At 73.1% G+C, this 54,615-nt stretch carries 53 protein-coding genes and 6 pseudogenes (2 of these 59 running past the window's edge); 29 read left to right on the top strand and 30 right to left on the bottom strand.

Features of this window, described 5'->3' with window-relative positions; translation table 11 throughout:
- Together NEH16_RS32285 and NEH16_RS32280 are read right to left on the bottom strand one after the other, a co-directional pair.
- Nucleotides 1-466, bottom strand: partial view of a hypothetical protein gene (locus tag NEH16_RS32285; RefSeq protein WP_265546689.1) — the 5' portion only. Its footprint begins 176 nt before the window's first position; only the first 466 of its 642 coding nucleotides appear in the window; it begins with the start codon at nt 464-466; the stop codon falls past the left edge of the window.
- The gene (locus NEH16_RS32280) at nt 463-1,887 is read right to left on the bottom strand and encodes a pyridoxal phosphate-dependent decarboxylase family protein (protein ID WP_265546686.1); all 1,425 of its coding nucleotides are present in this window, start codon (nt 1,885-1,887) and stop codon (nt 463-465) included. The genes NEH16_RS32285 and NEH16_RS32280 overlap by 4 nt, the downstream gene beginning before the upstream one ends.
- Nucleotides 1,888-2,125: 238 nt before the next feature.
- On the opposite strand from NEH16_RS32280, the gene NEH16_RS32275 reads away from it, so the two are divergent.
- Both NEH16_RS32275 and NEH16_RS32270 read left to right on the top strand, forming a co-directional pair.
- Entirely contained in the window at nt 2,126-3,598 is a 1,473-nt protein-coding gene (locus NEH16_RS32275; protein ID WP_073969533.1) for a multicopper oxidase family protein, read from the top strand.
- A 175-nt stretch (nt 3,599-3,773) separates the two neighbouring features.
- Entirely contained in the window at nt 3,774-4,400 is a 627-nt protein-coding gene (locus NEH16_RS32270) for a DUF1772 domain-containing protein (protein ID WP_073969532.1), read from the top strand.
- A gap of 60 nt (nt 4,401-4,460) precedes the next feature.
- On the opposite strand, the gene NEH16_RS32265 is transcribed toward NEH16_RS32270, so the two are convergent.
- Nucleotides 4,461-4,955, bottom strand: coding sequence for a DUF1772 domain-containing protein (locus tag NEH16_RS32265; protein ID WP_073969531.1), 495 nt, complete (start codon nt 4,953-4,955; stop codon nt 4,461-4,463).
- Nucleotides 4,956-5,119: 164 nt separating this feature from the next.
- Nucleotides 5,120-5,656, bottom strand: coding sequence for a pyridoxamine 5'-phosphate oxidase family protein (locus NEH16_RS32260; RefSeq protein WP_265546683.1), 537 nt, complete (start codon nt 5,654-5,656; stop codon nt 5,120-5,122).
- Between the two features lie 116 nt (nt 5,657-5,772).
- Between NEH16_RS32260 and NEH16_RS32255 the strand changes: the two genes are divergently transcribed.
- The 4 genes from NEH16_RS32255 (at nt 5,773) to NEH16_RS32240 (ending at nt 8,800) form a co-directional block, all read left to right on the top strand.
- The gene (locus NEH16_RS32255) at nt 5,773-6,225 is read left to right on the top strand and encodes a GNAT family N-acetyltransferase (RefSeq protein WP_265546681.1); all 453 of its coding nucleotides are present in this window, start codon (nt 5,773-5,775) and stop codon (nt 6,223-6,225) included.
- A gap of 23 nt (nt 6,226-6,248) precedes the next feature.
- A complete protein-coding gene (locus tag NEH16_RS32250; protein ID WP_265546680.1) occupies nt 6,249-7,301 on the top strand; it encodes a phosphotransferase family protein in 1,053 nt (350 codons plus the stop codon).
- Nucleotides 7,302-7,401: 100 nt separating this feature from the next.
- Entirely contained in the window at nt 7,402-8,187 is a 786-nt protein-coding gene (locus tag NEH16_RS32245) for a VOC family protein (RefSeq protein ID WP_073969528.1), read from the top strand.
- An 82-nt stretch (nt 8,188-8,269) separates the two neighbouring features.
- Nucleotides 8,270-8,800: a GNAT family N-acetyltransferase gene (locus NEH16_RS32240; RefSeq protein ID WP_265546679.1), complete on the top strand. Its 531-nt coding sequence runs from the start codon at nt 8,270-8,272 to the stop codon at nt 8,798-8,800.
- 16 nt (nt 8,801-8,816) lie between these two features.
- Here NEH16_RS32240 and NEH16_RS32235 read toward each other — a convergent pair whose 3' ends face one another.
- Nucleotides 8,817-9,221 (bottom strand): SgcJ/EcaC family oxidoreductase, encoded by a 405-nt coding sequence (locus NEH16_RS32235; RefSeq protein ID WP_265546678.1) that lies wholly within the window; start codon nt 9,219-9,221, stop codon nt 8,817-8,819.
- A gap of 50 nt (nt 9,222-9,271) precedes the next feature.
- A complete protein-coding gene (locus NEH16_RS32230) occupies nt 9,272-10,507 on the bottom strand; it encodes an MFS transporter (protein WP_265546677.1) in 1,236 nt (411 codons plus the stop codon).
- A 121-nt stretch (nt 10,508-10,628) separates the two neighbouring features.
- Here NEH16_RS32230 and NEH16_RS32225 point away from each other — a divergent pair.
- From NEH16_RS32225 to NEH16_RS32215, 3 genes and pseudogenes are all read left to right on the top strand, one after another.
- A pseudogene (locus NEH16_RS32225) lies at nt 10,629-11,560 on the top strand (LysR family transcriptional regulator).
- Nucleotides 11,561-11,763: 203 nt separating this feature from the next.
- Complete coding sequence (locus NEH16_RS32220; protein WP_265546676.1) at nt 11,764-12,579, top strand: alpha/beta fold hydrolase; 816 nt, start codon at nt 11,764-11,766, stop codon at nt 12,577-12,579.
- Nucleotides 12,572-13,222, top strand: coding sequence for a hypothetical protein (locus tag NEH16_RS32215; protein WP_265546674.1), 651 nt, complete (start codon nt 12,572-12,574; stop codon nt 13,220-13,222). Before NEH16_RS32220 ends, NEH16_RS32215 begins: the two co-directional genes overlap by 8 nt.
- Here NEH16_RS32215 and NEH16_RS32210 read toward each other — a convergent pair.
- Entirely contained in the window at nt 13,167-13,802 is a 636-nt protein-coding gene (locus tag NEH16_RS32210) for a TetR/AcrR family transcriptional regulator (protein WP_265547475.1), read from the bottom strand. The genes NEH16_RS32215 and NEH16_RS32210 overlap by 56 nt on opposite strands.
- 128 nt (nt 13,803-13,930) lie before the next feature.
- Between NEH16_RS32210 and NEH16_RS32205 the strand changes: the two genes are divergently transcribed.
- Genes NEH16_RS32205 through NEH16_RS32195 form a run of 3 tightly spaced genes read left to right on the top strand, consistent with a single transcriptional unit; the run spans nt 13,931 to nt 15,528 of the window.
- A complete protein-coding gene (locus NEH16_RS32205) occupies nt 13,931-14,590 on the top strand; it encodes an FMN-dependent NADH-azoreductase (RefSeq protein WP_265546673.1) in 660 nt (219 codons plus the stop codon).
- Nucleotides 14,587-14,913, top strand: a complete 327-nt coding sequence (locus NEH16_RS32200; RefSeq protein WP_265546672.1) for a DMT family transporter — start codon at nt 14,587-14,589, stop codon at nt 14,911-14,913. Before NEH16_RS32205 ends, NEH16_RS32200 begins: the two co-directional genes overlap by 4 nt.
- Nucleotides 14,914-14,922: 9 nt before the next feature.
- On the top strand, nt 14,923-15,528 hold the full coding sequence (locus NEH16_RS32195) for a hypothetical protein (protein WP_265546670.1): 606 nt from the start codon (nt 14,923-14,925) through the stop codon (nt 15,526-15,528).
- 4 nt (nt 15,529-15,532) lie between these two features.
- On the opposite strand, the gene NEH16_RS32190 is transcribed toward NEH16_RS32195, so the two are convergent.
- The gene (locus NEH16_RS32190) at nt 15,533-16,372 is read right to left on the bottom strand and encodes a class I SAM-dependent methyltransferase (protein WP_265546669.1); all 840 of its coding nucleotides are present in this window, start codon (nt 16,370-16,372) and stop codon (nt 15,533-15,535) included.
- 109 nt (nt 16,373-16,481) lie between these two features.
- Here NEH16_RS32190 and NEH16_RS32185 point away from each other — a divergent pair.
- Both NEH16_RS32185 and NEH16_RS32180 read left to right on the top strand, forming a co-directional pair.
- Nucleotides 16,482-17,362 (top strand): annotated as a pseudogene (locus NEH16_RS32185) (FAD-dependent oxidoreductase).
- A gap of 95 nt (nt 17,363-17,457) precedes the next feature.
- A pseudogene (locus tag NEH16_RS32180) lies at nt 17,458-18,653 on the top strand (alpha/beta hydrolase family protein).
- 68 nt (nt 18,654-18,721) lie between these two features.
- Here the strand turns inward: NEH16_RS32180 and NEH16_RS32175 are convergent.
- The 6 genes from NEH16_RS32175 to NEH16_RS32150 form a co-directional block, all read right to left on the bottom strand.
- Nucleotides 18,722-19,189 carry a DUF2871 domain-containing protein gene (locus NEH16_RS32175; RefSeq protein ID WP_265546668.1) on the bottom strand — a complete coding sequence of 156 codons (468 nt, stop codon included), beginning with the start codon at nt 19,187-19,189 and terminating at the stop codon, nt 18,722-18,724.
- Between the two features lie 175 nt (nt 19,190-19,364).
- Nucleotides 19,365-19,856, bottom strand: coding sequence for a nucleotidyltransferase domain-containing protein (locus NEH16_RS32170; protein ID WP_265546666.1), 492 nt, complete (start codon nt 19,854-19,856; stop codon nt 19,365-19,367).
- Entirely contained in the window at nt 19,853-20,620 is a 768-nt protein-coding gene (locus NEH16_RS32165) for a histidine phosphatase family protein (protein WP_265546664.1), read from the bottom strand. Before NEH16_RS32165 ends, NEH16_RS32170 begins: the two co-directional genes overlap by 4 nt.
- Before the next feature lie 24 nt (nt 20,621-20,644).
- The gene (locus NEH16_RS32160) at nt 20,645-21,706 is read right to left on the bottom strand and encodes a CU044_5270 family protein (protein WP_265546663.1); all 1,062 of its coding nucleotides are present in this window, start codon (nt 21,704-21,706) and stop codon (nt 20,645-20,647) included.
- On the bottom strand, nt 21,703-22,335 hold the full coding sequence (locus NEH16_RS32155) for an RNA polymerase sigma factor (protein ID WP_265546661.1): 633 nt from the start codon (nt 22,333-22,335) through the stop codon (nt 21,703-21,705). The genes NEH16_RS32160 and NEH16_RS32155 overlap by 4 nt, the downstream gene beginning before the upstream one ends.
- A gap of 93 nt (nt 22,336-22,428) precedes the next feature.
- Nucleotides 22,429-22,905 carry a nuclear transport factor 2 family protein gene (locus NEH16_RS32150; RefSeq protein WP_265546660.1) on the bottom strand — a complete coding sequence of 159 codons (477 nt, stop codon included), beginning with the start codon at nt 22,903-22,905 and terminating at the stop codon, nt 22,429-22,431.
- Between the two features lie 75 nt (nt 22,906-22,980).
- On the opposite strand from NEH16_RS32150, the pseudogene NEH16_RS32145 reads away from it, so the two are divergent.
- Nucleotides 22,981-23,459: pseudogene (locus NEH16_RS32145) on the top strand (VOC family protein).
- Between the two features lie 63 nt (nt 23,460-23,522).
- Here NEH16_RS32145 and NEH16_RS32140 read toward each other — a convergent pair.
- The 3 genes from NEH16_RS32140 to NEH16_RS32130 all read right to left on the bottom strand — a co-directional run bounded on the left by NEH16_RS32140 (nt 23,523) and on the right by NEH16_RS32130 (nt 26,215).
- Nucleotides 23,523-23,876 carry a beta/gamma crystallin domain-containing protein gene (locus tag NEH16_RS32140; protein ID WP_073969509.1) on the bottom strand — a complete coding sequence of 118 codons (354 nt, stop codon included), beginning with the start codon at nt 23,874-23,876 and terminating at the stop codon, nt 23,523-23,525.
- Nucleotides 23,877-24,065: 189 nt separating this feature from the next.
- On the bottom strand, nt 24,066-25,016 hold the full coding sequence (locus NEH16_RS32135) for an RNA polymerase sigma-70 factor (protein ID WP_073969508.1): 951 nt from the start codon (nt 25,014-25,016) through the stop codon (nt 24,066-24,068).
- A complete protein-coding gene (locus tag NEH16_RS32130; protein ID WP_265546659.1) occupies nt 25,013-26,215 on the bottom strand; it encodes an NAD(P)/FAD-dependent oxidoreductase in 1,203 nt (400 codons plus the stop codon). Before NEH16_RS32130 ends, NEH16_RS32135 begins: the two co-directional genes overlap by 4 nt.
- A gap of 112 nt (nt 26,216-26,327) precedes the next feature.
- Between NEH16_RS32130 and NEH16_RS32125 the strand changes: the two genes are divergently transcribed.
- Nucleotides 26,328-26,927: a CGNR zinc finger domain-containing protein gene (locus NEH16_RS32125; RefSeq protein WP_265546657.1), complete on the top strand. Its 600-nt coding sequence runs from the start codon at nt 26,328-26,330 to the stop codon at nt 26,925-26,927.
- 3 nt (nt 26,928-26,930) lie between these two features.
- Nucleotides 26,931-27,326 (top strand): SRPBCC family protein, encoded by a 396-nt coding sequence (locus NEH16_RS32120; protein ID WP_265546655.1) that lies wholly within the window; start codon nt 26,931-26,933, stop codon nt 27,324-27,326.
- A 15-nt stretch (nt 27,327-27,341) separates the two neighbouring features.
- Here NEH16_RS32120 and NEH16_RS32115 read toward each other — a convergent pair whose 3' ends face one another.
- On the bottom strand, nt 27,342-28,166 hold the full coding sequence (locus NEH16_RS32115; protein ID WP_265546654.1) for an alpha/beta fold hydrolase: 825 nt from the start codon (nt 28,164-28,166) through the stop codon (nt 27,342-27,344).
- Between the two features lie 92 nt (nt 28,167-28,258).
- On the opposite strand from NEH16_RS32115, the gene NEH16_RS32110 reads away from it, so the two are divergent.
- Nucleotides 28,259-29,089, top strand: coding sequence for a helix-turn-helix domain-containing protein (locus NEH16_RS32110; RefSeq protein ID WP_265546653.1), 831 nt, complete (start codon nt 28,259-28,261; stop codon nt 29,087-29,089).
- 39 nt (nt 29,090-29,128) lie between these two features.
- Here NEH16_RS32110 and NEH16_RS32105 read toward each other — a convergent pair whose 3' ends face one another.
- A complete protein-coding gene (locus NEH16_RS32105) occupies nt 29,129-29,824 on the bottom strand; it encodes a TetR/AcrR family transcriptional regulator (protein ID WP_265546651.1) in 696 nt (231 codons plus the stop codon).
- 109 nt (nt 29,825-29,933) lie between these two features.
- Here NEH16_RS32105 and NEH16_RS32100 point away from each other — a divergent pair, with 109 nt between their 5' ends.
- The 3 genes and pseudogenes from NEH16_RS32100 to NEH16_RS32090 all read left to right on the top strand — a co-directional run bounded on the left by NEH16_RS32100 (nt 29,934) and on the right by NEH16_RS32090 (nt 32,697).
- On the top strand, nt 29,934-30,338 hold the full coding sequence (locus NEH16_RS32100) for a VOC family protein (protein ID WP_265546649.1): 405 nt from the start codon (nt 29,934-29,936) through the stop codon (nt 30,336-30,338).
- Between the two features lie 242 nt (nt 30,339-30,580).
- Nucleotides 30,581-32,008, top strand: coding sequence for a glycosyltransferase family 39 protein (locus tag NEH16_RS32095; protein WP_265546647.1), 1,428 nt, complete (start codon nt 30,581-30,583; stop codon nt 32,006-32,008).
- A 33-nt stretch (nt 32,009-32,041) separates the two neighbouring features.
- Nucleotides 32,042-32,697, top strand: a pseudogene (locus tag NEH16_RS32090) (maleylpyruvate isomerase N-terminal domain-containing protein).
- A gap of 9 nt (nt 32,698-32,706) precedes the next feature.
- On the opposite strand, the gene NEH16_RS32085 reads toward NEH16_RS32090, so the two are convergent.
- The 6 genes from NEH16_RS32085 to NEH16_RS32060 form a co-directional block, all read right to left on the bottom strand.
- Entirely contained in the window at nt 32,707-33,063 is a 357-nt protein-coding gene (locus NEH16_RS32085; RefSeq protein WP_265546646.1) for a hypothetical protein, read from the bottom strand.
- 225 nt (nt 33,064-33,288) lie between these two features.
- Nucleotides 33,289-34,284 carry an NAD-dependent epimerase/dehydratase family protein gene (locus NEH16_RS32080; protein ID WP_265546644.1) on the bottom strand — a complete coding sequence of 332 codons (996 nt, stop codon included), beginning with the start codon at nt 34,282-34,284 and terminating at the stop codon, nt 33,289-33,291.
- Complete coding sequence (locus NEH16_RS32075) at nt 34,281-35,648, bottom strand: nucleotide sugar dehydrogenase (protein ID WP_265546642.1); 1,368 nt, start codon at nt 35,646-35,648, stop codon at nt 34,281-34,283. The genes NEH16_RS32080 and NEH16_RS32075 overlap by 4 nt, the downstream gene beginning before the upstream one ends.
- 44 nt (nt 35,649-35,692) lie before the next feature.
- Nucleotides 35,693-36,763: a glucose-1-phosphate thymidylyltransferase gene (locus tag NEH16_RS32070; RefSeq protein WP_265546640.1), complete on the bottom strand. Its 1,071-nt coding sequence runs from the start codon at nt 36,761-36,763 to the stop codon at nt 35,693-35,695.
- 150 nt (nt 36,764-36,913) lie between these two features.
- Complete coding sequence (locus NEH16_RS32065) at nt 36,914-37,099, bottom strand: acyl carrier protein (protein WP_265546639.1); 186 nt, start codon at nt 37,097-37,099, stop codon at nt 36,914-36,916.
- Nucleotides 37,060-38,976, bottom strand: coding sequence for an HAD-IIIC family phosphatase (locus NEH16_RS32060; protein WP_265546638.1), 1,917 nt, complete (start codon nt 38,974-38,976; stop codon nt 37,060-37,062). Before NEH16_RS32060 ends, NEH16_RS32065 begins: the two co-directional genes overlap by 40 nt.
- 229 nt (nt 38,977-39,205) lie before the next feature.
- Between NEH16_RS32060 and NEH16_RS32055 the strand changes: the two genes are divergently transcribed.
- Nucleotides 39,206-40,015, top strand: a complete 810-nt coding sequence (locus tag NEH16_RS32055) for a thioesterase domain-containing protein (RefSeq protein ID WP_265546637.1) — start codon at nt 39,206-39,208, stop codon at nt 40,013-40,015.
- Here NEH16_RS32055 and NEH16_RS32050 read toward each other — a convergent pair.
- The 5 genes and pseudogenes from NEH16_RS32050 to NEH16_RS32030 all read right to left on the bottom strand — a co-directional run bounded on the left by NEH16_RS32050 (nt 39,993) and on the right by NEH16_RS32030 (nt 43,662).
- The gene (locus NEH16_RS32050; RefSeq protein ID WP_265546635.1) at nt 39,993-41,189 is read right to left on the bottom strand and encodes a glycosyltransferase family 4 protein; all 1,197 of its coding nucleotides are present in this window, start codon (nt 41,187-41,189) and stop codon (nt 39,993-39,995) included. The genes NEH16_RS32055 and NEH16_RS32050 overlap by 23 nt on opposite strands.
- On the bottom strand, nt 41,174-42,394 hold the full coding sequence (locus NEH16_RS32045) for a glycosyltransferase (RefSeq protein WP_265546633.1): 1,221 nt from the start codon (nt 42,392-42,394) through the stop codon (nt 41,174-41,176). Before NEH16_RS32045 ends, NEH16_RS32050 begins: the two co-directional genes overlap by 16 nt.
- Nucleotides 42,391-42,582 carry an acyl carrier protein gene (locus NEH16_RS32040; protein ID WP_265547473.1) on the bottom strand — a complete coding sequence of 64 codons (192 nt, stop codon included), beginning with the start codon at nt 42,580-42,582 and terminating at the stop codon, nt 42,391-42,393. The genes NEH16_RS32045 and NEH16_RS32040 overlap by 4 nt, the downstream gene beginning before the upstream one ends.
- A gap of 66 nt (nt 42,583-42,648) precedes the next feature.
- Nucleotides 42,649-43,071 (bottom strand): annotated as a pseudogene (locus NEH16_RS32035) (pyridoxamine 5'-phosphate oxidase family protein); the annotation flags it as partial.
- 27 nt (nt 43,072-43,098) lie between these two features.
- A complete protein-coding gene (locus NEH16_RS32030) occupies nt 43,099-43,662 on the bottom strand; it encodes a dTDP-4-dehydrorhamnose 3,5-epimerase family protein (RefSeq protein ID WP_265546631.1) in 564 nt (187 codons plus the stop codon).
- 301 nt (nt 43,663-43,963) lie between these two features.
- Between NEH16_RS32030 and NEH16_RS32025 the strand changes: the two genes are divergently transcribed.
- The 7 genes from NEH16_RS32025 to NEH16_RS31995 form a co-directional block, all read left to right on the top strand.
- The gene (locus NEH16_RS32025; protein WP_265546629.1) at nt 43,964-48,175 is read left to right on the top strand and encodes a glycoside hydrolase family 38 C-terminal domain-containing protein; all 4,212 of its coding nucleotides are present in this window, start codon (nt 43,964-43,966) and stop codon (nt 48,173-48,175) included.
- A gap of 11 nt (nt 48,176-48,186) precedes the next feature.
- Nucleotides 48,187-49,740, top strand: a complete 1,554-nt coding sequence (locus tag NEH16_RS32020; protein WP_265546627.1) for an MFS transporter — start codon at nt 48,187-48,189, stop codon at nt 49,738-49,740.
- Between the two features lie 11 nt (nt 49,741-49,751).
- On the top strand, nt 49,752-51,092 hold the full coding sequence (locus NEH16_RS32015; protein ID WP_073969488.1) for a nucleotide disphospho-sugar-binding domain-containing protein: 1,341 nt from the start codon (nt 49,752-49,754) through the stop codon (nt 51,090-51,092).
- Nucleotides 51,093-51,133: 41 nt separating this feature from the next.
- Nucleotides 51,134-52,516, top strand: a complete 1,383-nt coding sequence (locus NEH16_RS32010; RefSeq protein ID WP_265546624.1) for a condensation domain-containing protein — start codon at nt 51,134-51,136, stop codon at nt 52,514-52,516.
- Complete coding sequence (locus NEH16_RS32005; protein ID WP_265546623.1) at nt 52,513-53,406, top strand: formylglycine-generating enzyme family protein; 894 nt, start codon at nt 52,513-52,515, stop codon at nt 53,404-53,406. The genes NEH16_RS32010 and NEH16_RS32005 overlap by 4 nt, the downstream gene beginning before the upstream one ends.
- A gap of 16 nt (nt 53,407-53,422) precedes the next feature.
- Nucleotides 53,423-53,689 (top strand): MoaD/ThiS family protein, encoded by a 267-nt coding sequence (locus NEH16_RS32000; RefSeq protein ID WP_073969485.1) that lies wholly within the window; start codon nt 53,423-53,425, stop codon nt 53,687-53,689.
- A gap of 102 nt (nt 53,690-53,791) precedes the next feature.
- Nucleotides 53,792-54,615, top strand: the 5' portion of a protein-coding gene (locus NEH16_RS31995) for an FAD-dependent oxidoreductase (RefSeq protein WP_265547471.1). It continues 520 nt past the right edge of the window; the window shows 824 of its 1,344 coding nt (coding positions 1-824); it begins with the start codon at nt 53,792-53,794; the stop codon falls past the right edge of the window.

Here is a 54,615-nt window from a genome sequence, read left to right as displayed (position 1 = left end):
GCGCGCCGAGCAGCCCCCGGCCGCGCGCACCGCCGCGCACCGCGCCGAACGACGCGTAGTAGTGCGGAGCGACCGGGTGCCGGGACGCCTGGAGCTCGGCGATCAGCGCCAGCGAGGCGGCCTCGCGGACACCGAGGACGTCCTCGAAGCGCCCGGCGAACTCCTCGCCCCGCGCCTCCAGCTCGGCCTGGGCGTCCGGCGGCGTCCACAGCAGCACGGCGTCCAGGTCCGGGGTGCAGGTCACCGCGTCGTACGCGAACGACATGTCGAGGAACACCCCGAACAGACCGGGCAGCACCCGCGCCCTGCGTTCCGGGTCCGGGGTGATCCAGCGGGTGAGCGGGTCGTCGTGGAACGCGTCCGCCAGCAGCGCCGCGAGGGCGCCGGCTTCGGCCCGTCGGGCGCGCCGCAGAACCGGCCGGGGTGCGGTCGGCGAGGGCGGCGGGAACGTGGACAGGTGGGTCACGAAGTTCTCCTCCCGTTCGATGAGGGGTGTGCCGGGCGCGGCGGTCGGACGCGCCCGGTCGCCGCCAGCTGCTCCACCCGGGTGTGCAGCTGGTCGAGGTGCAGTTCGGCTTCGGGTTTGATCAGGACGCTGCGCATCACCCGGGCCGTGTCGGCGTCGGCCGCCACGTCGGGCCGGCGCCGGGCGAAGTCCGCCGCGTCGGTCCGCAGCACGCTCAGGAACACGGGGTCCCGCTCCGCGTGCATGCCGTCCGTGAGCAGCCGGCCGGACGCGGCGTCGACGGCGGACAGCGTCAGCGGCCGGGTCGCGGGGAAGTAGCTGACGATGTCCAGCTGCGGTGCCTGGTACGTCTCCAGCTCCTCGGACGCCTCGATGCGCTCCGCCCATCCGACGGCCGCGCGGCGGCTGCCGGCCAGGACCTCGCCGAAGCCGTCCCGGGTCAGCGGCAGCAGTTGCAGCGTCAGCCAGAGCGCGGCGGCCGCCGCCCCGGCCCGCGAGCACTCCAGGCTGATCTCGCCCAGGTGCAGTGCGGCCTCGGTGAAGTAGGTGTACGGCGAGTCGTGCGCCAGGTGGTTGCGGGCGGCGTCGTCGTTGAACAGCACCGCCCCGCACCCGTAGGGCTGGAGGCCGTGCTTGTGCGGGTCCACGACGACCGAGTCGCAGTCCGCGATGGCCCGCCACGGGCGTACGTCGATGCCCTCGGGCCGGTCCGAGCGCCCGAGGAGCGCGTAGAACCCGCCGTAGGCGGCGTCCACATGGACCCGTACGCCGTACCGCCGGGCCAGCGGCACCACCTCGTGCACCGGGTCGACCGCCCCCAGCCCCGTCGTCCCCGTGGTCACCACCACCGTGCCGACCCGGCCGGCCGCGAGCAGCTTCTCCAGGGCGTCCAGATCGATGCGGCCCAGGCCGTCGGCGGGCACCCGGTGGCCCTCGATGCCGAGCACCCCGCACATGCGGGCGTGCGTGTAGTGGCACTCGGCGCTGTACGCGATGCCGCGTCCGGGATGCGTCTGGCGCGCCACGTACAGCGCCTCCAGGTTCGCCATGGTCCCGCTCGTCGTCAGATGGCCCAGGTGCGAACCCCGGAAGCCGAACATGCCGGCGAGCAGGTCCACGCACTCGCGTTCCATCTCGGTGGTGGCCGGGCCGCCCTCGGCGGCGTGGTTGTTCGGGTTGAACAGCATCGCCGTGACGTACCCGACGACCGCCGCCGGATGGGGCGGCTTGACCATCTGCCCCGCGTAGCGCGGATGGAAGAACGGATAGTTGTCGTCCAGCCGCTTGGAGAACGCGGCGAACGCGGATGCGAACTCCTCGTCCCCGACCAGGTGCGAGGGATGCTCCCGGTACGGGCCGAAGCGCTCTCCCCAGTGTTCGGCCACGTCTACGGCACGCGGCAGCCAGTAACGAAGATCCACGCTCGGCCTTTCGGTGGGGGGCAGCGGACGGCTCAGGTATACGGAGCGGAGCGCAAGCCGACCGCAACCGGTTCCCTGGCGGATCTGGCTGCGGCCTGGACCCGTTCTCAAGCGCGAAAACGGGTCATTCGCCATGTATCGGCCTTCCGGGCGCCCGCCCTAGCAGCGTCCGAGATGCGTGCGAGCCGTCCTTGCTTGATTCGGCGCGTCCGCCGAATCCAGCAGCAGGAGTTCCGTGATGGTGACCAGACGCACTCTGATGACCGCCCTGAGCGTCACCGGCGCCGGGCTGTTCACCGGCGCGGCCTTCACCCCGCTGATGACGGCGGGCGCCGCCCCGCGCGAGGACGCCGCCGCGACCGGCGGGGCGGCCGTGCCCGTGGGCCCCGCCGTCCAGCCGTTCCAGGTGCCGCTGCCCCTGCTGCCGGTGCTGACCCCCGGCGCGACGCGCGGCGGCGCCGACGTCTACGACATCACCATGCGCCGGACCGGCGCCGAGATCCTGCCGGGCCTGAGCACCGACGTCCTCACCTACGACGGGCACTTCCCCGGCGGCATCGTCCGGGCCCGCTCCGGGCGCCCCGTGGTGATGCGCCAGCACAACCAGCTGGGCGTGGACACCTCGGTGCACCTCCACGGCGCCTCGGTGCCCGTCACCAGCGACGGCGACCCGATGAACACCTTCGCCTCCGGGACGAGCCGCACCTACACGTACCCGAACCAGCAGCCGCACGCCTCGCTCTGGTACCACGACCACGCCCACCACTCGGAGTCCGAGAACTGCTACCGGGGCCTGTCGGGCAGCTATCTGCTCACCGACGACGTGGAGGAGGCGCTGCCGCTGCCGGCCGGGCGCTACGACGTCACCGTGGCGCTGCGCGACGCCCACTTCGACGACGACGGGCAGCTGCTGTACATCCTGGACGACGCGGCGGGCCGCTCCACGATCCTCGCGAACGGCAAGCCGTACCCGTACCTCCAGGTCGCCGCCCGCAAGTACCGCTTCCGGTTGCTGAACTCCTCCAACCTGCGGTTCTTCGCGCTGCGCCTGGCCGACGGCTCGCCCTTCACCCAGATCGGCTCCGACGGCGGCCTGCTGCCGCGCCCCTTCACCACCGACGCGCTGCTCCTGTCACCGGCCGAGCGCGCGGACGTCGTCATCGACTTCTCCCGCTACCCGGTCGGCACGCGGCTCGTCCTGGAGAACACCCTCGGCCCCGGCGACCCGGACCGGACGGGCAAGGTCATGCGCTTCGACGTGGTGCGCAAGGCGCCCGACCCGAGCCGGGTGCCGTCCGTACTGCGTACACTGCCGCCGCTGCCGCCGGTGACCGGGCGGCGCTCCTTCGACCTGAACGTCGCCGTCGTCGGCGGTGAACCGCAGGGCACCATCAACGGCCGCGTCTACGATCCCGCGCGCATCGACACCGACATCCCGTACGGCGCCAGCGAGGTCTGGACCGTCACCAACACCAACACCGACGTGCCGCACAACTTCCACATGCACCTGGTGCAGTTCCGCGTCCTGGAGCGCAACGGGAAGTCGCCGACCGGCGCCGAGGCGGGCCTCAAGGACACCGTGTGCCTGCTGCCCGGCGAGACCGTCAAACTCCAGGCCACCTTCGACTCGTACCGGGGCACCTACGTCTACCACTGCCACCTGCTCGACCACTCCGCGATGGGCATGATGGCGCGGATGCGCATCCGCTGATCCATCGCACCCGGGCACGCCCGTTCGAGTCTCGCTCGACGTTCGCTGGAGGAACGCTCGTGATCCTGTCCAGGGCGGCCTCCGCGCCCGCGGCGGGAGTAAAAGCACCTCTATCCTCGTCAACAGCGCGCCTCGGCACCCCACTTACGAACCGGACAAGAGCGAGGACGTACCGATGACACCCAACCCGTACCCGCAGCAGCAGGGCCCCGCCGGCGCGCAGGCGCCGTACCAGCAGCCGTGGGGCCGGCCCGCCGCGCCCGTGCCGCCGCGGGAGGACCGCCCGAACAAGGCCGCCGGCTGGCTGCACATGATCTCGGTGATCACGCTCGGGCTCATGGCCGGCCTGTTCTTCGCCTACGACGTCTCGGTGATGCCCGGCCTCGCCAACACCGACGACCGCACCTACGTCACCTCGATGCAGCAGTTCAACGCGGAGATCGACGGCAACGGCCTGTTCGCGCTCATCTTCATGGGGGCCATCGTCGCCGCGGGCCTCGCCGCGTTCCTGGAGTTCCGCCGGGGACGGAAGACGATCGCCCTGTGGGCCGGTCTCGCCGCCGTCCTCTACCTCGTCGTCCTGATGCTCACGATGGGCGTCGAGATCCCGCTCAACAACCAGCTCGCCGACCTCGGCAACCCGGCCAAGATCCACGACTTCTCCCTGGTCGACAAGTTCAAGGGGACCTGGGAGACCGTCAACATCTTCCGTACGCTCCTCAACACGGCGGCCCTGGGCTGCGCGGCGTACGCCGCCAAGCTGCACGGCCGCGCGGAGGCGCTGCTGTCCGTCGGCCGCTGAGCCGACGCCCTCCGGGAGGGCCGGTACGGGCACGAGCCCCGTACCGGCCCTCCCGCGCGTTCAGCTGCCGCCGTTCAGGACGAGGGCCCAGCACAGCAGCCCGGTGGCGGCGATGCACAGCAGCGTCCGCAGCACGTTCCCCCGCGCCCAGGCCCCCTCGAAGGCCGCCCGCACCGCCTCGGGCCGCGCGATCCCGTCCACCGGACCCGCCGCCTCCAGCGCGTTGTTCAGCGGGATGTTGAGGCGGCTGGTGACCCCCATCGACGCGATGTAGCAGACGAGCGCCGCGACGGTCGGCACCACCGCGTCCCGGTCCCCGCCGCCGAACTGGAGCCCGACCGCGAGCCCCGTGAAGACGAGGGCCCCGATGTAGCCGAGCACGAACCACCCGTTGAGGATGGCCACGTTGACCCGCTGCATCACATCGATGAACGTACGGTCCCCCGTACCGCGCAGCGCCGGCATCACGGAGATGGCGAAGCCGTAGAACAGCCCGCTGATCAGCCCCGTCGTCACGGTGGCCGCGATGAGCGCGAGCGTTTGTGCGATCTCCATTGCCTGACCCTTCAGCTTCTGCCGGTGCGGCGGTGCCTGCGCAAGTCAACTCTCCTCTGCGCAAAGGGAATGCAACAGGAAGGTCAAGTGCCGGGGTCCAGCGTACGGGGGTGACCGCGGCGGCGGGGCGTAATCGCGGCAGCCTGCGCGGGTGGCTCAGGCCGTCACGGCCGGAAGCGGGTCTGGCTGAACCCCTCGCCCCGGCCGAACGCGAGGACCTTCGTCGGCCGGACCGCGAACACCGGGACGACCGCGCCCGGCACCCCGGAGGTCTCCGGCGCGGGCCCCTCCGGCCGGTGCCGGAAACCGCCCTCGACCGCGTCGTACGGCCACCCGATCTTCGCCATCCACAGCTCCGCGAGCCGCTCCAGGGTCGGGTGCTCGGCGACCCGTACCGCAGGCCCCTCGACGACGACGTCGAGCCCGTGCCCGTACGCGTTGTTGCCCGTCGTCAGGGCGCAGTTCGGGTTCCGGGTGAGGTTACGGCCCTTCTGCTCCTCCAGCCCCGTCGAGAAGTGCAGCGCCCCGTCGAGCCACACCGCCGGCAGCGGCGTCACATGCGGCCGCCCGTCGGGCCGGACCGTCGAGAGCCAGAACACCTCGGCCCGTTCGAGGACGGCCACCACCTCGGCCCACGGGGTCGCCGTGGCACCGGCACTGCTGTAGTCGGGGTGGAGCTCCGCCACGGGTTCGTTCGTCATGACTCCGCCTTCGTCCCGGTCCTGGAAACCCCCAGTCTGCGCGGCGACCACGGCCCCCGCCCGCACGCGCGGCCGCTCGCGGCCCGTCGCTCCCCGGAACAGTCCAGCATGGCCCCATGGACATGGACATGGACACGGAGAAGAACGATGTTGTCGTCGTGCGCCCGGCCGTCCCGGCGGAGGCCGCCGCGCTGGCGGGGATCGACGCCGGACGGCGTACGAGCATCGAGAAGTGGTGCCGTCAGGGCGTGGCGTACGTGGCACGGGACACGGCGTCCGGGCCGCCGCTCGGGTACTGCGTGCTGGAGTACACGTTCTTCGAGCAGGGCTTCGTCACCCTCCTGATGGTGGCCCCGGAGGCCCGGCGCCGGGGCGTGGGGCACCGGCTGCTGGAAGCCGCGGCGGCCACCTGCACCACCCCGAAGCTGTTCACCTCGACCAACGTCTCCAACCAGCCGATGCAGCGCCTGCTCCAACGCGCCGGCTGGACCCCGGCCGGCCTCCTCCACGGTCTGGACGAGGGCGATCCGGAGCTGTTCTACCTGCGAAAAGGGCGCGGGCTTCGGTGAAGCCTGCGGCTACGCTCCTCCCCATGCCTCATTCCCTTCCACTGACCGCCCCCCTGCTCACCGTCATGGGCGGCATCCCCGCGCAGGCCGAGCCCCTGGACAGCAGCCCCCGGTCGCGGGTGTGGCGGGTGCGGGCGGGGGACGGGCGGCCCGTGATCGTCAAGCAGATCACCGACGACGGGGACACCGGCGCCGACGCGGACGCCCGGTTCGCGCGGGAGGCCGCCGGGCTGCGGCTCGCGGGGCGCGGCTCCGTGGCCCCCGCGCTGCTCGCCACGGACCCGGCCGCGCGGGTCATGCTCCTCGAGTACGTGGACGACCTCGGCCGGACCGACGACTGGATGCCGGGGTACGCCGACGCGCTCGCCCGGCTGCACGCCCTGACCGGGCCCGCCGACGCGGGCGCGCTCCCGGCCTGGTCGGGCCCCACGGCCGCCGACGCGGAGTCCTTCCTCGCCCTCGCCCGGGCGCTCGACGTGCCCGTACCGGCCGCCGTCCCGGACGAACTCGCCGGGCTCCTGGAACGGCTCGACCCCACCGGGCACCACGCGCTGCTCCACGGCGACCCCTGCCCCGGCAACGACCTGCGCACCCCGGACGGCGTCCGCTTCGTGGACTTCGAGCGGGCCGCGCTCGGCAACGGCCTCGTCGAGCTGGCGTACTTCCGCATCGGCTTCCCCACCTGCTGGTGCGCGATGTCGGTCACGGCGGCCCCGCTCGCCGAGGTGGAGGCCGTCTACCGGTCCACCTGGCGCGACCTCACGGGCCGCGACGTGCCCGGCGACCTCGCCGACGCGTGCGCGGGCTGGCTGATCCAGGGCGACGCGCTGGTCGAGCGGGCGCAGCGGGGGACGGCCGACCAACTCGCCCGGGTGGCCGCCGAGGACTTCGAGTGGGGGTACGTCTCCGCCCGCGAACGCCTCGTCCACCGTCTGGGCGTCGTCGCGGACCTGACCCGCGACCACGACCGCCTCCACGCGCTCGGCCGCCTCGCCTCCGCCCTGGCCACCCGCCTGCTGGAACACTGGCCGGCCCTGCGCCCGCTGCCCACGCCGGACGAGCGGCCCTGGTACTGAGCGGGCTGTCACCCGTACGGGCCGATTCCGCTCGCGCGGGGGCCGGGTAAGGAGGGCCCGTCCACCCCCGAGCAGCCTCCCGGAGGCACCCGTGCCCGAAATGAACGATCCCTACCGGCCCGGCACCCCGTGCTGGATCGACCTGATGGTCCCCGACCAGCAGGCGGCCATCGACTTCTACTGCGACCTCTTCGGCTGGCAGGGCGAGGTGGGCCCGCCGGAGCAGGGCGGCTACTCCGTCTGCACGCTCAAGGGCAAGCCCGTCGCCGGGATCATGAAGGCGATGAACCAGGACGGCACGGTGCCGGACCCGATGCCGCCGACGGCGTGGACGACGTATCTGTCGACCGACGCGATCGACGCCACGCTCAGGTCCGTCACCGAGGCCGGCGGCACGGTCGTCGTCCCCCCGATGGACGTCATGGACCTCGGCCGCATGGCCGTGATCGCCGACCCGGCGGGCGCGGTCTTCGGCCTGTGGCAGCCCGGCACCTTCGGCGGCGCGGCCATCGTCAACGAGCACGGGGCGCTGGTCTGGAGCGAGCTGACCACTCCCGACCCGGACGCGGCGTCCGCGTTCTACTCCGCCGCCCTGCCGGTGACGGCGACCCCCTCCGAGATGGAGGGCGCCGACGGCTACGTCGAGTTCCAGGTCGACGGGCGGGCGGTGGGCGGCATGATGGACATGAGCAAGGTGCCGCCGAACGTCACGCCGCACTGGCAGCCGTACTTCGCGGTGGACAGCGTGGACGACATCCAGGCCGCCGCCGTCCGCGCCGGCGCCACGGTCCTGGCCCCCGCCTTCGACATGGTCGCCGGCCGCATGGCGGTCCTGGCCGACCCGCAGGGCGGGGCGTTCTCGGTCATCGCGCCGAAGGCGTCGTAGCGTCCGGCCCGCTGGGGCGCGGGGAGGACGCCAACTCCTCGCGCCCGACGCCGTATGCGTACACGCGTGCGAAGATCGTGGCGTGAAGGACCAGAGCCCGACCGACCTGCGTTTCCGTCCCGCCGGTGACCCCGACCTCGCCTCCCTCGTACGGCTGCGCGACGACGCGGCGCGCTGGATGCTCGCCCGGGGCGTCACCGGCCAGTGGCAGCCCAGCGAACTGGGCGAGGACCACTTCCGCCGGATCATGGCGACGGGTGAGGTGTGGCTCGCCGAGGCCGCCGGACGCGTGGTCGGCGCCTGGGAGCTGTGGTGGGAGGACGAGGACGCCTGGGGCCCGCAGCCCGCGACCGCCGGTTACGTGCACCGGCTGATGGTGGACCGCACCGCCGTCCCGCCCGGCACGGGACGGCGGCTCCTGCGGGCCGCCGAGCACCGCGTGGCCGAGGCGGGCCGGACGCTGGTGCGCCTGGACTGCCTGGCGGGCAACGAGCCCCTGACCGCGTACTACCTCGGCGTCGGCTACCGGGTGGTCGGCCGCAAGGAGGGCAAACCGCAGCCGGGCGGCACGCCGAAGTCGTTCACGCTCCTCGAGAAGGCCCTCGCGGGCTGACCGGCGTCGGGGCCCGTCAGCCCGCCACGACCTGCGTGTTCTGACCGGCGGTCAGCAGCCACCGTCCGTCGTCGCCCCGGCTCATCACGTACAGCGGAGCGCCCTCGCTCTCCTCCTCCGGTGCCGGATAGCGCTGCCGGACCTTGACCGCCGCGACGTCCGGGCGGATGAAGAGGACGTGCGCCACCTCATAGGTGACCTGCCCGGCCCAGTCGGCGGCGGGCAGCACGGTCCGGGTGAACGCGGAGATCGCCTCGATGCCGATGAGGACCTTGCCGTGGGCGGTCGTCCAGACCGCGTCGGGGTGGAAGAGGGTCAGGAACTCGTCGGGGTCCTTGCGCTGCTGGGAGCGCTCGACGGTGGCGACGACCGCGCGGATCGCTTCGAGGTCGGCGGCGTGGGTGCGTGTGTCGGTATCCATGCCGGGAATCCTGCAACCTCAAGTCCGCTTGAGATCAAGCCCGGTTGAGATCACGCTCGGTTGAGGTCGAGGGCCGTCCGGGGTGCCCGCCCCCGCCGGGGGAGCAGGAACGGGGTGCCCAGGATGAGCACCCCCGCCACCGCGAGGGCCGGACGCGGCCCGGTGACGTCCGCGAGCAGCCCGGCGAGCGCGGTGAGCACGGCGATGGACGCCTGCTGCCCGATCGACCACGCGGTGAGCATGCGGGCGACGAGATGCTTGGGCGTGTGCTCCAGCCGGTACGTGGAGAGCACCGGCCCGTACAGGCTCATGTTGACGATGATGGCCAGCTCGACGGCCATCACGGTGACGAGCCCGACGACACCCGGCCGTACGAACACCAGCCCGATCAGCCAGACCGCGCGCAGGGTGCCCACGGTCCGGAAGACCCGGTCGCGGCCGTAGCGGGCGACGACCCGGCGGGCCAGCCGCGAGCCGATGAGCCCGCCGAGACACGGAGCGGCGAAGGCGAGACCGTACTGCCAGGGCGGAAACCCGAGTCGGCGCAGCAGGAGGACCGCCAGCAGCGGTTCGGTGGCCATGATCAGGCCGCCGACGAGCACCTGGTTGAGGTAGAGCGCCCGCAGCACGGGGTGCCCCAGGATGTGCCGCCACCCGGCGAGCAGCGCGCCCGCCCGCAGCGGGCTCTCCTCCTTGGGCCGTGGTGCCTCCTCCCGGCCCCGGATCGCGGTGATGCCGAGCGCGGAGAGCAGATAGCTGAGCGCGTCGGCCACCACGGTGGTGACCGGCCCGAAGACCCCGATCGCCGCGCCGCCGAGGGGCGGGCCGACCGCGATGGAGCTCCAGTTCGTGGACTCGAACCGCGCGTTGGCGACGAGCAGGTCCTCCTGGCGGACGAGCGCCTTCAGATACGCGCCGCTCGCCGCGCCGAACGCGATCTTCGCCGCGGCGACCACGGCCGACACCACCAGCAGCTGGACGAACCCGAGCAGCCCGAAGGCGTACGCGACCGGGATCGACGCCATGGCCGCGAACCGGACCAGGTCCATCCCGATCATGACGGGCCGCTTGCGCCGGAACTCCACCCACGGCGCGAGCGGCACCGCGATCAGCGCCCCCACGGCGGGCCCGACCGCCGACAACGCGGAGACCTGGGCGGGCCCGGCGTCCAGCACGAGCACGGCGAGCAGCGGCAGGGCGCCGAACCCGAGCCCCGACCCGTACGCGCTCACGGCGTAGGCGGCCCACAACCAGCCGAACGGCCGCCCCAACGCTCTTCTGCCCATGCCGCCTCACCCGTACAACCCGAAATAGCCGGGTGAGAGCTAACCGCTCGGCGGAACCGCAGGTCAAACAACCATCGACGGGCCGAAGCACAACCATGGGTTGTTCACTAGGCTGCTCGCCATGGACCTCCAAGCAGTGCGCACGTTCGTCGCCGTCACGGAGGCGGGCGGCTTCCAGAAGGCCGCGGCGGACCTCGCGGTCACCCAGCAGGCCGTCTCCAAGCGCATCGCCGCGCTGGAGGCGGCCCTCGGCGTACGCCTCTTCACCCGCGCCCCGCGCGGCGCCGAGCTGACCATCGACGGCCGGGCGTTCCTGCCCCACGCACACGAACTACTGCGCGCGGCCGAGCGCGCCAGCGCGTCCGTACGCCCCGGGCACCGCCCGCTCCGCGTCGACGTGATCGCGTCCCGCACCGCGCAGTCGGGCCTCATGCGCGCCTTCCACCGGGCCCACCCCGCCATCGCCCTCGACGTGATGATGCTGGTCAGCATGGACACGGCCGTGGCCGCGCTCCGCACCGGCGAACTCGACGCGACCTTTCGCGCGGTGGCCGCCCCCGGCCGCCCCCTCCCCGACGACATCGCGTCGGCCCGCGTCCTGGACGAACCCCTCCAACTCCTCACCGGCCCCGCCCACGCCCTGGCCGACGCCTCCTCGGTGACCCTCACCGACCTGGTGGGCCACCGCATCTGGATGCCGGGCATCGCCCCCGGTACGGAGTGGGGCGCCTACTACGACGACCTGGTGGCGGAGTTCGCCCTCACGATCGAGGCGACGGGCCCGAACTTCGGCTCGGACGTCCTGCTCGACACCATCGCGGACACCCCGTCCCTGGCCACGTTCATGGGCGAACACTCCCGCCTCATCTGGCCCGACACCCACGCCCTCCGCCGCATCCCGATCACCACCCCGACCCCGGTCTACCCCCACTCCCTCCTCTGGCACCGCGACAACCCGCACCCGGACCTGGCCACGCTCCGGTCGTACGCGGGGCGGCGGGGGAGTGGGGGGCGGCGGGGAGCTGGGTGCCGGGGTGGGTGGCGGGGCAGTGAACGAGAGGCGATCCGTCGCACGCGAACGGCATCGGTGCTGACTCGAAGTCAGGCTGAAAACCCGTCGCCTCAGCCGCTGACCTCAGCAGCTGAATCGCCGATCCGGACCCGGGAACGGTGGCCCCTCCGTGCCGGAGAGGGGTCACCGCCGGCAGGCGAGACGCCTCCGCGTCCCCCTCGATCACCCGGCTAAGGTGCCCGGCATGAACGCCATAGCGCTGCGCGGTGCCACGATCCACTACGACGACCTCGGGCCCTCCGCGGGGCTGCCGGTCCTGTTGGTTCACGGGCATCCGTTCAACCGCACTCTGTGGGCGCCCCAGAGCGAGGCGCTGGCCGAGGCGGGGTATCGGGTCGTCACCCCTGATCTGCGGGGTTACGGGCAGAGCGGCGTCACTCGGGGGAAGGTGTTCCTCTCCGACTTCGCCGATGATCTCGCCGCGCTCCTCGACCACCTGGGTATCGAGGGGGCCGTGGTCGGCGGTGTTTCGATGGGCGGTCAGATCGCCATGGAGTTCCAGCGCCTGCACCCGCAGCGGGTGCGCGCCCTGGTCCTGTCCGACACCTCGGCCCCCGCAGAGACCGAGGAGGGCAAGGCGTTCCGCAACCGCTTGGCCGACCGGCTGCTCGCCGAGGGCATGGACGGTTACGCGAACGAGGTGATCGACAAGATGCTCGCCGCGTACAACGTCGCGGCGATGCCGGAGGTCGCCGGGCGCGTCCTGGGCATGATGCGTGCCACGGACCCCCACGGCGCGGCGGCGGCCCTGCGCGGGCGGGCCGAACGGCCCGACTACCGGGACACGTTGGCGGCGGTCCGGAAGCCGGTGCTGGTCGTGGTCGGCGCGGACGACGTCTACACGCCGGTCGCGGACGCCGAGGCGATCCGCGGCCTCGTTCCCCACGCGACCCTGGCCGTCGTCGAGAAGGCCGGCCACTTGCCGGGGGCCGAGCAGCCCGGGCACTTCAACGCCGCTCTGCTGGACTTCCTCGCCACGCGGGTGGCCCCGCGTGACTGAGCCGCATCCGCTCCTGGCCCACTTCACGGCCGCGGCCGACGGCCGATTCCCGCCCTGCGACGGCGGCGTGTCGGTGCTGCCCCCGCTGCCCGGCGGCCTGGAGGCATCCGTCGCCTTCACCGGACACGGGGTGATCGCCACCGCCCTGGACGGCACGGAAGTGCTCGCCCTGGGACCTGACGGTTACGGTGCCTCCCTGGCGCCCGACTTCCTGCGCCACCTCGCGGGCCCGGAGGGGACGATCGGCGTCATCGACGCGACCCTGACCGCCCGTGGCACCGGCGGAACGCCACGACTGGCCGAACTGGGGAACGAGGCACACGACCACCCACGCGTCCTGCACGCCCGCGAACTGAGGACCGACATAAAGGTCTACGGCGACGAGAGGGGGCTGATCACTCTCGCGGACGGCCTTGCCGGACGGCGCGAACTGAGCATCGAACTGCATGCCCCCCAGCACGACAGCCAAGGGCACGGACGCGGCCTCCTCGCGGACGCCCTGACGCTCGTTCCAGAGGGCGAACCCCTCTTCGCCGCAGTCTCCCCGGGCAACGCCCGCTCACTCCGCGCCTTCCTGGCCTGCGGATTCACTCCGATCGGCAGCGAAGTGATCCTCCGGCCCCGGCGATCGGCGGAGCACTGAGGGCGACTTGGCCGGGATTGCCCGCCCCCGCCGCCACCTCCGCCAGCCGCCCCAGCCCCGCCTTGATCCGGTCCGGCGTGACCCCCCGCTCCCGCTGGTGCAGGAACACCTCGGGGGCCAGCGGCGCGAGCAGGCTGTCCGCCAATGCTTCCGGGTCCGGGGTGCCGGCCTGGCGGAGGAGGGTCAGGACGTGGGCGCGCCAGAAGCCGTACGCGCCCACCGTGAGGCGCTTCGCGCCGGACTCCGCGCCCAGGACCAGGTGGCTGTGCCGGTCCAGCAGGTCGACCATGGCCGAGAAGAACGCGGCGAGCCGTTCGTGGGGCGGGGCGCCGGGGCCCAGGGGCGGGGCGCCCCGCAGCAGCTTCTCCTGGAGGAGCCGTTCGTGCTCGTCGAGCAGCGCCGCCGCGATGGACGTCACGTCCGGGTAGCGGCGGTAGAGCGTGCCCCGGCCGACGCCGGCCGTGCGCGCGATGTCCTCCATCGTGACGGTCAGCGGGTCCCCGGTCTCGAACAGCCGGGCCGCCGCCGCGAGCACCTTGGCGCGGTTGCGTGCCGCGTCCGCGCGTTCCCTCGTCTCCACCACGGCCTCAGCCTACGGCAGTCCTCGAAATAAGCGGACACCGTGTCCGCTTCGTTGGTAGGGTCGCGATCGTCGTTGTAAGTGGACACGCTGTCCGGTTAAACCTGCCCCAGAGGGAGAACGCCTCCATGACATCCCCGACCCTCCTCCACCTCGACGCCAGCGCCCGCCGCCGCTCCTTCAGCCGCGAGCTGGGCGACGCCGTCGCCGGTGCCTGGCGTACCGCCCACCCCGGCGCCACGTACCTCCACCGCGACCTCGCACTCACCCCGGTCCCGCAGATAACCGAGGCGTGGACCGAGCTGTGCGACCACATCCTGGAGCACGGGATCACCGACCCCACCCGCTACCGCGAAGCGGTCCGCACCCCCGAACAGGCCGCCGCCTGGGCGGTCGTCGAGCCGCTGCTCGCCGAACTCCTCGCCGCCGACACCGTCCTCATCGCCACGCCCATGTACAACTTCTCGGTCCCCGCCTCGCTCAAGGCGTGGATCGACCAGGTGACCTTCCCCAGGATGTCCCTGGCCGGACGCCGCTTCGTCGTGGCGTACGCACGCGGCGGGGCGTACGGGCCGGGCACGCCGCGCCACCCGTACGACCACCAGGAGCGCTATCTGCGCGACTTCTTCGCCGGGCACTTCGCGATCCCCGACGAGGCGATGGACTTCCTCGGCACCGAGCTGGTGAACGCCCGCGTCGATCCCGCCCTGGCCGCCCGCCGTACCGCCCACGACGCGTCCCGCGAGGCCGCGTTGGCGGCGGCCCGGAAGACCGGCGGAGCGCTGTGAGCTGGCTGCTGCTCCTCGCGGCGGGGCTGGTGGAGGTCGCCTGGTCGCAGAGCATCAAGCCCACGGCCGGCTTCACCCGCCCGCTGCCGACCCTGGTCTGCTTCGTGCTCGCCGCCGGCGCCGTCTATCTGCTGTCCCTGGCGATGCGGAACCTGCCGGTCGGCACGGCGTACGCGGTCTTCACCGGGATCGGCGCGCTCGGGGCGATCACCCTGGGCATCGTCGTCCACAAGGACCCGGTGTCGATGGGCCGTATCGCCGCACTCGCCCTCATCGTCGGGGGCGTGGCCCTGGCCCGGGTGACCTCTCAGGAGGGTGCGTAGGGTCATGCCATGGGCGTCGACCTCACCACACTGATCGCCGACTGGTCCTGGCTGGCCGAGGCCCCGCCCCCACAGCGGCTGGAGCGGCTGCGGAACGCCTGGTACGACGACGAGACCGGGCTGTGGGACTACGACGGGAACGGGACCGACGGCGGGTGGGAGTGGCCGCGCGGGCCGCACAGCGCGCTCTTCGGCGTGTACGAATTCCCGGGCACCCTCGGCTCGTACAAGCCGCACTTCTGGGCGGGCGAGGCGTGGGAGAAGGCCCGCGACCACGTCGACGCGGACGTGCGGGCGGACCTGGACGCGCTGCTCGGCGGGCTGATCTGGAACGGTCCGGACTTCGATGACGAGGAGCCCGGCGAGGGCCACGCCTTCTTCTCCGGGGGCTACGGCCTGCTGGTCGCGCAGTCCCCGGAGGGCGTACGGGAACTGCTCGCGACCTGGGAGCGCGTACGGCCCCGGCTCGAAGAGCTTCGCGCGCCCTACGAGGAGCGCTCCGAAGCGTCCCAGTACAGGGGCTTCGACGCCTTCGTGCGCCTCCTGACCGACTGGGGCGAGGTCCTGGCCGAGGCCGCCCGCCGGGGCTGGGGGATCGCGGGCGTGAGCGAGTGAGCGGTCAGCGCCTGCGCGAGACCCCCAGCTCGATCAGGTAGCGCTTCGTCACCCGGCCCCCGTACCGCCCGTCGATCAACTCGGCGATGGAGTCCAGCAGCCCGTGCCGGGCGGCCTCGGGAAGCGCGCGGTGCCCGGAGTACGTCCGCAGCACGTCCAGGTACTGGGCCGTGGTGTACGTGACGTCGTGCTCGTAACGCCGGAAGACCGACGGGCCGAAGCGGCCGCTGCGCGCCACCTCCTCCGCGTGGTCCGCGTTGCCGACCTCGGCGGCGGTGGGAGGCCGCGTCCCGGGCTTCGTCGCCGGGTCGAAGCGCTCGTAGCAGCGCTGGACCTCCACGAAGAACTCCTCGGTGCCGCCCCGCACATGCTGGGTGCGCACCACGGCGAGCGCGCCGCCCGCCCGCAGCGCGTCGGCCGCCTTGGGGACGCGCACCGCCGGGTCGATCCAGTGGAACGCGGTGACGACGAGCACGGTGTCGTACGGCTCCGCGGGCAGCGGCCAGCTCTCGAACGCGGCCGTCACCACCTCCACGTCCGCCGCCCCGGCCAGATTGCGCCGGGCGACCGCGGCCATGCTCGCCCCCGCCTCGACGGCCGTGATCCGGCACCCCCGCCGGGCCAGCGGGACCGTGGCCTGCCCGGTCCCGCAGCCCACCTCCAGCACCCGGCTGCCGGGCCGCGCCCCGGCGAGTTCCGCGAGGTCGTCGTACAGCTCCGCCGGATACCCGGGCCTGGCCCGGTCGTACAGCTCCGCGTCCTCGTCGAACGTCTGCCGCAGCCGCTCCCGCAGGGAGTCGTCGGGGGTGTCGTCGCGGGGCGCGGGTGCGGTGATTTCGGGCATGCGGGGCAGCGTAGGCGATGCGGGCCTCCGTGGTCCTACTGATGGCCCAGCAGGCCGAAAGGCCGTCAACCGGGCGCCGAACCCGGGCGCTCGGTGCTGGAATGGCTCCATGGCCGACACGCTCCACGACACCGACCTGCTCGTCATCGGCGGCGGCCCCGCCGGCTGTGCCGCCGTCCGGATGGCCGCCGGGGTGGGGCTGCGTACGGTGCTGGTCGAGCCGGAACGGCTGTGCCGGAACCTCTTTCGCATCCCCGCCCTCGACAACGTGCTCGGCGGCCACACCAGCGGCCGCGCCCTCGCCGAAGCCATCACGGCGGAGGTCATGGGCACGGAGCTGTGCCGGCTCGAACTCGGGCGTTACGCAGCCGAGTTGCGCGCCGCCGACGAGCGCGTGACCGTCACACTCGACACCGGAGCCCGCCTCACCGCCCCGTACGCCGTCGTCGCCACCGGCGTGGGGCCGCTCCAGCCACGCGACGTCCCCTGGATCACCGCACCGGACGGACTCACCCTGCCGCCCCTGTGGCAGGCGGAAGCGGAGGAGGGGCGGACCCTCCTCGTGCTCGGCGGTGACCGCCCGATCGGGACCTTCCTGCGCGCCCACCCGGACACCGGCACCCGCCTGATCGTGGCGTACCCGCCGGCGGACGCGTACAAGACGGACGAGATCCGCGACGACCCCCGCGTCACGCTGGTCCCCGTCGACCACCTGACGCTCTCGGGGCGGCGGAGGTGACAGCCCCGGACGACCTCCGGCGGACGCCGGCCGCGGACGCCGTCTTCCTCAGCCTCGGCAGCGCCCCGACCGCCCCGCCCGGCGACCTGGTCCGGGGCGCGGACGGGTACTGCGCGCCCGCCGACCAACACCCCCGTGTCCTCGTCGCGGGCGACCTCCGCTCGGCGCGCTACCAGCGCATCATGACCGCCTTCGGCTCGGGCAGCGAGGCCGCGTTGCATGCGTATTACGCGGCCCGGGTGGGCCCCTAGTACGACACGCGCACCGCGCGTGCGACCTCGGGCCCACCACATCGCGGCCCGTGGGCGGACGTCGGCGCCTCGGCCCCGCACCTAGCGTTCGGGTCATGAGAACCCGTCACCGTGCCCTGGCCGCCTCGCTCCTCGTCCTCGCCCTGGGCGCCACGTCCGTCACCCCGGCCGTCGCCGCCGCCCCGCAGCCCGCCTCCGGCGCGTCCGTGTCCGGCGCTCCCGCCCCGCGGTTGCGGCTCCCCGCGCCGTCCGGGCCGTACGCCGTCGGCGAGAGCACCCTGCACCTCCGGGACGCCGGGCGCGCCGACCCGTACGTGCCGGAGGCGGGGGCGCGCGAGCTGCTGGTGTCCGTGTTCTATCCGGCGCGGGGCGGGAGCGGGGTGCGTGCCCCGTACATGAGCGCGAAGGAGGCGGAACTGCTGCTGGAGTCGCGGGGGTTGGGCGGTGTCGTCGCGCCCGGGGTGGTCGGGGCCACCGAGACGTACGCGCGTACCGGTGCGGCGCCCGCGCCCGGGCGGTTTCCGCTCGTCGTGCTGTCGCCCGGGTTCGGGCAGAGCCGCTTCACGCTCACGGCCCTCGCGACGGACCTGGCGTCCCGGGGGTACGTCGTCGCGGCGGTGGACCACGCCCACGAGTCCGTCGCCACCGTCTTCCCGGGCGGGCGCGTCCTGCCGTGCGCCGCCTGCGAGTACGTGGAGCGGGTCGGTGACGCGGGGCTCGGGGAGGTCGCGCGGGCCGGGCCGAGGACGTCTCGTTCCTGCTGGACCGGCTGACGGCTGATCAGCCGGCCTGGCGATACGCCTCGATGATCGACCGGCGGCGCATCGGCATGGCCGGTCACTCCATCGGTGGCGACTCCGCCGCGTCCACGATGGCCGCCGACCGACGCGTGCGCGCGGGCGTGAACATGGACGGGACCTTCTACGACCCGGTCCCCGCCGCAGGGCTCAGGGGCCGGCCGTTCATGATGCTCGGCACCGAGGTGGACCACGCGTCCGGCGGCACCTTCGACACCACCTGGGACCGCGACTGGGCGCGCCTCGACGGCTGGAAGAGGTGGCTCACGGTGGCCGGGGCCGGCCACTTCACCTTCACCGACCTGCCGCTGCTCGCGGCGCAGTTGGGCATCGCCGACCCCGCGGCGCCGTTGCCCGCCGACCGGTCCGGCGACATCACCCGCGACTACGTCGCCGCCTTCTTCGACCTCCACCTCAAGGGCGTACCCCAGCGTCTGCTCGCCGGTCCGACTCCGAGGAATCCCGAGGTGACGTTCCAGGCGCCCGGGCGGTAGCGCGCAAGTTGCGCGACGCGGGGGCCTCGATTATTACGGCGTAATAATCGAGGCCCCCAGGTGCGAACTCACACGGCGCTCGCCGTCTCCGCAGTCGGCTCGTTCGGAGTGGAAGCCGGCTTGACGTGCTCGTTGACGCGCTTGCCGAGCAGGATGAAGAGCAGGATCAGTCCCACGGTCAGCAGGATGTGGCCGAGTCCGGCCGTCAGCGGCACGGCCTCCGCGATGTGGTCCTCGTCGCGGCCGAGCACCGTCAGGATGCCGTGGACGCCCATCATCGCCGTCGAGATGGCGATGCCGATGTTGTAGAACCAGAAGAACGCGGTGAACAGCTTCGAGCCGGACAGTCCGAAGACCTTGTCCAGCGCGAGGACGATCAGGAAGACGAGCATGCCCAGCGCCAGCAGGTGCGTGTGCATGAGCGCCAGCTGGGTATCGCCGTGGAAGTCCTTGATCTTCGTGAACTCCCGGTAGAAGAGCCCTGAGATCACTCCGACGATCATGTAGACGTGTGCTGCGTGAAATGACTTCCGCATGGCGGAGTTCGCCCCCCTGGGTCGACTACCGTATTGATCGCGGCCATTCAAGCATCCGGTCCCGCGCACGGATGTGTTTCACGCAGCTCGCCGGGGAACTTCGCGAGCGAGCCTCAAGTCGCCTTCAAGCGCTTCTCGTACGCGGTTGGGTTGCCCGTCCTACTCGACTCCAGGATCAGAAGTGCGTGCTGATCCCGAACGTCTCGCGGAGCCGGGCCATGTCGTGCAGATCCCGGTCCCTGGGCTCGTAACCCTGGTGGAAGAAGACCTGCTGCGCGGCGGACAGGCAGGGCACGGTACGGCCCCCGACGCTGCCCGTGACGAAGCAGTCCGCCGGATAGGCGAACGGCTTCCCGGGCTCCAACGACTCCTGGAGGGCGCCCCCGTCCGGGCCGAACACGAGCGGATGCAGGTCGATCTGACGCCCCGCCCCATCCGAGACGACGAACCGCACAGGCCGCCAGTCGAGCGTTTCTGCGAACCCGGCCGCGGCAAGAGCGGCGACGACCGCCGGTTCCTGCTCCAGGCGGTGCATCAGGTCCAGATCCCGGTGCTCCCGCGTCTGCCGCCCCACCAGCGCGTCGATGCCCCAGCCCCCGCCGACCCAGACCTCCGCACCGGCCTCCCGCAGCAGGTCCAGGACCTCCAGCACGTCGTCGCCCGTCACGCGGTCGCGTCCCCTTCCCGAGCGAGGTGCGCGGTCCCGCCCCAGAGCCGCAGGTTCAGGCGGTGGCCGTCGCCCTGCCAGTGGGAGAGCGAGGCGTTGGGCACCGGCGGTACGGCCTCGGGGGTCGCCGCGCCGAGGCCCGCCAGGGCGAAGCGGACGGCGACGACCGCCGCGTCGTGCGCGACGAGCAGGACGCGCCGCCCGGGCGCGGCCCGCTCCAGATCGGCGAGGAACCCGCGCACCCGCAGGGCGACATCGGCGAGCGATTCCCCGCCGGGAGGGCGGTAGAACCACTCGCCCAGGCGGTCCCGGCGCGCGGCCTCCTCCGGGTCCCGCGCCGCCAGGGCGGCCGGCGGGTACAGCTCGAAGACGCCCGTCTCCCGGTCCCGCAGCCGCTCGTCCACCAGAAGCGGAAGCGGAGCGACGCCCTCACCGGCCGCGTACCCGGCCATCGCCTGCCAGGTCTGCCGGGCCCGTACGTACGGCGAGCAGACGACGAGGTCCAGCTCACCGGCGTACTCCACGAGCCACCGCCCGAGCGCCCGCGCCTGTGTCTGACCGAGGGCGGACAGCGGCACGTCGCGGTCGCGGCCCTCCAGGGGCGCCGCGCCCGCCTCGGCGAAGGCGACGTTGGCGGTGCTCTGCCCGTGCCGGACCGCCCACAGTGCGCCGAGGGCGTTCGGCACGGCGAGGGGCGCCCCGCCCGGTTCCCCTTCGGGACGCCAGGGTGCCGCCTCGCCGCTTCCCCGTACCGCGTCTGTCATGCCGTCAGGGTAGGGCCCGCGAGGTCATGCCGTGGTCGACGGCTTTTCGCGGAGGGCGTCGACCACCGCGCGTTCCAGGACCGCCGAGGTGTTCGTGACGGTGCCCTTCGGGCCCATGGAGGTGTCCCGGGTGAGGTAGGTCCGCTCGCCCAGGTACGCCAGGGTCTTCGCGTCGAAGATCCAGGCGGTGCGCCGGCCGGCGCGCTCGTCGTCGCGGGCCACGCCGATGCCGTGCCGGCCGGCGGCGTCCACCGCGTCGCTGTCCACGCTCACGCCGGGAATCCTCGCCGCGGCCTTGTACAGGGCGGCGGCGGTCTGCGGCGGCATCAGGGTCTCCCGCAGCAGCTCGCCGATGGCCTCGAAGGCGTCCTGGTCCGGGTCCCGCTCGTCGGCCGGGGTGTTCCGCGCGTCCTGGTCCGCGGTGATCTCGGCGGCGAGCCGCCGGAGCAGGGCGTCCGGGTCGGTGGGCAGGGAGGCGAGCCAGGTGTACGTCGGCCGGTTGAGGCCCGCCGGGTAGCCGACGGGCTTCTCGCCGTCCGGGACGCCGACCTCGATCGGGTAGTACCTGCCGTCCTGGTGGATCAGCCCCTCGTGGATCACCGGTCCGGACTTCTGCGCCATCCAGACCTCGCGCTCACCGGGCCTGCCCAGCTTCACCGGACCGCCGAACGCGCCCGTGTTCTCGGCCTGCAACGTCCTGACGTACACGTACTGCGCGTCGGTGACCTCGGTCGCGTCGCTCTTCGACGCGACCGTGGCGATCCGGTCCAGCAGCACGGTCGCCCCGCGGGGGGCCGTGGCGGCGGCGGTGGTGCGGGGGGTCTCGCCCTGATCGGTCACGGCGAGCGTGGTGAACAGGACCCCGCCCAGGGCCAGCCCGGCGGCGGGCAGGAGGACGGCGGGGCGCAGGAGGCGGGGCCGGGGGCGGGCGGTGGCGCGGTCGCCGTCCTGGTCGATCAGCTGCATCAGGGTTTCCTTGTGGTGGAGATGGCGCCCCGGGGGCAGATCCCGTTCGGCCGGGGCCGGCAGCAGCCGGGCCAGTTCCTCGCGTTCGGCCCGGGTGGGGCCGGAGGTACGGTCGTTCATCGGGCTTCCTCCTGGATGGGCAGGGCCACGAACGCGGCCCTGCCCTGTACCTCTCCGCGACGGGGGCGGGGTTCCGTGCCGCTGTCGTTCCGTTCCCGGGCCAGCCGGTCGTCCGTGAGCCGCCGCAGCCGTTCGCGGGCGCGGGACAGCCGCGACCGCACCGTGCCCACCGGGACGCCGAGCGCCTCGGCGGCCTCCGCGTAATCGAGGCCGGACCAGACGCAGAGGGCCAGCACCTCGCGGTCCTGGCGGCGCAGCCCGTCCAGCGCCTGCCGTACGGCGGCGAGCCGCCGGGCGTCGTCCACCTGCCCGGCAGCGGCGTCCGCGATGTCCGCGACGGGCTCCGGGGCGGGGCGGCGGGCCAGGAAGGCGAGGCGCCGGCCGGTGCCCCGGTTGGCGTTGCGCGCCTTGTTGGTGGCGATGCCGAGCAGCCACGGCAGCAGCGATTCGCCCTCCGGCTCGACGGATTGCCGAGTGCGCCAGGCGGCGAGGAAGGTCTCGGACATGACCTCCTCGGCCGCCGACCAGTCGCCCGTCAGCCGGTAGGCATGGTTGTAGACCGGCCGCGCGTACTCCTCGTAGAGCGCGGCGAACGCCCGGCGGTCGCCCGCCCTGATGCGCGTGCGCATACGCTCCCGGTCTTCCTGATCATCACATCTCACACCTCTACCTCTCCGCCCGGCGAGGCGGGTTCCCGTGACCCCCGCCACACCGGGCGTGCGTCAGTCGGCGGCCGGCGCGAATTCCGCCGGCAGGCGCGGCGGAGTCCCCCGGGTCCACACGATCCGCAGCGCGGTGGCGGAGACCCGCCAGCCGTCGACCGTCCTGACCAGCTCGGTTTCCGTGTGCCCGGCGGAGACGAAGACGTCGTCCGGGCCGCCCGCGAGGACGTGGGTGCTCAGCTGGGCGCCACGAACCGTGGCCCGGTCGCCGTCGATCTCGATGATGTTGTTCGTACCGAAATGCACGGTCCGGTCGAACAGCGCCATGCCCTGCCGCACGCGGTCCAGCAAGGCATCGCGCCCGTGGACGGTGCCCACGGGCATCTCGGCGGTGACGTCCTCGGTGTGGAACGCGCGAGCCCACTCGTCGTCAAGGACCCCGTGGTCCAGGGAGCGGAGGTAGCGGTCCAGGAGGTCGGTGATCTCGGCACGGTCGGTCAGGTGTCGCAGCTGCCGCTGCGCTTCTTCGGTTTCCATGGCGCCAGCCTCATATCTCAAGCGGACTTGAGGTCAAGGCGCTGTGTTGTCAGAGCCGTCTGGGATGCTCCGGGGATGGAGACGGAGACCGAGACGGCGCCCGAGATGTCCGTGCAGTTGACGATCGACTGTGCCGATCCGCGGCGGATGGTGGCCTTCTGGGGCGAGGCCCTGGGGTACGTCCCCGAGCCGCCGCCGGAGGGGCACGCGAGCTGGCGCGCCTACTGGGAGGACATGGGGGTGCCCGAGGAGGAGTTGCCGCCCGGGCGGGGGACGTGCCGGAGTCGATCATCGATCCCGCCGGGCGCGGGCCGCGGGTGTGGTTCCAGAAGGTTCCGGAGGTGAAGGCGGTCAAGAACCGGTGGCACTTCGACCTCAAGGTCGGCGGGGGGCGTGCCGTTCCGCTGGAGGTCCGCAAGCAGCGGGTCGACGCCACGGTGGCGCGGCTGGTCGGGGCCGGTGCCACGGTGGCGGAAGTCAGGGAGCTGCCGGACATGGACTTCTACGCCACCGCGATGCTGGACCCGGAGGGCAACGAGTTCGACGTGGTGTGACGGCCACGGCCACGGTCACCGCCGCTCGTGCACGGCGGTGACCGTCGGTTCACTTCCGGGCGCTCAGAGGATCTGGATGCTCTTGATCCGGGGCGGGTTGTTCGGGAACGTGATGTCCGTCCAGCGGTTGATCCGGACCGAGTCCCCGTTGACGTCGTAGTAGATGAGGTCGTTGTTGCCGGTGACGATCCGGTCGGCCCACCAGCCGCCGAAGTCGGTCCGGCCCGCGTTGGCGTAGCAGTCGACGCTCTGACGGCCGTCGAGGTGGGAGTAGATCTTCAGGAAGTCCGCGCCGCCGACGCACTCCACATGGTCGATGGCGTAGGCGGACCCGACGGGGACGGCGACGGTCAGCGCGGCCGCGGCGGTGAATGCCATGGCCAGGGAGCCGAGGATCCGCTTGCCCTGTGCGATCACGGGATCTCCTTCGTACGGGTCCGGGCCGGGGCCCGGCCGTGTCGGTGACGGGGCGCCGCGACGAACGGGCGCGCTCCGCCGAGCCGGTGGCGACTCGTTGACGATCTTGTAGCCGTGGCACCGGCAGGCGCGGCAGGCGGAGCGGCGCCGCCCGTTTTCGACCCGATCGGGCGAGGGCGACGGCGACGGCTACCGTGCCCCGATGTCGTACGCGACACCCTCGGAGACCGCCCGCAGCTTGTCCGGGTTGGCCACGTTGTGGATCGTGGTGATGCGGCCCCGCGCGTCGAAGTCGAAGGTCACGGTGGCGATGACGCGGTCCGGGCCGCTGAACACCATGCCCGGGCCGCCGTTGATCTCGACGAGTTCGGCCTTCATGTCGGCGGGCTCGACGCCCTGGTAGGTGACCGTGCCGATCGCCGAGAACCAGCCGGCCACCGTGGCCGCGCCGGTCACCGGGCGCAGTGCCTGGCGGACCTTGCCGCCGCCGTCGGTCCACAAGGTGACGTCGGGGGAGAGGAGTTCGAGCAGCGCGTTGACGTCTCCGCCCGTCGCGGCGGCGTGGAAACGTTCCGCCGCCTCGCGCTGCCGCGCCCGGTCCGCCTCGAAGCGCGGGCGCCGGGCCCGTACGTGCTCGCGGGCGCGGTGCGCGGCCTGCCGTACCGCCGCCTCGGAACGCTCCACCGCCTCGGCGATCTCGGCGTGGCTGAAGGCGAACACCTCCTTCAGCACGAACACCGCGCGCTCCAGCGGACTGAGCGTTTCGAGCACCACCAGCATGGCCATCGACACCGACTCGGCGCCCAGCGCGGCCGATTCGGCGTCCTGGACGGGCTCGGAGGGGGCGCCGCCGGTCAGGATGGGCTCCGGCAGCCACGGCCCGACGTACGTCTCCCGCTTGTACCGGGCGGACCGCAGCCGTTCCAGCGCCAGGTTCGTCACGATCCGGGTCAGGTACGCCTTGGGGTCGGCCACTTGCGAACGGTCCGCGGCGGACCACTTGAACCAGGCGTCCTGGACGCAGTCCTCGGCATCGGCGGCGGTGCCGAGGACGCGGTAGGCCACGGAGAACAGCAACCGCCGGTACTCCAGGAAGACCTGCTGGGCGGGGCGGGCGGAACGGTCGGCGGTGCCGGTCACTTGTCTCCTCGGATGCGGGTGAAGCGCCCTCCGCGCGGCCAGAACGCGCCCGACGCGGGCATCTTCTTCATACGGCCGTACGTCGGCCAGGGCGAGGCTGTCACGGTCTCCTTGTACCGGACGGCCATCGCGCCCACCAGGCAGATTCGGCGCGGGCTGTCGTCGGGCCGGGTGAACTGCACGACCGCGTCGCCCCGGCCCAGGCTCACCGGCGTGTGGTAGTAGCCGAAGCGGAAGGGCTTCGGCTGCTTGCCCCCGAGGACCCGGTCGATCGACAGTGCCGCGTGCACCCCGGTCGGCATGCCGCCCTGGCAGGTGCCGTGCATGACCCCGTAGCCCTGGCGGATCGCGGCCGCGTCGCCGACCGCGTACACCTCGGGGTGCGAAACGGAACGCAGCGCGCGGTCGGTGACGATGCGTCCGCGCTCGTCCACCTCCAGGCCGGCCGCCGCGGCGAGCGGCGCCACCCGGGTGCCGCCCGTCCACAGGACCGCGTCGGCCGCGATGCTCTCGCCGCCCTCCAGCTCCACCGAACCGGCGAGCACCTTCGCCACGCGGACGCCGCCGCGCACGCGCACGCCGAGCCGGTCGAGCGCGGCCCGCACATGGGCCGCAGCCCTGTCGTTCATGGTCGCGCCGGGCTCCTCGCCGCCGAGCAGGACGACGTCGAGGTGGGGGTACCGCTCGGCGATCTCCGCCGCCGACTCGATGCCGGTGAGCCCGGTGCCGACGACGGCCACGGTGCCGTGGCCGCCTTCGCCGAGGGCCTTCAGCCGGTCGGCGAGCAGCTGCGCGTCCTGGGTGCTGCTCAGGGTGTACGCGTAGTCGTCGGCGCCCGGCACCGCCGAGGTGTCGGCGACCCCGCCCAGCGCGTACACCAGCGTGTCGTAGGGGAGGACGCGCTCGTCGTCGATGCGTACGGTCCTGGCCCCGGCGTCCACCGCCGTCACCCAGCCCCGCGTGAACCGCGCGCCCGTGCCCTCCAGCATCTCCGGGATGCTCATCGTGCCGAGGGGGCGGTCGGCGGCGGTCATGTGCAGCCGCATTCGCTCGGTGAACCGTTCCCCCGCGTTCACCACGGTCACCCGCACCGCGTCGCGCCGCTTCCCGGTCCGCGCCGCCAGCTGGACGGCGGCGGCCATGCCCGCGTATCCGGCTCCCAGAACCACGATGTGGTGCGTCTTCCGCTGCGTGCTCATGATCGGTCCTTCCTCCATCGGTCGCTGACAACCAGGGGATGGGGGCGGGGCCCTCGGATGTGACATGGCGCGATTGTGGCGTGCGTCATACGTAACCGGTTATAGTGGTTACATGGATGCTGAGCCCTTGGGGCTGACCCTTCGGTCCACCACAGGCGTCACCTACCGGTTCGACCCGGGCGCCCTGTGCCTGGAGCTGCTGACGACCGGCGGCCCCGGGCCCTACCAGCGGTACGAGGTCCTGCACCAGCCCGCCGACGTGCGCGCCTGGGCTGAGCGCTCCCGGCTGACCCCGACCCCCGAGCCGGCCGTCTCCGCCGTGGAGGTCGCGGCGCTACGGATGCTGCGCGACGCGCTGTTCCGGGTGGTCATCGCCCACACGCGCGGCGAACCGCACCCGCCCGGCGACCTGGCGGTCATCAACGAGGCGGCTGCCCGCCCCGCCCTGGCGCCCGCCATCGCCCCGGACGGCAGCCGCCGGTGGGCCGGCAACCCCAGCGGGACGGCGCTGGTCGCCACCGTCGCGCGCGACGCCGTCGAGCTGCTGACCGGTGCCCACGCGCACCGCATCCGCACCTGCGCCGCCGAGGACTGCCACCTGATCTACGTGGACACCTCGCGCCCCGGCCGCCGCCGCTGGTGCTCGATGGAGCACTGCGGCAACCGTCACAAGGTCAGGGCGCTGCGCGCCCGCCACTCCGAGGAAGGATGACCGATGCCCACCGGACTCACCAGGGACGCGGGCTGGCAGATCGGCGTGTCCCGCACGCTGCACCACCCCCCGTCCGTCGTCTGGGACTTCATCAGCGGCCCCGAAGGGCTCGCCCTCTGGCTCGGCTCGGAAGCGGCGCTGGCCCCGGAGCGCGGCGCGCCGTACCGGACGGCGGCGGGGGTGACCGGTGAGGTGCGCGGCTACCGCCCGATGGACCGCATCCGCGTCACCCACGGCACCACCACCCTTCAGGTGGCCATGACCCCGGCCGCCGACGGCGCCCGCACGATGCTGCGCTTCCACCAGGAGCACCTGGCGAGCGCGGAGGACCGCGAACGCCGGCGGACCCACTGGCAGCACGTCATGGACGAGGTGGAGGCCGCGCTGGACCGGTCGTAGGAGGGCGCCCTCCCCTCAGCAGTGGAGCGCGGCGAAGTCCAGCAGGGGCCGGGCGACCCGGGGCGGGTCCTCCAGGATCGGCGAGTGTCCAAGACCCGGCAGCAGCTCCACCCGGGCGCCCGGGACGGCGTGGTAATCGGCGGCGGACGAGGAGCGCCAGCGGCGGTCGTCCGCACCGAAGAGCACCAGCAGCGGCTTCCCGGCCACCGCCAGGCGCTCCGGCAGCGCCCGCTCCTCCAGATACGCCCGGGTGGCCTGCATGGTGGCCGCGAAGGAGTGCGGCGTCATGGCGCGCACCTCGTCGAGCAGCGCGTCCGGCACCCGGTAGCCGGGGCGGCTGAAGCCCGTGCTCGCGAACTGCCGGATCCGGTCGTCGCTCGGCGGCCACTGCGCGGGGGCGGCGGCGCCGGAGCCGGTGGCGATGAACGCGCCCAGGCTCGGCCCGGTGTTGACGAGCACCAGCGCGGACACCAGCCCGGGGCGCTCCTCGGCGAGGGCCGTCGCGGTCACCCCGCCGCTGGAATGGCCCACCACCACGGCCCGTCCGGCACCGATCCGGTCCAGCACCTCGCCGACCCGCCGCGCCTGGTCCGGGATCGCGTAACGGCCGTCGTCCGGCTTGTCCGACCGGCCGTGCCCGAGCAGATCGACCCGTACGACGCGGTGGGTCCCGGGTGCCGTCAGCAGGGGCACCAGCGCGTCCCAGGAGCGCGCCGAGGACGCCGAACCGTGGATCAGCAGGAGCGCGGGGGCCTCGCGCGGCCCGTCCTGGCAGACGTGGACGGTGTCGCCGTCGGCCATTGTGAGGAGCGACGAATCGGTGGTTCCGGAAGCAGTCATGCCCCCACTGTCGCGACCGGCCCCGCCCGCGTATTGAACGAATGTTCCGGCCGGTCGGCTTCCCCGTCGCGGCGCCCTCGTAGCATGGAGGGGTGCCCACGTTCATGCACGGTACGGCTGTGTGGGACGTCGCCCGTCCGCAGCGGCCGAGCCGGGTGGCCGGAGTCACCATGGCCGGCTTCGGCGTGCACGACCTGGGCGCGTTGCGCATGGTCCCGCACCCGGCGGTCACGCTGCTCCTCGAATTCGGCGCCGGTACGCCCGTACTCGACCGCGCCACCGGTGAGCAGCAGCGCGGTTGCCTCGTCGCCGGACCGGGGCTCGGCTCCGGGGGAGCGGTGCGGGTACGCGGGGAGAACGTGGAGTGCGTGCAGGTGCGGCTGTCCCCGGTGATCGCCCGCGCGGTCCTCGGCGTGGAGCCCTCCGCGCTCGACGGTGCCGTCGTCCCCCTTGAGGCCCTGTGGGGCCGCGAGGCGTTCCGGATCCGCGAACGGCTAGGCGAGGCCCCGTCCTGGCAGGCCCGCTTCGCGCTCGCGGACGCGCTGGTCACCCGCCGGTACGCGGCCGGGGCTCCGGTGGACCCGGAGGTGGCGTGGGCCTGGCGGCGGCTCACCGACGGGCACGGCCGGCCCCGGGTCGAGGAACTCGCCGCCGACGTCGGCTGGAGCCGCAAGCGGCTGTGGTCCCGCTTCCGTTCCCAGCTCGGCCTGCCGCCCAAGCGCGCGGCGACCCTGGTCCGCTTCGACCACGCCGCCCACCGCCTGGTCGCGGGCGAGGTCCCGGCCCGGGTGGCCGCCGATGCGGGGTACGCCGACCAGTCCCACCTGCACCGCGACGTCGTGGCGTTCACCGGGGCCACCCCGGCGGGGCTGGCCGCCGAACCGTTCCTCGCCGTGGACGACCTCGCCTGGCCGGGGCGCTGAGGGCGCGTCGGAACGGCCCGAGTACGCGGTGGGCGGCCGTCAGAGCATGAGGTCCTGGTGGACCTTCGGGCCGGCGGAGGGCCCGGCGGCGTAACCGGCCAGTGGTTCTTCCAGCAGCCCGAACGCGTAGTCGGCGGACGCCGCCAGCTCGTCGCTGATCCGGGCGTTGGTCCAGCCGGCCAGGGTCAGTTCCTGGATGCGGTCGAAGAGCATGCGGTGGACGCTGCCGAGCAGGGCGGCGGCGGTGCGCACGGCGATGTCGTCGGGGGCGGCGCCGGTGGTCTCGGCCAGGACCTTCGCGAGCCGGACCTCGCGCAGGTCGTGCAGATCGCGCAGCCGGGCCGACAGTGTGGGGCTGTCGGCGACCATCCGGGCGAACTCGGGGCCGGAGAAGCCCGCGACCGGGTCGGCAGCCGTGACCGCGTCGGCGAACGCCTGACGCAGGGCCGTCAGCGCGGACTCACCCGGTGCGCGGTCCGCGACCGTGGCGGCCAGCGAGCCGGTGAAGGCGTCCTGGTGGTCGAGGGCCAGATCCTCCTTGTGCGCGAAGTAGTTGGTCACCGTCTTCTTCGCCACGCGGGCGGCGGCGGCGATCTCCGCGATGGTGGTCTGCTCGAACCCTTGGTCGAGAAAGAGCCTGGTGGCGGCGTCGGAGATGAGCTGCCGGGTCTCCTGCTTCTTGCTCTCGCGGAGCCCGACGGGTGCGCCCGTGGTGACGGTGCTCTCAGTAGTCATGGGGGAATCTTACCCTCGTAGCATTTTTATGTTGACACCCCTGAAGTCTCGGGCTAAGTTTACCTCCGTCGTAAAGTTCACCCCGAACGACGAACGAATGGATACCCGTATGCCGAAGGCCCCGACCACTCCGACCGCCGCGATCACGACGACGACCCTCTCCCTGACCGTTGACGACGTCGCCGCGTCCCGGGAGTTCTTCACCAGGCACCTCGGCTACACGGAGCAGGCCGCCGCCGAGGGCTTCGCCTCCCTCGGCCGCCCGGACGCGGCAGCCGACATCGTGCTGCTCGCCCGGGGGACGGAGATCCTGCCGCCCGAGCAGCGCGACCAGCGCGCGGCGGGCCTGATCCTGGCCCTCACCCTCGCCACCGGCATCAAGGAGGAGGAGCGGCGGCTGCGCGAGGAGGGCGTGCGCATCACCATGCCGCTGCGCGAGGAGCCCTGGGGCGAGCGCCTCTTCCAGATCACCGACCCCAACGGCGTGGTCGTCCAGTTCGTGGAGTGGGCCTGAGGCCCCAACGCCCCTGACAGGGAAGGGGCTTAGGGTGTGGACGGCCCGCGGCGCACGGGCCGCCCGGGCCGCGGACGACGCCCCGGGACGCCGGCACCGGGGGGACGGACGAACATGGCGGACGAGACGGAAACACCAGCACCGGCCACGCCCGGGCCGGACGCACGGGACACCGCGAGCCGCCCCCTCCCCCGCCCGACCGCCGCGTCCTCCTCGTCGCCGGCGGCGTCTTCGTCCTCCTCATGGCGCTGTCCACGCGCTACGGCTTCCACATCGACGAGCTGTACTTCCTCGACTGCGCCCGGCACCTCCAGGCGAGTTACGTGGACCAGCCGGTCCTGGCCCCGTTGCTGGCGCGCGTCTCGCTGGAGCTGTTCGGCGTCTCGGAGGCCGGGCTGCGGCTGTGGCCCGCACTCGCCGCCGCCGGCACGGTGGTCGTGGGCGGGCTGACGGCCCGTGAACTCGGCGGCGCCCGGCGGACGCAGCTCCTCGCGGCCGTCGCGACCGCCGCCATGCCCGTGCTCCTGGGCGGCGCGCACCTCGCCAACACCACGGCGTACGAGGTGCTGGCCTGGGCGGCGATCGCGCTCGTGGTCGTACGGATCGGCCGCACCGGTGACACCCGCTGGTGGCTCGCGGCCGGGGCGCTCGTCGGGATCGGGGCCGAGTTCAACCACCTCGCCGGCATCTTCGGGTTCGTCCTGGTGGCCGCCGTCCTGCTCGGCCCGGCCCGGCGCACGGTGGCTGACCGGTGGCTCCTGGCGGGGGCGGCGCTCGCCGTGCTGCTCGTGCTGCCGGACCTGTGGTGGCAGGCGCACCACGACTGGGCCATGTTCGAGATGACCCGGGCGCTCAACGAGAAGAACGGCGGCCCGGGCCACATCCCCACCTGGATCGTCGGCCAGCTCGCGACGGCCGGATTCGCCACGGCGATCCTGTGGTTCGCGGGCCTGCGCTTCCTCTGGCGCTCCGGCCAACCCCTGTGGCAGTGCCTGGTCGCCGCGTACGCCGTGCTGTTCGTGCTGTTCGCGGTGACCACGGGCGCCCAGATCTACTACCTGGGCGGGCTGTACGTGTGCCTGCTGGCGGCCGGTGCCGTCGGGCTCGACGGGTGGCTGCGCGCCCGCCGGGACCGCCTGCGGGACCTCATGATCGCGACGGCGGCCTCGACCGCGGTGCTCGCCGTCATCGTCCTGCCCGTCCTGCCGCCGGGCGCGGTCGCCTGGACCTACGGCGTCAGCACGAACACGGGGGAGACCCTGGGCTGGCCCCAGCTCGTCGGCACCGTGAGCCAGGTGTGGGACGGGCTGCCGCAGGAGCAGCGCGCACACGCGGTGATCTACACGGCCGAGTACGGAGAAGCGGGCGCCATCAACGAACTCGGGCGCGGCACCGGCCTGCCGCACGCCGTGAGCGCCCACAACACCGACTGGTGGTGGGGCCCCGGCGACCCGGCCGCCACCACGGTCCTCGCGGTCGCCCCCGGCCCGGAGCACGCCCCCGGCTACGAGGCCGAGCTGCGCCGGTACTTCCAGCACGTCACCGTGGCCGCCGGCCTCACCAACCCGTACGGCATGCACAACGTGGAGTGGGGCGGCCAGGTCTACGTCTGTACGGGGCCGCGCCGCCCCTGGGCCGAGACGTGGCCGGAGCTTCGCCACTACGGATGAGATGAGGGGGCGCACACCCCTAGCGTGGGGCCCATGCATCCCTTCTCGCGCTCCTGGACGGCACTGCTCGACGCCGTGGCCGCTCTTCCCGACGAGGACTTCGGGAAACCCTCCGGCTGTACGGGGTGGCTCGTCCGGGACCTGGTGTGCCACCTGGTCATCGACGCGCAGGACGTCCTGATCACCCTGGTCACCCCCGCCGACGAGCCCGCCACGACCGACGCGCCCGGCTACTGGACGCTGCTCCCCGAGCCCCCGACGGGTGACGACCCGCTCGACGCGCTGATCCCCGGCTGGCGGCGGCGTACGGCGAACCGCGCTGGCTCAAGCACCACATCGACGACCTCGGCACGGCCGCCGTCCGCGCCGCCGGTCTCGCGGACCCGGCCGCCCGGGTCCGTACGCAGGACATGGTCCTCACGGTCGCCGATTACCTCGCGGCGTACGTACTCGAAGGCACCCTGCACCACCTCGACCTCGTGGCCCGCCTGCCCGCCGCCCCCGAACCGCCCGCCGAGACCCTGGCCGTGGCCCGCCGAGCGCTGGAGGCCGTCGCGGGCGCCGCGTTCCCCCCTTCGCTCACGGACGCCGAAGCACTGCGGATCGGCACGGGGCGCGCCACCCCGACCTCCGCGCAGGCGGCGGACCTGGGCGGCCTGGCGGCCCGGCTCCCGCTCATCCTCGGCTGAAGCGAAGCGTCAGTGACGCCCGGTCAGGTACACCGAGCGCAGCTTGAGCCGTTCCGATGTGGGCCTTCCGTGCGGGCCCAGGGTCCAGGAGTCGCCGGTGCAGTCGGTCCCGGTGAACACCATGGCCCACTCGTCGGTCTCGTTCTGCGGGGCGAAGGCCGGCTCGGAGGCCCGGGTGTCGGCGACCTCGGGGAGCGTGACGCAGCCGGGGCTCGGGGGCTCGTGCAGGGTGACGGTGCGCGGCATGCCGTCGAGCCCGGCGTACGTGTAGGAGAAGTCCCCCTCGGCGGCGCTCGCGGACCCCGACTGCGCGGCGAGGAGAACGAGCGCGCCGAACGCGGCGGCCGCACCCTGACGAAGCCTCATGAAACCCATGGCGATGCACCCGTGCCGATCCGGGGCATGCGCGGCCGCCCCGACGCCGGGCCCCGGCGAGCTGTCGGACCCGCAGGTCCATCCCCCGAGCGGGGCCCCCGGATGCGCGGGGTCACCCGCCCGGAGGCTGGCGTAACGATTCTGCGTACTCCATCCAGAGGCCGCGCGGTGTGCGCCCTTCAGCCGGAGCCGGCACCGGCATCCGCGTGTTGGCGGTCAGAGCGCGCCGTTGTCCGGCAGGGCGAGCCACCACGGATGGGCGCGGGCCCAGGCGATGGTGTCGGCCAGCCCGTCGCGCAGGGACGTCCCGCAGGTCCAGCCGAGCTCGTTCCGGGCCCTGGAGTTGTCCGGGACCCGGCGCAGCAGATCCTCGTACGCCGGTCCGAGCCGGTCCTTCGTGTCCACCTCGATCACGGCACGGTCCGACCCGGCGAGTTCGGCGACCAGGCGCACCGCCTCGCCCACCGTGGTCTCGTCCATGCTGCCGATGTTGAAGACGCCGCCCACCGCCGAAGGCTTCTCCGCCGCCAGGACGGTGCCCTCGACGCAGTCGCTCACATGGGTGAAGCAGCGGGTCTGGAGGCCCTGGTCGTAGACGACCGGGGCGAGGCCGTTGAGGACGCGGTGCACGGTGCGGCTCACGATGTACGCCGGGCGCTGACGGGCCCCGTACACGTTGAAGTAGCGGACGACCGTCGCCTCCAGGCCGTGCTGGCGGGCGAACGCGAACGTCATGTGCTCGGCGAGCGCCTTGCTGGTCGAGTACGTCCAGCGGTCGGCGGTCGTGGGGCCGAGCACCCGGTCCCCGTCCTCGGACCAGGGCACGACCGGATTCTTGCCGTAGACCTCGCTGGTGCTCGCGGCCACCACCTTCGCCCCGGCCCGCGCCGCCGCCTCCAGCACGTTGCGGGTGCCGGTGAAGTTGACGTCGATCACGTCGAGCGGCCGGGCGAGGTACTGGTCCACGCCGACGACGGCGGCCAGGTGGTAGACGGCGTCGGTACCGGGCCGGATCGCCCCCGCGAGCGCGTCGGCGTCGCGGATGTCGCCCCGGACGTGCCGCGCCTGCCCGCGTACGTCGTCGTCCATGTCGGCCGGGTAGGGCGCACCGTCGAAGACGGTCACCTCGTCGCCCCGGGCGACCAGACGCTCCACCAGATGGCTCCCGACGAACCCGCAGCCGCCGGTGACGACCACGCGCCGCGCGCTCATCGGCCGATCCCGAGGTAGCGGTAGCCCAGCCGACGCAGCACGGCGATCTTCTCCTTCGAGTAGTACGCGCGCCCGTCCATGACGACGCACGGGTCGGCGACGGCCAGCGCGCCGAAGTCGATGTCCTCGAACTCCTTGTGCAGGGCCAGCACGGCGATGCAGTCCGCGTCGCGCACCGCCTCGTCCACCGTGGCGCTCGGCCGCACGTCCAGCAGCTCCTCCGCCTGCACGGTGTCCACCAGCGGATCGTGCACGCGTATCCGCACCCCCGCCGCCGCGAGCGCCCGGACCACCGCCCGGGCGGGGCTGCTGCGCAGGTCACTGGTGTTGTTCTTGAAGGCGACACCGAGGACCGCGACCGTCGAAGCGGCCGGGTCCTTGCCGAGCGCGGTCAGCTCGTCGGTGATCAGCCGCGCGGTGTGCTCGGGCATGCCGTCGTTGACCGCGCGGCTCGCCGGAACGGTGAGGAGGTCCACGTCGTGGCCGCGTGCCGCCCGCCACACCATCCACGGGTCCTTGGTGAGGCAGGAGCCGCCGACCCCGGCGCTCGGGCGCAGGATGTTGACGTGGCCGCTGCCCTTGGGGATGGAGTTGGCCGCCTCGATGACGTCCAGGACGTCCACCTCGTACAGGGCGCAGAACTTGGCGAGTTCGTTGGCGAGCGCGATGTTGAGGTCGATCCACCAGTTGTCGGCCAGCTTCACGATCTCGGCCGCTTCGAGGGAGTCCTGCTCGATGACGTCGACGCCCAGGGCCCGCCGCCAGAAGTCCGCCGCCGCCCGGGTGCTCGGCGCGTCCAGCCCGCCGACGACGATGGGGAACGCGCGCAGCTCGGCGAGCGCGGTGGACTCGGCGAGCCGTTCGGGGCTGTAGGCCAGCAGGAAATCGGCGCCCGCGCGCAGACCGCCGCTGCCGAGCGACGAGGCCACCAGGCTCCTGGTGGTGCCGGGCGTGACCGTGCTCTTGACCACGATCAGCTGCCCCTTTCGGAGGTGGCCGCTCAGGGCCAGACACGCGCCGCGCAACTGCCGGTCGTCCAGCGAGCCGTCGTCGTGGGCGGGGGTGCCGACCGCGATGACCACGACGTCGGCGGCGGTGACCGCGGTGAAGTCCGTCGTGACCCGGAGCCGCCCCGCCGAGACGGCGCGGCCCACCATGTCCTTCAGCCCCTGCTCGGCGAAGCGGACGACCCCCGCGCCGAGTTCGTCCACGAGGGCGGTGTCGACGTCCACCCCCACGACGTGCGAGCCCCGGTCGGCCAGCGTCGCGGCCAGGCAGGAGCCCACGTACCCCAGCCCGACCACGGCCACGGTGGGCGCGTCCGGTGATGCGTGGTCCTCGGGCGGTATCCGGTCGTCAGTCATGGAAGTCTCCTGGTCGGGGGGCGGTTCTTCGGAGGGGCCGGTCCTCATGCCGCGATGATTTCGACGCGCGCGTGGTCACCGACCACGAGGCGGTGGGCCGGTTCGTCCGGCTCCGCCGGGCCGACGGTGGCGTACCGGCCGACGAGCGACCCGTACAGGCCGCGCGGGGTGTGGACCTGGGCGCCCTGGAGGACGATCGAGTCGGACAGGTGAGTGGCGCGCACGGTGCAGTCGCGCCCGACGGAGGTCCCCGGGCCGATGAGGCAGTCCTCGATGAGCGTGCCGGCGCCGATGATCGCGGGGCCGTGGACGTGGGAGCGGACCACCCGGGCGCCCGGCTCGACGACCACCGGGCCGCGGATCTCGCTCGCCGCGTCGATGTGCCCGTCGACGGCCGGGACGAGGTCGTCCAGGAGCCGGCGGTTGCACGCCAGCACGTCGTCGGACCGGCCGATGTCCTTCCAGAAGCCGCTGTACCGCCTGGCCTCGACCGTGTGTCCCCGGTCGATCAGCCACTGGATCGCGTCCGTGATCTCCAGCTCGCCCCGGAGGCTCGGCGCGATGGCACCGATCGCCTCGTGGACGGCGGCGGTGAGGTAGTACAGGCCGAGCACGGCGAGGTCGGTACGCGGCTGCGCCGGTTTCTCCACGACCCGCAGCACCGCACCGTCCGCCGCCACCTCCGCGACCCCGTAGGCGCGCGGGTCCGCGACCTGCTGCACCACGAGCCCCGTGGCCGGGCGGGTCCGCCGGTACTCCTCGACGATGGAGGCCGCTCCGTCCGGGAACACGTTGTCCCCGAGGTGCAGCAGGAAGTCGTCGTCGCGCAGGAACGGGCGGGCCGTGCGCACCGCGTGGGCCAGGCCGAGCGGCCGTTCCTGGCGCAGGTAGGTGAGGCGCACCCCGAAGCGGGAGCCGTCGCCCATGGCCTCCGAGATGGTGTCCGCCCAGTCGCCGACGACCAGGCAGATGTCCCGGGCGCCGAGTTCGCGGAGATGGGCGACGACGTATTCCAGAGCCGGTTTGTTCGCGAGGGGAATGAGCGCTTTCGGGGTCGAGTAGGTGAATGGCCGGAGGCGAACTCCGGAACCGCCCGCCAGTACCAGTGCCTTCACGATCCGCTGCCTTCCGTAGTCGCTTCCGGTCCCGGACCGGAATGCGTCCGGATGGGCAGAGGCCGCCCACCGAACGCCTATCCCATCCCACGCGGACGGGCGGGTCATCTCTTGGATTGCCGTGCTCCGGAACGGGGAATCGCCGCTGCGCTACGGGGCGGGAACGGCCGCCGGGTGAAGCGCCTCCTCGATCGCCGCCGCCGCGTCGGCCGCCGTCAGCGAGCCCTCGGACCAGGTCGCGACGGGGAGTTCGACGCCGAACTCCTCGTACACCCAGCCCAGGAACTGGACGACCTTCAAGGAGTCCCCGTCGAGTGCGAAGAAGTCGTCGTGCACCGAGAGCGGCCGGGGCGACAGCAGTTCCTCCCAGCGCCGCAGCACCCGCGTTTCGAGTGGTGTGCGCGGGGGGACCGCGCCGGACCGGGCCACCACCTGCCGGCCGCCGTCCGTCCGCCGGGCCCGCATCGCGGCGACCACCCGGTCCGGAGTCGCCAGCTCCTCGGCGGTGCGGTGGACCAGCTCCGCCGTGTCCCGGCGCGCCGCCCTGCCGCCGGGGCCGGGCGGTCGGGCGCCTCGCGGGCGGGTGCGTCCCGCTGCGGCGCCCCCCGGTCCGGCGCGTGCCGGGCCCCGGCGGCCCGTCCGGCGGAGAGCACACGGACCCGGCGCCCTTCCTCGTACGCCTCCCAGCCGCCACCGGCCTCCTCCAGGAAGTCCGCGGCCGGAACGTTGCGGGCGGTGGGCACGTACGGCAGCCGGATCTCGGCCAGCCCGCGTTCCTCGGCGAGCCGTCCCAGGTGGGCGAGCATCCGGTGCTCGACGCCCCGCCCGGTCGAACGGCAGCTCAGCAGGAACGTGTCCACGCACAGCGCCCCGTCACGGGCGCCGAAGAGCATGAGGCCCACGATGCCGTAGGTGCCGAAGCGGTCCCGGACATCCACCACCAGGCACTCCGTGCCCCGGTCCGCGAGGGCGGCGATCTCCCCGGCGGTGCGCCGGACGCCGCTGAGGTTGAACTGCGTGGTGCGCTGGGTCAGCTGGGCCGCCCGGTCCAGTTCGGGCGCGGCGAGGGGGCGTACGGTCACCACCAGTTCGAGGCGGTCCAGGAAGTCCGCGAGCGTCGCCGACTGCCGGCGTACCTCCTCGCGGCGGTGGTTGTCCCGGTAGCTGGCCGTCCGGCGGGCGTCCTCGGCGGTCACCTGCGGCGCGTCGAGCGGCCAGCAGTGCCCCAGGAACGCGGCGGCCGCTCCGGCGTCGGCGGGCAGGTGCAGCGCGGTGGCCTCGGGGGCCGCGGCGCGCACCTCCGCCACTTGCAGCGGGTCGTCGTCCAGGAACAGGAAGGTGTCGAGGCCCAGGTCCAGTTCGGCGGCCAGCGAGCGCAGGTTCTCCGACTTGGGCCGCCAGTTGGCTCGGACCGCGATGACGTGCTCGGGCCGCAGGACCATGTCGGGGTGGTCCCGGAGCACACCGAGGACGTCCGCCTCGTCGTTGCGGGTGCACAGGCAGACCAGGCGGCCCGCGCGCGTCTGGTCCACCAGCATCCGTTGCAGCTCACGGCGGGCGGGCGGCACGGTGATGCCGCCTTCGGCGATCTCGCCGTCCCAGAGGGTGTTGTCGCAGTCCACCGCGATCACCTTCGGCCGGGGCGCCACCCAGGCGTGGAGGGCCCGCGCGACCGCGGTCCCGAGCGCGGCGAACCCGCTCTCGGTGTACGGGACCGCGCCGAGCCGGTCGGTGTACGGGGCGTGCCAGCCGCTCTCCGGGAAGCCGGACAGGACCTGGGCCGAGGGGACGACCTGGACCCGTGGCACCCCGCGCAGGGCGGTGACGAGCAGCTCCTCGGCGGCCCTGACGGCTTCGGGCGCACCGCCCGGCGGGGACGGGCACAGCAGCACGACGACCGGGTCGCCGCTGTGCGCGGCCGTCGTGCGCACCGCCGCCGCGAGGTCGGTCACCGCGTCGGAGAGCCGGGTGCCCTCGCTCAGCCAGTCGTCGAGGCGCAGGAGGAGCACCCGGGCGGCCGGGCGGGGGCATTCCGGTTCGTCCCGGGTGGCCAGGAGTTCCTGGAACACCTGGCCGTAGGGCGCGAATGCGGGTTCCAGCTCCCATCCCAGTTCGTCGCCCCAGAATTCCAGTACATCGGCGAGCGGGGTGGCGGTGAAAGTGGACGCGAGCCTGATCCGGATCGGCTCGGGGGAGCGATGCGCGGGGTTCACTGAGCCTCCTTTGCCGGCGCCTCGGCGTCGCGAGCGGCGAAGGGCGGGCCAACCGGCGCGATATCTGCGCACCCAGAATTCGCGTCGGCGCGGTGCGTGTCATCTTCCCGGTTGCGCGGCCCTTCCCGGCCCGCCGGCGACGTACACACACGCAGGCGAGCGCAATCGGGAGGATGACATCCGGAAACACCGGCGAGGAGCCTTGGGGGACTTTTCCCGGGGAGACGAGATGACGGCACCCACTCAGCGGCCCACCGCCGACCGGAACGTGATGCTGCCGCTGCGGCGCGGCGGCGGCGACGCCCCGTTGTTCTGCGTCCACCCCGGCAGCGGCTTCGGACTCCCGTACGCCGGCCTGCTGCCGTACGTGGACGCGCGGGTACCGGTCCACGCCCTCCAGGCGCGTGGCCTGGTGACGGCGGCCGGGCTGCCGTCCTCCCTCGACGAGATGGCGGCGGACTACACCGAGCAGATCCGGCGCGTCCGGCCCGAGGGGCCGTACCGGCTGCTCGGCTGGTGCGTGGGCGGCCGGCTGGCCTTCGAGATCGCGTGCCGGCTCCGCGAACAGGGCGAGACCGTCGGCCTCCTGGCGCTCGTCAGCACGTCGCCGCCCGTGGAGGAGCCGCTGCCGGGCCCCGAGGACATCCTGCGGGCCATGCTGCTGCCGCCCGGCGCGGACGAGCTGGACGCCGAACTGGCGCGCCTCTGCCGCCTGCCCCTGGACCACGCGTCCCTCCACGCCCGTCTCGTACGGACCGGGCACCCCATGCGCCGACTGGCGGAACCGGTGCTCGAAGCGGTGTACGAGGTCTACCGGACCAACGAGCACCTGTACCGGACCCCGGTCACCAAGGTCTTCGACGGCGACGCGCTCAGCCTCGAACCCACCGCCCCGGGCGGCCCCGCCCGCCGTTCCTGGCAGCCGTACGTCAGGGGCGGCGTCCTCGCCCGGGGCGTCGACGGCCGGCACACCGAGATGATGGAGCCGGGACCGGCACGGGCGATCGGCGCCGCCGTCAACGAGGCACTGGGGTACTGAGCCGCGTCAGATGCGCCTCGATCGCGTCCGGGTCCAGCCCCGCCACGAACCCACGCGCCGCCCGGCGGGACTCCCGCGCCAGCCGTCCGTAGCCCTCCTCGTCGCCCAGCAGCTCCCGCAGCGCGTCCAGCCACGGCGCCACGTCCTGCGCGGGGATCTCGGCATCCGGCAGGGCCACCGGCCCGGCGCCCGGATAGCGCGTGATGGGCCGCACGGGCAGGAGACGGCCCACCCCGAGCTTCGCCTCACGCAGACCCCCGACATCGGCCGCCAGCACCGGGATGCCCCGCAGCATGGCCTCCACACTGCAATAGCCGAAGGTCTCGTCCCACAACGACGGCATGAGCAGCACCTTGGTGCGCCCGTACACCTGCTCCATGTCGTCGGCGCCCGGGTGCACGACGACGTTCGGCCGGGCGGCGAGCGCCGCACGGTCCCGGTCGGTCATGCCCCAGCTCTCCACGGCGAGGAACGGCACCTGCGGCAGGGCGTCCGCCAGGGCGAGGAAGACGTCGATCCCCTTGTAGCCGCACGGATTGACGAGGGTGACGTACTTCTGCTCGGCGGGCCGGGGATCGCGGACCGGCGCACACGAGTAGATGTCGGGGTAGATCAGCTCGGAGCCGAGACCCGCCCACCGCTCCACGTACTCCTGCGCCGCCCGGCTCACCGACACCAGCCCGGCCGCCCGCCCGATCATCGCCGTCGCCGCCCTGCTGGGCCGGAACGAACGCGGCCCGAACGGCAGCTGCTGAAGCGTGTGTACGAGATAGAGGACGCGCTCCGTGGACCGCAGCGCCGCCGAGAGCATCATCATGCCCGGGTCGTCGGAGGGGACGAGCGTCCAGTCGACGCCGAGGTCCCCCGCCACGTCCATCACCGTGCGCGGCAGGTCCTGGGCGCGCAGGACCCCGTGCACGGTGACGCCCTCGTGCCGGTACCGGAGTATCCGGTCGGTGTGTTCGAGGACTTCGCCGCCGCGTTCGGCGAGGTAGCCGGGCATCCGGTCCGGGCCGATGTGGCTCAGCCGCCCCGTCACCGGAGCGACCACATGGCATGCGTGGCCGCGCCCGGCGAGCCGCTCCATGATGAGCCGGTTCGACTTGTTGGCCCCGCCGTGCGACGGCAGGTAGTACATGTTCTGCGCCAGCAGCACCTTCACCGGACCGCCCACCGTTCCGCGCTCTCCGCCCGCGCCCGGCCGGCGAGCGCCACGACCCGGTCCGCCAGCATGTCCATGGGGTCCGGACCGTTCAACGGGCCCGGGTCGCCCGCCGGGCCCAGCCGGGCGATCTCGCGGCCGACCGTCTCGGCGGACCAGTCACTCGCGTCGAGGCTCCGGGCGAGGCCCAGGCGTTCCAGCCGGGCGCCGTTGTCCGGGCGGTCCGCGCCGTGCGCGAGCAGCAGTTGGGGGGTGCCCGAGGCGAGGGCCCGGGCGAGGGTGCCCATGCCGCCGTGGTGCACGACGCCCGCCACGCGCGGCAGGACCTCCGCGAAGGGCATCGAGGTCCGGTGCACCACACCGGGCGGCAGCACGCGGGGGACCAGGTCCGCGTGCGGGGTGACGACGATGCCACGCCGTCCGGCCGCGGCCAGCCCGGCGACGGCCGACCCGTAGAAACCGGGATGCAGCATCCGGCCCGTGCCGCCGGTGACCACGACGACGTCCTCCCGGCCGGCGTCCGGGACCGGGCCCCGCCGGGTCTCCCCGGCGGCACGGTCCCCGAGCGGGAAGCCGGTCAGCACCAGCGGGCCGGGGGACGCCGGTCCCGCCGCGTCGAACCACCTGGGCCACAGGCCGACGGTCAGGTCCGCCCTCCGGAGCCACCGCGCCCAGCCGGTGACCGGGGGGAGGCCGAGTCCGGCGCGAAGGGCGTTGAGCTGGGTCCCGGCCGACCGGGCCAGGTGCAGTGCGGTCATCGGCGCGGTCATCGACTGGAAGGGGGACAGCGAGATCTGGCAGACCGGGCTGCCCGTCAGCTCGGCCGCCATCAGCCCGGACAGGCACGAGGTCAGCCGGCCGACCACCACGGTGTCGCCGCCCGCGCCGGTCAGCGCCTCCACCTCGCGCCGGATCTGCCCGAAGCCGCCGGCCACGGACACCCGGTCGAGAAAGAGGTCCGCGTCGCCGTAGTAGTCGGCGACGCGGGTGTGGTGCCGGCCGCCCAGCAGGTCCCGGGCGCGCCGCAGATGGCGCGCGTAGCCCGCCGCGTCGTCCACCGCCCGGAAGTCCGCCCCCGTGGCCGCGACGGCCTCCTCGTACGGGGCGTGGGTGAGGACGGTGACGTCCCGGTGCCGGCGGACGAGGACGCGGGCCAGCGCGACGAACGGATCGACGTCGCCGCGCGTGCCGTGGGCGAGGAGCAGGAACCTGGTCACCGAGGCGCGTCCAGGGCCCGGGTGACGGCGGCCACGCTCGCGCCGAACGTGAACTCGTCCGTGAAGAGTTCGTCCATCGACATGTTCACCCCGAGCCGGTCCTCCACCGCCATCAGCAGCATGACCAGCTCCATGGACCCGCCGCCCAGCCCGAAGAAGTCGTCCTTGTCGCGCGGGCGGACGCCCACCGCGTCGAACCAGACGTCGCCGAGCGCGGCACGCACCTCCTCGGCGGACAGCTGCGCCCCGGCGCCCCCGAAGTCGGCGGAGAGCCAGCGCTCCGGGCGTATCCGGATCTGGACGCTGGCGGAGTACACCTCGCGGGCCATGGCGAGGTAGCCCTCCACCTGGTCGGCGGGGAGATAGCGCTTGGCCAGCTCCCGCCGCAGCTCCTCCTCCTTGCCCGGCACCACGTCGACGACGGGCCCCTCCACCGTGACGTAACGGGTCGTCGGCTCGGTGCGCTGCACCATGAGCGAGAACCGTCCGGACGCCTCGATCGCCCGGTGCTTGGGGCAGCCGGTGGCCGTGAGGATCCACAGCTCCCCGCCGGGCTCGTAGGCGTACCAGATCGGGACGGTGAGCGGGGCCCGCCCCGGTTCCAGGGCGGCGACGGACAGGGCGCCGATGTGCGGCTCGGCGAGAAACGCTTCACGCTCGTGCGGGGGCAGTGCCATGGGGCCCTCCTGGGGGTCGCTCGTTGCTCAGTCGGAGTGGACGGGGAGCAGCCCGAGCTCTCCGGCGCGGGCCAGGCTCGGTGCGCTCGCGTCCCGGTCGGAGACGACGGGGGTGATGCCCGCGGGCCACTGGATGCCCAGCTCCGGATCGAGCGGGTCCAGGCCGTGTTCCCGCTTCGGGTCGTACGTGGCGGAGCTGAGGTAGATGACCGTCGCCTCGTCGCTGACGGTCATGAAGCCGAAGCCCAGGCCCTCGGAGACGTACAGCGCGGCGCAGTTGGTGTCGTCCAGTTCCGCCGTACGCCACTGGCCGAAGGTCGGGGAGCCGACCCTGATGTCCACCACCGCGCCGACCACCGAGCCCCGCAGGCAGGTGACGTACTTGGCCTGGCCGGGCGGGCTCTCGGTGAAGTGGATGCCGCGCAGGACGCCCTTCCGCGACACCGCGCAGTTGGCCTGACGGACATCCATCTCCCGGCCGGTCGCGGTGTGCAGGGCGTCGTTCCGGAACCACTCGTGGAAGCTGCCGCGGTCGTCGCGGAACAGCTTCTTCTCCTCGGTCCAGGCACCTTGAATTCCCAGCGGCTTCATCGTCCGACCCTTCTGTTGGTGGCCGTGAGGCCGTGGAGCACCCGTGGATGACGTCCGGCCGCCACCGTGCCCGGCCGCCCCGGCGCGCGCATCTTCCTGGTTGCCCGCCGGGGCGGCCGATGCCGGGGAACGGCCCGCCGGGGCGGCAGCGCAACCGGGGAGATGACATCCGGTGGCGGTGCCGAGGACGTTGGACGACCGACACGGGGCGCGAAGGCCGGAGATTTTCGTGGACATCGACCAGGTTGTTTCGACCGAACTCTTCGTGGGTTCGGAGCGGCATCCGCTACAGGTGCAGCGCGTGACGCTGACCAACCGCGGGGCGGCGTCCGTACGCGAGGGAGAGCCGGTCACCGTCCGGATCGAGGGCGCCGGCGTGACCACGCCCCGGCCGGTCGTCGTGACGCTGCGGCCCGGCGAGGAACGCGTCCTCGACGTGCCGGTCGCCGTCGGCCCCGGCACCGAGGAGGGCACCCGCCTGGCCGTGACGGTCTCCGCCGAGGCGGCGGGCCGGCGCCGGGAGGTGGCCGCCGAACTCGTCGCGGCCGCCCCGGGGTGGACCATGTTCATGGTCCCGCACTTCCACTACGACCCGTTCTGGTGGAACACCCAGGCCGGCTACCTCTCCGAGTGGGACGCCCAGCCGGCCGAGGCGCAGAAGCTCCGCAAGCCCCACCAGGCCGCCGCCTTCGACCTCGTACGGGCCCATCTCGACTTCGCCCGCCGGGACCCGGACTACAAGTTCGTCCTCGCCGAGTTCGACTACCTCAAGCCGTACTGGGACGTCCGTCCGGAGGACCGGGCCGACCTGCGCCGGTTCATCGCCGAGGGGCGGATCGAGCTGGTGGGCGGCATGTACAACGAGCCGAACACCAACCTGACGAGCCTGGAAGCCACCATCCGCAACATCGCCCACGGGGTGCGCTTCCAGCGCGGCCTGATCGGCGGCGAACCGCGTACCGGCTGGATGCTCGACGTGTTCGGGCACGACCCCGCGTTCCCGTCCCTGATGGCCGACGCCGGGCTCACCGAACTGGCCTTCGCACGCGGCCCGTTCCACCAGTGGGGGCCGCAGGTGACCGGCGGCGACGACACCGGGATGCAGTTCGCGAGCGAGATCGAGTGGATCGGGCCGGACGGCACGGGGCTGCCGGCCTGCTACCTCGCCCACCACTACCCCGCCGGGTGGCGGCTCAACGAGGTGGACACCCTCGCCGAGGCGGAGGAGGAGGCGTACCACCAGTTCCGGACCCTGAAGCGGGTGGCGTCCACCCGCAACGTGCTCCTGCCGGTCGGCTACAACCATGTGGCCCCCGGCCGCTGGACGACCGAGATCCACCGCCACTGGAACGAGCGGTACGTGTGGCCCAGGTTCGTCGTCGCGCTGCCCGGCGAGTTCTTCGCCCGGGTACGGGAGGACGCGGACCGGGACCGGATCGCGTTCACCCCGCAGTCCCGCGACATGAACCCGGTCTACCCCGGCAAGGACGTCTCGTACATCGACATCAAGCAGGCCCAGCGGGCCGCCGAGACGGCGGTCCTGGACGCGGAGAAGCTGTCCACGCTGGCCACCGTCCTCGGCGCGCCCTACCCGGAAGGGGCCATCGACACGGCCTGGCGGCAGCTGTTCTTCGGCGCCCACCACGACGGGATCACCGGCGTCACATCGGACCAGGTCTACCTGGACCTGGCGGCCGGCTGGCGGGAGGCGTACGAGCTGGGGGCCGGGGCGCGCGACAAGGCCCTGGACTACCTGGCCGGACGCACCGACACCCGGGGCGCCGGGCGCCCGCTGCTGGTCGTCAACACCCAGTCCTGGGAGCGCACCGACCTCGCCACCGTCACCCTCGACCTCCCCGAGGACGGGCCGGCCGGAGTGCGGGTGCTCGACGGCGAGGGCCGGGAGGTCCCCGCCGTCGCCACGGGCGTCTCCCGGCACCCCGGCGGCGCACTCGCCACGGCCACCCTGTCCTTCGTGGCCGAGGCCGTCCCCGCCACCGGCCACCGGGTGTTCCGCCTCGTGGACGCGGCGGCCCCGGCCGAGGAGGGCTGGCGGCGGACCGAGGGCCACCGCGCGGAGAACGACGCCTTCCTCGTCGAGGCGGACCCGGCGCGCGGCGGTGCGCTCACCCGCGTCCTGGACAAGCGCACCGGCAAGGAGCTGCTGCGGCCCGGCGAGGCGGCCGGGCCGGTCCTGGACGACGAGTACCCCGACCACCCGGCGTTCGGCAAGGGACCGTGGCACATCGTCCCGACCGGCCACCGCCGCACACCGTCCGAGGCCCCGGCCGAGGTGCACGTCGAGACGTCCCCGGCCGGCCTGCGCCTGGTCTCGGCCTGCCGCATCGGGGACCTCCGCATCACCACCGAGGTCACGCTCCTCCACGGGCTGGACCGCCTGGAGTTCCGGACCCGGGTCGACGGCGCGACCGGCCAGGACCGGCTGCTGCGCGTCCGCTTCCCGCTGGACATCGCGGGCGCCCGGCCGGTGTACGAGGTCGGCAACGCCGTCATCGGCCGCACCTTCGGCTCGTCCCGGCTGGACGTCGCCGAGCATCCGTACGCGCTCGACAGCCCCGCGTACAACTGGGCGGGCCTCTCCTCCGCCGCACGGGTCGTGATCGAGAACCACGGCGTCCCCGTCGCCACGCAGGCGATCGGTGTCGCCGAGGTCGTCGCGCACCACGGGCGCGGCGAGGACCGGGACGCTGCGGTGCGCGCCCTGGTCGCCGCCCTCGCCCAGCAGGGCGTCACGGCGACCACCTCGCGTCCGGACGGCTCCCGGTACGGCTCGCTCGACGTCGACTCCAACCTCCCCGACGTCCGTCTGAGCATCGGCGGGCCCGCCGAGAACGCCTTCACGGCCCGGGTCCTCGCGGCGGCCGGTGACTGGTACACCGCCCGGCTCGACGCCCTGCTGAAGGAGCACGGCACGGCCTGCCTCTGGGTGCCCGCGACCCGTTCCCGTACGGAGATGTGGGCGCCCGGCACCGACCTGCGCGGTGCCCGCGACCTGCCCGTCCTCGTCGTCGCCGGACACGACGGCCCGGCCCTCGCGGGCGCCGTCACGGACCTGGCCGCCGGGCTGTCCGGCGCGGAGATCCGGATCGAGCAGCCCGGGGCCCCCGACGCCGTCCCCGCCGACGAGGTGCTGGAGGACCACTCGGCGGCGGTGCTCCACCGGGGCACCCCCGGAGTCGTGGTCGAACCGGACGGGACGCTCTGCCTGTCCCTCCTGCGGGCGTGCAGCGGATGGCCGGCCGGGACCTGGATCGAGCCGCCGCAGCGCACCGCCCCCGACGGATCGAGCTTCGCCCTCCAGCACTGGAGCCACACCTTCGAATACGCCCTCGTCAGCGGCGCCGGGGACTGGCGGGACGCCGGCTTCGTACGGGCCGGCCACGCGTACAACAGCCGCCTCCTGACCCGGCTCACCGACGCCCACGACGGCGAACTGCCCGCCTCCGCGAGCCTGCTCCGGGCCGAACCCGACAACGTGGTGGTCACGGCGCTCAAGCCCCGGCACGGCGAACCGGGCGCCGGCATCACCCTCCGCTGCTACGAGACCCACGGCCGCGCCACCCGGGCCCGCGTCCACTCCTTCGTCCCGCTCCACGACGGAGCCGAGGCCGACCTCCACGAACAGCCGCGCGCACCCCTGGACACCGCCGACGGCACGCTCCGCCTCGCCCTCGGCCCGGCGGCGACCGTCACCGCGACGGCCGTGCCCGACGCCCCGGCCCCGCAGCCGACCGGGCCCGGCACCGGGCCGGAACAGCCGGTGTACGCCCGCTACTGGCTCCACAACAAGGGCGCCGCCCCGCTGGGCCACCAGCCGGCCGCCGTGTACGTGGAGCCCCGGGACGTCGACCTCGCCGGACCGGTCTCCGTGCGGGTGACGGTCTCCGCCGTCGGCAGGGCGTCCGGCACCGTGGAACTGGCCGTCCCGCCGGGCGTCACCGCGAGCGCGCCGGACGACCTGTGCTTCGACCTGGACGACGACCACCGGTGCTTCGACGTGCTGCTGCGCCCCGAGGAGGGCGCGCCCCCGGGCATCCGGCACCTCACGGCCCGGCTGGCCGGCGAGGGCTGCCCGCCGGTCGAGGACGTCGCCACCGTCCGGCTGGGCGCCACCGGTGGGGAGGGGCGGCTGACCGTCGAGACGGTGACCCCGGAGCTGGTGGTCGACGCCGGGGGAGACGGCGAGCTGCGGGTCCGGCTGACCAACCACAGCCTGGACGAGGTGCGCGGCGAGGCCCAGCTCATCACCCCGTACGGCACCTGGGAGTTCGCCGGTCCGTGGACGCGGACGTTCGCCCTCGGCCCCGGCGCCCGGACCGTGCTCGCCTACCCGGTGCGCGTGCCGCACGGCACGGACCCGGCCGCGTCCTGGGCGCTGGTCAAGGTCATGGCGTACGGCGACATCCACTACACCCCGACCGTCCCCCTGACCATCCGCGCACACGAGCCCGCCCGACCGAGCAACCACGAGCCCTTGAGTACAGGAGCATGATGAGCACTTCCGTGAGTCAGAAACCCCCGAGGGAGGAGACCCGGCCGTCCGGAAGGAAGGCGTGGCTCGGTCTCGTCGTACTCCTGCTGCCGATGATGCTGGTGATGCTGGACCTCGGCGTCATCTTCCTGGCGATCCCCTACATGGTCAGCGACCTGTCCCTCAGCAACCTCGAAGCACTGTGGATCATCGACATCTACGGCTTCTTCGTCGTCGGATTCATGGTCACCATCGGACGCCTGGGCGACCGGATCGGCCGCCGGAAGCTCCTGCTGATCGGTGCCGCCGCGTTCACCGTCCTGTCCGTGATCGCGGCCTTCTCGCACAGTCCGGCGCTCCTCATCGTGGTGCGTGCCCTGCTGGGCATCGCCGGGGCGACCATCGGGCCGGCCGTCATGGCCCTGATCAAGGAGATGTTCCCCGACCCCAAGAAGATGGCCACCGCCTTCTCGATGATGGCGACCGCGGCGATGCTGGGCGTGCTGCTCGGCCCCACCGTCGGCGGCTTCCTGCTGGGCGTCTTCTGGTGGGGGTCCACCTTCCTCATCGCCGTACCGGTGATGGTCCTGCTGCTGGTGGTGGGGCCGTTCGTCCTGCCCGAGTCCCGGGACGACTCCGCGCAGCCGCTCGACCTCGTCAGCGTGGGCCTGTCGCTGGCGACGATGCTCCCGGCCATCTGGGGGCTGACCGCGCTGGCCCGCAGCCTGTCCGTGCTGCCGCTGGTGGCCATCGCGGTCGGGCTGGGATTCGGCGTCGCCTTCGCCCGCCGGCAGCGCCGGCTGGCCGACCCGCTGGTCGACATGGGGTTCTTCCGGGTCCGCACGGTCGGCGCGACGCTGCTGGTCTTCCTGCTCGTCGGGATCGTGCAGAGCGGCAACGGCCTGGTCCTCAACCAGCACCTCCAACTGGTGGACGGCTACTCGGCGTTCGAGACGGCCCTGTGGATGACGCTGCCGGTCTCGATGGCGATCCTCGGGGTGCATCTGTCCACGATGCTCGCGAAGCGCTTCCCGCCCGGCGCGGTGCTCACCGGCGGCCTGCTGCTCGCCGCCACCGGTGAGGCCGTGCTGACGCGGATGACCGCGGCGAGCGGGGTGGCCACGCTGATCGGCGGGCTGTGCGTCGTGATGCTGGGGACCAGCCCCGTCGGCGTGCTGAGCGGCCAGCTCGTCATGCAGGCGGTGCCGCAGGAGCGGGCCGGATCGGCCGGTTCGCTCAGCGGGATCAGCGGCGAATTCGGCTCCGCGCTCGGCGTCGCCGTCTTCGGCAGCCTCATGACGGCCTTCTACGCCGGACATGTGGACCTCCCCGGATCCGTCACCGGAAAGACCGCGTCCGCGATCAACGAGACCCTGCCCCACGCGATCGACGCCGCCGGCCGGCTCCCGGCCCGGACGGGCGGTCAGGTCCTGGCGGCCGCGCGGGACACCTTCAACACGGGAGCCACCTCCGTCGCGCTGCTGGCCATGCTGCTCTTCCTCGGGCTCGCGTTCGTCGCCCACAAGACCCTGCGGGGCGTCCGGCCGATCGGCTCCTCGCCCGAACCGTCCGAAGACAACGAGTAAGGAGCCCTCCCATGCGTGTCGCCTTCGCGGTCTGGCCTGCGGCCGCCCACCTCTACCCCTTCGTTCCCCTGGCCTGGGCGCTGCGCGCCGCGGGACACGACGTCGTCGTCGTCTCCCACCCCACGCTCGGACCCACGGTCACGGCGTCCGGCCTCACCTTCAAGGAGATGTGCGGTGCGGACGAGATGCCCGAACCCACCGGACCGACCGGGGCATGGCCACAGGCCCGTAAGGAAGTCACCCGCATCACCGAGGCACTGCACGTCCCGGAGGAGAACGAGATGGAGTGGGGCACCATCTGCCACGGCTTCCTGCCGGCGATGTGGGACTTCACGCCCTTCCAGGGCTCGCCCGACGAACCCCTGCCCGCCATGGACGGAATGGTGAGCTTCTTCCGCAGCTGGCAGCCCGACCTGGTCATCTGGGACCCCTGCATGCCCGGCGCGGCCGTCGCGGCGCGCGCGGTCGGCGCCCGGCACGCCCGGCAGTCCGGGACGGACTACAACGGCTGGTTCCTCGACCTGTACGAGAAGCTGACCGAGGGCCCGGACGCGCCCGACGAGCCCAACCCCATGGTCGAGACGATCCGGGCGATGGCCGAGCGGTACGACGTCCCGATCGACCACGACACCCTCTACGGGCAGTGGACGATCGACGTGGTGCCCAGCGGCATGAACTTCGACGTCGACACCCGGCGGCTCCCGATGCGGTGGATACCGCACACCGCCCAGACGGCCATGCCCGACTGGCTGTACCCCGTGCCGGAACGGCCCCGCGTCGCGCTCTCGCTCGGGCTCTCGGTACGCAAGTACGTACCGGCCACGGACTGGGCGTACGTGCGGACGCTGCTGGACGCGCTGGGCGGTCTGGACATCGAGGTCGTCGCCACGCTGGACGCCAGCCAGCTCGCGGACGTCGGCGAGCTTCCCCCGAACATCCGGGTCGTCGACTACCTGCCGCTCGACAACCTCATGCAGACCTGCCAACTCCTCATCCACCACGGCGGGATCGGCACCATGGCCGCCGCCGGCTGCGTCGGCGTCCCGCAGATCGTCGTGGACTTCCCGGAGAGCGGCGACGAGAAGAAGGAGGACGAGCCGCCGTCCGAGCGGATCGCCTATCCCCGGTACAAGCTCGCGCCGGTGACCGGCGCCTACATCACCGGATTCGGCGCGGGCGAGGTGATGGACCTCGGCAGCCCCTCCGTGGCGGCCGTACGCGAACAGGTCACCCGGCTCCTCACCGACCCGGCGTTCCGAAGCGGCGCCGAACGGCTGCGGATGGACCTGATGGCGTCCCCGAGCCCCAGCGACATCGTGCCGACCCTCGAAAAGCTCGCCCTCGCCCGCTGAGCCCCCAAGCCCGCGCGTCACAGGAGTAGGAGTACGCAGGCATGACCGCAACCAGCACGGCGGACGGGGCGACCCGGCTGCCGCTGTCGTTCAACCAGGAGTTCCTCCGCATGTTCGACTCGGGCGACGAGTCGGGCCCCTTCGGACCCCGGTTCCACATGGTCGGCGTCTGGCGGCTGACCGGTCCGGTCGACCTGGACCACCTGCGCGGGGCCCTGGCCGACGTGGTGGAACGCCACGAACCGCTGCGCAGCCAGATCATCCGCGAGGCGGACGCCGGCCACCAGCGGGTCTTCCCCGCCACCCCGCCCCGCCTCGACGTCCGGGAGTGCCCCGGCGTCCCGGTGGCGGAGCGGGCGCGGCGGGCGCAGGAGCTGCGCCGCGAGATCGAGGCCGGGACGCTCGACATCAACGAGCTGCCCCACCTGCGGGCCGTCCTGCTCCGCTTCGACGCGCGCGACGCGGTCCTGCTGCTCCAGACCCACCACACCGCGACCGACGGCATGTCGATGCGCCTGCTCGCACGGGACCTCGCCGCGTACTACACCGCCCGCAAGGACGGCACCGACGCCGGACTGCCGCCCGTACGGCCGTACCACGAGTTCGTTGCCTGGGAGCGGGAGCAGGCGGCGAGCCCGGCGACGGCCCGATCGCTGGACCACTGGCGGCAGAAGCTGCGCGGCGCCCGGCTCACCGCCCTCAGAACCGACCACCTCAAGTCCGCCGGGCTGCCGTCCGTCACCGCCGCCTACCGCTTCACGGTCGGCGCGGACCTCGTCTCCGGCGCGCTCGCGCTCGCCAAGGACGCCTGCTGCTCACCGTTCATGGTGCTGCTCGCCGCGTACTACCGGCTCGTCCACCGGATCACCGGCGCCACCGACGTCGTCGTCTCGACGCACACCCCGGGGCGCGCCAACGGGAAGTTCAACGACACGGTGGGCTCGTTCTTCAACTTCCTGCCGCTCCGGGTCGACCTGGCCGGGTGCGCGGACGTCGGGGAGCTGCTGCGCCGCACCCGCGCCACCTGCCTGGACGCCTACGCGCACGACATCCCCGCGATCCAGCTCTTCGAGGCGCTGCCCGACCTCATGTCCCTCGCGATGCGGGACGACCACGCGCCGGTCACCTTCCAGGTGTTCCCGCGCGCCCATGCCCTGGAGGAGGACGAGGGCGACCCGGACGCCGGCACCCCGGCGTTCTCCGAGATCCCCTGGCAGCCGCAGTCGGCGCCCGTGGTCTCCGAACTCCCGGACGGCGCCCTGTGGACGCTCAGCTTCGAGCCGTCCGGCGAGGCCATGGGCAACCTGATGTACCGCACCGACCGCTTCGACGAGGCGACGGTGGTGAGGATGGCCGACGACTACCGGGAGGTCCTGCGGGAGCTGCTGGCCGAGGCCGCCGCCCCCGTGGCGCGTGCGGCATGACCGCGACGGGGAGCACGCTCGCGGCGGGGCGGATGGTCCGGATCCCGGGCGGTGAATTCCTCCAGGGCTCGCCGGAGCGGATGCTCGACCTCCTGGACGAGGCGGACCAGCCGTTCCCGCGCCGGTGGTTCGCCGACGAGACCCCGGTCGTCGCGCGGACCGTCGCCCCCTTCCGGATCGACCAGTACCCGGTCACGGTCGGCGAGTTCGGCAGGTTCGTCGCGGACACCGGCTACCGGACCGACGCCGAGGAGCGCGGCTTCAGCCTGGTCTACGGGGCGGGCGGCTGGGTGGAGCAGCCCGGCGCCCGCTGGGACGCGCCCGGCGGCCCCGGCCGCACGGTCAGCGGATACGAGGACCACCCGGTCGTCCATGTCTCGTGGGGCGACGCGAACGCGTACGCCCGGTGGGCCGGCAAGCGACTGCCGACCGAGGCGGAGTGGGAGTTCGCGGCGCGCGGGACCGGGTTCAGGATCTGGCCGTGGGGCGACAGCTGGGACGCGGGGAACGCCAACACCACGGAGTACCACGCGCGTTCGTTCACCTCGTACGCGGCATGGCAGGAGTGGTGGGCCGCGGAGTGCGCCCTGCACGGTGCGCTGCCGCGTACGACGCCGGTGGGCGCCTTCTCGGACCGGGGCGACAGCCCGTTCGGCTGCGCCGACATGGCCGGCAACGTCTACGAGTGGACGTCGACGCTCTCGCACCTCTACGACGACGCGGTGGACTGCGACCCGACCGTGCGCATGGCGCTGGGCCGGTACCGCGTCATTCGCGGCGGCTCCTGGATGAATCTCCGGTACCAGGTGCGCTGCGCCGAAAGAATGCACGGCGATCCCACGGGATGGGCCAGTTTCGCGCACGGATTCCGGTGCGCGAAAGACGATTGACCTAAAGGAGGATTCCATGGTGAAGGTCGTTCTTCCGTCGGTGTGGGCCGCCGACGGCCAGACGGAGTTCGAGGTACCCGCCGGTCTGCTGCACGAGGTGATCAAGCGATTCGTCGCCGACCACCCGTCCTATGCCCGCCGGCTGCTCGGCACCGATCACGAACCGGCCGGCTACATCAATATGTGCGTGGGCGACGCGCTCATTCCCCGTAAATCCCGGGCCACCACCGTGGTGCCCGAGGGAAGCACCGTCGTCCTGATCCCTCCGATGGCCGGCGGCTGAACCGCAAAACAACGCAGCGCACATTGGAAGATGCCGTCCGGACAACCGAGGACGACCATTCGAGCATCGCGGTGACACCTATGAATTGAGGAGGCGCTGGTGGTGACCAGCCTCGTCGGAGATCGCGTGGTCGTCCTGGGCGGGAGTATGGCGGGAATGCTCGCCGCCCGGGTGCTCGCGGAATTCTTCACAGACGTGACGATCGTGGAACGCGACGAACTCCCGAACACCGTGGAGTACCGTCGCGGCGTTCCGCACGCCCGCCACGCCCACGGCCTGGTGGCCAGGGGCCAGCAGATCCTGGAAGCGCACTTCCCCGGCCTCACGGCCGAGCTGACGGCCGCCGGCATCACCTCGGGCGACTTCAACGGCGACAACCGCTGGTGCTTCAACGGCCGCCGGATGCGCCCGGGTCACTCGGGGCTGCTCTGCGTCCCGGCCACCAGACCGGTGCTCGAATACCATGTGCGCGAGCGGGTCCGGAAGATCCACAACATCACCTTCCTGGACGGCCACGACATCACCGGCCTGGAGACCACCCCCGACCGCACCCGCGTCACCGGCGCCCGCGTCCAGCCCCGGACCGGAGGGGGCGCCGAGCGGACGCTCCACGCCGACCTGGTCATCGACACCACCGGGCGCGGATCGCGCACCCCGGCCTGGCTGCGCGAGCTGGGGTACGCCGCGCCCCGCGAGGAGCACGTCAAGGTCGACCTGGCCTACACCACGCGCCACTACCAGCTGGCCGAGGACCCGCTGGGCACCGACCTGGCGATCATCCCCGCGCCCACCCCGGCGTACCCGCGCGGCGCGTTCTTCTACCGGCTGCCCGGCGACGAGAACCGCTTCGAACTCTCCCTCACGGGAATGCTCGGGGACCATCCGCCGGCCGACCCGGAGGGCTTCCTCGCCTTCGCGAAATCCCT

This window comes from Streptomyces drozdowiczii (assembly GCF_026167665.1).
Taxonomy (GTDB): domain Bacteria; phylum Actinomycetota; class Actinomycetes; order Streptomycetales; family Streptomycetaceae; genus Streptomyces; species Streptomyces drozdowiczii_A.
Note: the sequence above shows the minus strand (reverse complement) of the source record. Positions and strands in the feature narration are given on the sequence as shown.

What these genes read in the sequence shown, in the direction of transcription:
- NEH16_RS32245 (WP_073969528.1), top strand. Translation starts at nt 7,402, where the DNA reads ATGAACGATCCCTACCGGCCCGGCACCCCGTGCTGGATCGACCTGATG.
- NEH16_RS32175 (WP_265546668.1), bottom strand. Translation starts at nt 19,189, where the DNA reads ATGCGGAAGTCATTTCACGCAGCACACGTCTACATGATCGTCGGAGTG.
- NEH16_RS32235 (WP_265546678.1), bottom strand. Translation starts at nt 9,221, where the DNA reads ATGGATACCGACACACGCACCCACGCCGCCGACCTCGAAGCGATCCGC.
- NEH16_RS32095 (WP_265546647.1), top strand. Translation starts at nt 30,581, where the DNA reads ATGGCGCTGTCCACGCGCTACGGCTTCCACATCGACGAGCTGTACTTC.
- NEH16_RS32190 (WP_265546669.1), bottom strand. Translation starts at nt 16,372, where the DNA reads ATGCCCGAAATCACCGCACCCGCGCCCCGCGACGACACCCCCGACGAC.
- NEH16_RS32260 (WP_265546683.1), bottom strand. Translation starts at nt 5,656, where the DNA reads ATGACGAACGAACCCGTGGCGGAGCTCCACCCCGACTACAGCAGTGCC.
- NEH16_RS32010 (WP_265546624.1), top strand. Translation starts at nt 51,134, where the DNA reads ATGACCGCAACCAGCACGGCGGACGGGGCGACCCGGCTGCCGCTGTCG.
- NEH16_RS32265 (WP_073969531.1), bottom strand. Translation starts at nt 4,955, where the DNA reads ATGGAGATCGCACAAACGCTCGCGCTCATCGCGGCCACCGTGACGACG.
- NEH16_RS32105 (WP_265546651.1), bottom strand. Translation starts at nt 29,824, where the DNA reads ATGACTACTGAGAGCACCGTCACCACGGGCGCACCCGTCGGGCTCCGC.
- NEH16_RS32115 (WP_265546654.1), bottom strand. Translation starts at nt 28,166, where the DNA reads ATGACTGCTTCCGGAACCACCGATTCGTCGCTCCTCACAATGGCCGAC.
- NEH16_RS32080 (WP_265546644.1), bottom strand. Translation starts at nt 34,284, where the DNA reads ATGAGCGCGCGGCGCGTGGTCGTCACCGGCGGCTGCGGGTTCGTCGGG.
- NEH16_RS32055 (WP_265546637.1), top strand. Translation starts at nt 39,206, where the DNA reads ATGACGGCACCCACTCAGCGGCCCACCGCCGACCGGAACGTGATGCTG.
- NEH16_RS32030 (WP_265546631.1), bottom strand. Translation starts at nt 43,662, where the DNA reads ATGAAGCCGCTGGGAATTCAAGGTGCCTGGACCGAGGAGAAGAAGCTG.
- NEH16_RS32125 (WP_265546657.1), top strand. Translation starts at nt 26,328, where the DNA reads ATGGATGCTGAGCCCTTGGGGCTGACCCTTCGGTCCACCACAGGCGTC.
- NEH16_RS32270 (WP_073969532.1), top strand. Translation starts at nt 3,774, where the DNA reads ATGACACCCAACCCGTACCCGCAGCAGCAGGGCCCCGCCGGCGCGCAG.
- NEH16_RS32255 (WP_265546681.1), top strand. Translation starts at nt 5,773, where the DNA reads ATGGACATGGACATGGACACGGAGAAGAACGATGTTGTCGTCGTGCGC.
- NEH16_RS32275 (WP_073969533.1), top strand. Translation starts at nt 2,126, where the DNA reads ATGGTGACCAGACGCACTCTGATGACCGCCCTGAGCGTCACCGGCGCC.
- NEH16_RS32195 (WP_265546670.1), top strand. Translation starts at nt 14,923, where the DNA reads ATGGGCGTCGACCTCACCACACTGATCGCCGACTGGTCCTGGCTGGCC.
- NEH16_RS32205 (WP_265546673.1), top strand. Translation starts at nt 13,931, where the DNA reads ATGACATCCCCGACCCTCCTCCACCTCGACGCCAGCGCCCGCCGCCGC.
- NEH16_RS32155 (WP_265546661.1), bottom strand. Translation starts at nt 22,335, where the DNA reads ATGCGCACGCGCATCAGGGCGGGCGACCGCCGGGCGTTCGCCGCGCTC.
- NEH16_RS32230 (WP_265546677.1), bottom strand. Translation starts at nt 10,507, where the DNA reads ATGGGCAGAAGAGCGTTGGGGCGGCCGTTCGGCTGGTTGTGGGCCGCC.
- NEH16_RS32250 (WP_265546680.1), top strand. Translation starts at nt 6,249, where the DNA reads ATGCCTCATTCCCTTCCACTGACCGCCCCCCTGCTCACCGTCATGGGC.
- NEH16_RS32130 (WP_265546659.1), bottom strand. Translation starts at nt 26,215, where the DNA reads ATGAGCACGCAGCGGAAGACGCACCACATCGTGGTTCTGGGAGCCGGA.
- NEH16_RS32150 (WP_265546660.1), bottom strand. Translation starts at nt 22,905, where the DNA reads ATGGAAACCGAAGAAGCGCAGCGGCAGCTGCGACACCTGACCGACCGT.
- NEH16_RS32120 (WP_265546655.1), top strand. Translation starts at nt 26,931, where the DNA reads ATGCCCACCGGACTCACCAGGGACGCGGGCTGGCAGATCGGCGTGTCC.
- NEH16_RS32085 (WP_265546646.1), bottom strand. Translation starts at nt 33,063, where the DNA reads ATGAGGCTTCGTCAGGGTGCGGCCGCCGCGTTCGGCGCGCTCGTTCTC.
- NEH16_RS32015 (WP_073969488.1), top strand. Translation starts at nt 49,752, where the DNA reads ATGCGTGTCGCCTTCGCGGTCTGGCCTGCGGCCGCCCACCTCTACCCC.
- NEH16_RS32165 (WP_265546664.1), bottom strand. Translation starts at nt 20,620, where the DNA reads ATGACAGACGCGGTACGGGGAAGCGGCGAGGCGGCACCCTGGCGTCCC.
- NEH16_RS32220 (WP_265546676.1), top strand. Translation starts at nt 11,764, where the DNA reads ATGAACGCCATAGCGCTGCGCGGTGCCACGATCCACTACGACGACCTC.
- NEH16_RS32160 (WP_265546663.1), bottom strand. Translation starts at nt 21,706, where the DNA reads ATGAACGACCGTACCTCCGGCCCCACCCGGGCCGAACGCGAGGAACTG.
- NEH16_RS32075 (WP_265546642.1), bottom strand. Translation starts at nt 35,648, where the DNA reads ATGACTGACGACCGGATACCGCCCGAGGACCACGCATCACCGGACGCG.
- NEH16_RS32000 (WP_073969485.1), top strand. Translation starts at nt 53,423, where the DNA reads ATGGTGAAGGTCGTTCTTCCGTCGGTGTGGGCCGCCGACGGCCAGACG.
- NEH16_RS32005 (WP_265546623.1), top strand. Translation starts at nt 52,513, where the DNA reads ATGACCGCGACGGGGAGCACGCTCGCGGCGGGGCGGATGGTCCGGATC.
- NEH16_RS32100 (WP_265546649.1), top strand. Translation starts at nt 29,934, where the DNA reads ATGCCGAAGGCCCCGACCACTCCGACCGCCGCGATCACGACGACGACC.